This is a genomic window from Herbaspirillum lusitanum (genome assembly GCF_026127345.1).
In the GTDB taxonomy this organism is placed as follows: Bacteria; Pseudomonadota; Gammaproteobacteria; order Burkholderiales; family Burkholderiaceae_D; genus Herbaspirillum; species Herbaspirillum lusitanum.
In genome coordinates this window covers 227,177-282,606 of the sequence record NZ_QXFG01000010.1, presented here as the reverse complement: position 1 = coordinate 282,606, position 55,430 = coordinate 227,177, and the positions used below count along the sequence as shown (strand labels likewise).

53 protein-coding genes, 3 tRNA genes and 1 riboswitch (2 of these 57 running past the window's edge) are annotated in these 55,430 nt (G+C 61.4%); of the genes, 22 read left to right on the top strand and 34 right to left on the bottom strand.

The annotated features are described in order from the left end of the window. A protein-coding gene (locus tag DXT88_RS16105) for a protein phosphatase CheZ (protein WP_265214953.1) crosses the window boundary here: on the bottom strand, positions 1-402 show its 5' portion. 333 nt of this gene lie to the left of the window's left edge; only the first 402 of its 735 coding nucleotides appear in the window; the start codon lies at positions 400-402; its stop codon lies off the left edge, out of view. 413 nt (positions 403-815) lie between these two features. Then, a riboswitch (cobalamin riboswitch) is annotated at positions 816-1,075 on the top strand. 62 nt (positions 1,076-1,137) lie between these two features. Here DXT88_RS16105 and DXT88_RS16100 point away from each other — a divergent pair. From DXT88_RS16100 to DXT88_RS16090, 3 genes are read left to right on the top strand one after another with little or no spacing between them, the layout of a single operon-like run. Then, on the top strand, positions 1,138-3,066 hold the full coding sequence (locus tag DXT88_RS16100) for a TonB-dependent receptor family protein (RefSeq protein WP_265214951.1): 1,929 nt from the start codon (positions 1,138-1,140) through the stop codon (positions 3,064-3,066). 17 nt (positions 3,067-3,083) lie between these two features. Next, positions 3,084-4,067, top strand: coding sequence for a FecCD family ABC transporter permease (locus tag DXT88_RS16095; RefSeq protein WP_265214948.1), 984 nt, complete (start codon positions 3,084-3,086; stop codon positions 4,065-4,067). Then, entirely contained in the window at positions 4,064-4,834 is a 771-nt protein-coding gene (locus DXT88_RS16090) for an ABC transporter ATP-binding protein (protein WP_265214946.1), read from the top strand. The genes DXT88_RS16095 and DXT88_RS16090 overlap by 4 nt, the downstream gene beginning before the upstream one ends. A 7-nt stretch (positions 4,835-4,841) precedes the next feature. Here DXT88_RS16090 and DXT88_RS16085 read toward each other — a convergent pair whose 3' ends face one another. The 4 genes from DXT88_RS16085 to DXT88_RS16070 all read right to left on the bottom strand — a co-directional run bounded on the left by DXT88_RS16085 (position 4,842) and on the right by DXT88_RS16070 (position 7,760). Next, complete coding sequence (locus tag DXT88_RS16085) at positions 4,842-5,741, bottom strand: cobalamin-binding protein (RefSeq protein ID WP_265214945.1); 900 nt, start codon at positions 5,739-5,741, stop codon at positions 4,842-4,844. After that, positions 5,741-6,580 carry a pantoate--beta-alanine ligase gene (gene panC, locus DXT88_RS16080; protein ID WP_016836433.1) on the bottom strand — a complete coding sequence of 280 codons (840 nt, stop codon included), beginning with the start codon at positions 6,578-6,580 and terminating at the stop codon, positions 5,741-5,743. Before panC ends, DXT88_RS16085 begins: the two co-directional genes overlap by 1 nt. A gap of 97 nt (positions 6,581-6,677) precedes the next feature. Beyond that, the gene (locus tag DXT88_RS16075) at positions 6,678-7,544 is read right to left on the bottom strand and encodes a segregation and condensation protein A (protein WP_265214944.1); all 867 of its coding nucleotides are present in this window, start codon (positions 7,542-7,544) and stop codon (positions 6,678-6,680) included. Between the two features lie 9 nt (positions 7,545-7,553). Next, positions 7,554-7,760 (bottom strand): DUF3460 family protein, encoded by a 207-nt coding sequence (locus DXT88_RS16070; protein ID WP_016836435.1) that lies wholly within the window; start codon positions 7,758-7,760, stop codon positions 7,554-7,556. Positions 7,761-7,834: 74 nt separating this feature from the next. Here DXT88_RS16070 and bamE point away from each other — a divergent pair, with 74 nt between their 5' ends. Continuing rightward, positions 7,835-8,350 (top strand): outer membrane protein assembly factor BamE domain-containing protein, encoded by a 516-nt coding sequence (gene bamE, locus DXT88_RS16065; protein ID WP_407649353.1) that lies wholly within the window; start codon positions 7,835-7,837, stop codon positions 8,348-8,350. A 26-nt stretch (positions 8,351-8,376) separates the two neighbouring features. On the opposite strand, the gene DXT88_RS16060 is transcribed toward bamE, so the two are convergent. The 11 genes from DXT88_RS16060 to metG form a co-directional block, all read right to left on the bottom strand. Beyond that, positions 8,377-10,077 (bottom strand): Na/Pi cotransporter family protein, encoded by a 1,701-nt coding sequence (locus tag DXT88_RS16060; protein WP_265214941.1) that lies wholly within the window; start codon positions 10,075-10,077, stop codon positions 8,377-8,379. Then, positions 10,074-10,862 (bottom strand): HAD family hydrolase, encoded by a 789-nt coding sequence (locus DXT88_RS16055; RefSeq protein WP_016836438.1) that lies wholly within the window; start codon positions 10,860-10,862, stop codon positions 10,074-10,076. Before DXT88_RS16055 ends, DXT88_RS16060 begins: the two co-directional genes overlap by 4 nt. Further along, positions 10,859-11,707, bottom strand: a complete 849-nt coding sequence (locus DXT88_RS16050; protein WP_265214939.1) for an endonuclease/exonuclease/phosphatase family protein — start codon at positions 11,705-11,707, stop codon at positions 10,859-10,861. The genes DXT88_RS16055 and DXT88_RS16050 overlap by 4 nt, the downstream gene beginning before the upstream one ends. 18 nt (positions 11,708-11,725) lie before the next feature. Continuing rightward, complete coding sequence (locus DXT88_RS16045; protein ID WP_016836440.1) at positions 11,726-12,559, bottom strand: carbohydrate ABC transporter permease; 834 nt, start codon at positions 12,557-12,559, stop codon at positions 11,726-11,728. Beyond that, the gene (locus DXT88_RS16040) at positions 12,556-13,431 is read right to left on the bottom strand and encodes a carbohydrate ABC transporter permease (RefSeq protein ID WP_265214937.1); all 876 of its coding nucleotides are present in this window, start codon (positions 13,429-13,431) and stop codon (positions 12,556-12,558) included. The genes DXT88_RS16045 and DXT88_RS16040 overlap by 4 nt, the downstream gene beginning before the upstream one ends. 95 nt (positions 13,432-13,526) lie before the next feature. After that, entirely contained in the window at positions 13,527-14,819 is a 1,293-nt protein-coding gene (locus tag DXT88_RS16035) for an ABC transporter substrate-binding protein (RefSeq protein ID WP_265214935.1), read from the bottom strand. A 64-nt stretch (positions 14,820-14,883) separates the two neighbouring features. Then, on the bottom strand, positions 14,884-15,936 hold the full coding sequence (locus DXT88_RS16030; RefSeq protein WP_265214933.1) for an ABC transporter ATP-binding protein: 1,053 nt from the start codon (positions 15,934-15,936) through the stop codon (positions 14,884-14,886). 55 nt (positions 15,937-15,991) lie between these two features. Continuing rightward, a complete protein-coding gene (gene glpD, locus DXT88_RS16025; RefSeq protein ID WP_265214932.1) occupies positions 15,992-17,548 on the bottom strand; it encodes a glycerol-3-phosphate dehydrogenase in 1,557 nt (518 codons plus the stop codon). Beyond that, a complete protein-coding gene (locus tag DXT88_RS16020; protein WP_265214931.1) occupies positions 17,548-18,591 on the bottom strand; it encodes a sugar-binding transcriptional regulator in 1,044 nt (347 codons plus the stop codon). The genes glpD and DXT88_RS16020 overlap by 1 nt, the downstream gene beginning before the upstream one ends. 214 nt (positions 18,592-18,805) lie before the next feature. Next, on the bottom strand, positions 18,806-19,285 hold the full coding sequence (locus tag DXT88_RS16015) for a GNAT family N-acetyltransferase (RefSeq protein ID WP_265215243.1): 480 nt from the start codon (positions 19,283-19,285) through the stop codon (positions 18,806-18,808). 27 nt (positions 19,286-19,312) lie between these two features. Further along, positions 19,313-21,382: a methionine--tRNA ligase gene (gene metG / locus DXT88_RS16010; RefSeq protein WP_265214929.1), complete on the bottom strand. Its 2,070-nt coding sequence runs from the start codon at positions 21,380-21,382 to the stop codon at positions 19,313-19,315. 219 nt (positions 21,383-21,601) lie between these two features. Between metG and apbC the strand changes: the two genes are divergently transcribed. The 7 genes from apbC to DXT88_RS15975 all read left to right on the top strand — a co-directional run bounded on the left by apbC (position 21,602) and on the right by DXT88_RS15975 (position 26,366). Continuing rightward, positions 21,602-22,690 (top strand): iron-sulfur cluster carrier protein ApbC, encoded by a 1,089-nt coding sequence (gene apbC / locus DXT88_RS16005; protein ID WP_016836457.1) that lies wholly within the window; start codon positions 21,602-21,604, stop codon positions 22,688-22,690. Between the two features lie 66 nt (positions 22,691-22,756). After that, the gene (locus DXT88_RS16000) at positions 22,757-23,185 is read left to right on the top strand and encodes a DUF4399 domain-containing protein (protein ID WP_265214927.1); all 429 of its coding nucleotides are present in this window, start codon (positions 22,757-22,759) and stop codon (positions 23,183-23,185) included. 123 nt (positions 23,186-23,308) lie between these two features. After that, positions 23,309-24,724 carry a glutamate--tRNA ligase gene (gene gltX, locus DXT88_RS15995; RefSeq protein ID WP_029363992.1) on the top strand — a complete coding sequence of 472 codons (1,416 nt, stop codon included), beginning with the start codon at positions 23,309-23,311 and terminating at the stop codon, positions 24,722-24,724. A gap of 70 nt (positions 24,725-24,794) precedes the next feature. Further along, positions 24,795-24,870 (top strand) — tRNA-Ala (locus DXT88_RS15990). 111 nt (positions 24,871-24,981) lie between these two features. After that, positions 24,982-25,057, top strand: a tRNA-Glu gene (locus DXT88_RS15985). A 45-nt stretch (positions 25,058-25,102) separates the two neighbouring features. Continuing rightward, positions 25,103-25,178 (top strand) — tRNA-Glu (locus DXT88_RS15980). A gap of 396 nt (positions 25,179-25,574) precedes the next feature. Beyond that, positions 25,575-26,366, top strand: a complete 792-nt coding sequence (locus tag DXT88_RS15975) for an enoyl-CoA hydratase-related protein (RefSeq protein WP_265214924.1) — start codon at positions 25,575-25,577, stop codon at positions 26,364-26,366. 72 nt (positions 26,367-26,438) lie between these two features. Here DXT88_RS15975 and DXT88_RS15970 read toward each other — a convergent pair whose 3' ends face one another. Together DXT88_RS15970 and DXT88_RS15965 are read right to left on the bottom strand one after the other, a co-directional pair. Next, on the bottom strand, positions 26,439-27,020 hold the full coding sequence (locus DXT88_RS15970; protein ID WP_265214922.1) for a DJ-1/PfpI family protein: 582 nt from the start codon (positions 27,018-27,020) through the stop codon (positions 26,439-26,441). A gap of 78 nt (positions 27,021-27,098) precedes the next feature. Next, on the bottom strand, positions 27,099-28,016 hold the full coding sequence (locus DXT88_RS15965; protein ID WP_265214920.1) for a LysR family transcriptional regulator: 918 nt from the start codon (positions 28,014-28,016) through the stop codon (positions 27,099-27,101). Between the two features lie 161 nt (positions 28,017-28,177). Between DXT88_RS15965 and DXT88_RS15960 the strand changes: the two genes are divergently transcribed. The 3 genes from DXT88_RS15960 (at position 28,178) to mmsB (ending at position 31,910) form a co-directional block, all read left to right on the top strand. Then, on the top strand, positions 28,178-29,392 hold the full coding sequence (locus tag DXT88_RS15960; protein WP_265214919.1) for an ABC transporter substrate-binding protein: 1,215 nt from the start codon (positions 28,178-28,180) through the stop codon (positions 29,390-29,392). A gap of 82 nt (positions 29,393-29,474) precedes the next feature. Continuing rightward, complete coding sequence (locus tag DXT88_RS15955; protein ID WP_016836465.1) at positions 29,475-30,983, top strand: CoA-acylating methylmalonate-semialdehyde dehydrogenase; 1,509 nt, start codon at positions 29,475-29,477, stop codon at positions 30,981-30,983. A 33-nt stretch (positions 30,984-31,016) separates the two neighbouring features. Continuing rightward, complete coding sequence (gene mmsB / locus DXT88_RS15950; RefSeq protein ID WP_265214918.1) at positions 31,017-31,910, top strand: 3-hydroxyisobutyrate dehydrogenase; 894 nt, start codon at positions 31,017-31,019, stop codon at positions 31,908-31,910. Between the two features lie 166 nt (positions 31,911-32,076). Here the strand turns inward: mmsB and denD are convergent, their stop codons facing one another. Continuing rightward, positions 32,077-33,051 (bottom strand): D-erythronate dehydrogenase, encoded by a 975-nt coding sequence (denD, locus tag DXT88_RS15945; protein ID WP_265214917.1) that lies wholly within the window; start codon positions 33,049-33,051, stop codon positions 32,077-32,079. An 88-nt stretch (positions 33,052-33,139) separates the two neighbouring features. Between denD and DXT88_RS15940 the strand changes: the two genes are divergently transcribed. Next, positions 33,140-33,988, top strand: a complete 849-nt coding sequence (locus DXT88_RS15940) for a FadR/GntR family transcriptional regulator (protein WP_265214916.1) — start codon at positions 33,140-33,142, stop codon at positions 33,986-33,988. A gap of 106 nt (positions 33,989-34,094) precedes the next feature. Here DXT88_RS15940 and DXT88_RS15935 read toward each other — a convergent pair whose 3' ends face one another. The 3 genes from DXT88_RS15935 to DXT88_RS15925 all read right to left on the bottom strand — a co-directional run bounded on the left by DXT88_RS15935 (position 34,095) and on the right by DXT88_RS15925 (position 36,893). Then, complete coding sequence (locus DXT88_RS15935) at positions 34,095-34,670, bottom strand: elongation factor P (RefSeq protein ID WP_053198665.1); 576 nt, start codon at positions 34,668-34,670, stop codon at positions 34,095-34,097. A 167-nt stretch (positions 34,671-34,837) separates the two neighbouring features. After that, positions 34,838-36,013 (bottom strand): elongation factor P maturation arginine rhamnosyltransferase EarP, encoded by a 1,176-nt coding sequence (gene earP, locus DXT88_RS15930; protein WP_265214914.1) that lies wholly within the window; start codon positions 36,011-36,013, stop codon positions 34,838-34,840. Positions 36,014-36,101: 88 nt separating this feature from the next. Next, complete coding sequence (locus DXT88_RS15925) at positions 36,102-36,893, bottom strand: SDR family NAD(P)-dependent oxidoreductase (RefSeq protein ID WP_016836471.1); 792 nt, start codon at positions 36,891-36,893, stop codon at positions 36,102-36,104. Positions 36,894-36,993: 100 nt separating this feature from the next. Here DXT88_RS15925 and DXT88_RS15920 point away from each other — a divergent pair, with 100 nt between their 5' ends. From DXT88_RS15920 to DXT88_RS15910, 3 genes are all read left to right on the top strand, one after another. Continuing rightward, the gene (locus DXT88_RS15920) at positions 36,994-37,950 is read left to right on the top strand and encodes a bifunctional helix-turn-helix transcriptional regulator/GNAT family N-acetyltransferase (protein ID WP_265214913.1); all 957 of its coding nucleotides are present in this window, start codon (positions 36,994-36,996) and stop codon (positions 37,948-37,950) included. Between the two features lie 137 nt (positions 37,951-38,087). After that, positions 38,088-38,564, top strand: a complete 477-nt coding sequence (locus tag DXT88_RS15915; RefSeq protein ID WP_265214912.1) for a MarR family winged helix-turn-helix transcriptional regulator — start codon at positions 38,088-38,090, stop codon at positions 38,562-38,564. A gap of 220 nt (positions 38,565-38,784) precedes the next feature. Then, on the top strand, positions 38,785-39,210 hold the full coding sequence (locus tag DXT88_RS15910; RefSeq protein WP_016836474.1) for an organic hydroperoxide resistance protein: 426 nt from the start codon (positions 38,785-38,787) through the stop codon (positions 39,208-39,210). Positions 39,211-39,301: 91 nt separating this feature from the next. Here the strand turns inward: DXT88_RS15910 and DXT88_RS15905 are convergent, their stop codons facing one another. The 6 genes from DXT88_RS15905 to DXT88_RS15880 form a co-directional block, all read right to left on the bottom strand. After that, positions 39,302-39,799, bottom strand: a complete 498-nt coding sequence (locus DXT88_RS15905; RefSeq protein WP_265214909.1) for a DUF2867 domain-containing protein — start codon at positions 39,797-39,799, stop codon at positions 39,302-39,304. A gap of 7 nt (positions 39,800-39,806) precedes the next feature. Further along, positions 39,807-39,986 (bottom strand): cytochrome bd-I oxidase subunit CydX, encoded by a 180-nt coding sequence (cydX, locus tag DXT88_RS15900; RefSeq protein ID WP_016836476.1) that lies wholly within the window; start codon positions 39,984-39,986, stop codon positions 39,807-39,809. 21 nt (positions 39,987-40,007) lie between these two features. Next, positions 40,008-41,150 carry a cytochrome d ubiquinol oxidase subunit II gene (cydB, locus tag DXT88_RS15895; protein ID WP_265214906.1) on the bottom strand — a complete coding sequence of 381 codons (1,143 nt, stop codon included), beginning with the start codon at positions 41,148-41,150 and terminating at the stop codon, positions 40,008-40,010. 61 nt (positions 41,151-41,211) lie between these two features. Further along, entirely contained in the window at positions 41,212-42,840 is a 1,629-nt protein-coding gene (locus DXT88_RS15890; RefSeq protein WP_265214904.1) for a cytochrome ubiquinol oxidase subunit I, read from the bottom strand. Next, positions 42,827-43,096 carry a cytochrome oxidase putative small subunit CydP gene (cydP, locus tag DXT88_RS15885; protein ID WP_016836479.1) on the bottom strand — a complete coding sequence of 90 codons (270 nt, stop codon included), beginning with the start codon at positions 43,094-43,096 and terminating at the stop codon, positions 42,827-42,829. Before cydP ends, DXT88_RS15890 begins: the two co-directional genes overlap by 14 nt. A gap of 3 nt (positions 43,097-43,099) precedes the next feature. Further along, complete coding sequence (locus DXT88_RS15880) at positions 43,100-43,714, bottom strand: GbsR/MarR family transcriptional regulator (RefSeq protein WP_265214902.1); 615 nt, start codon at positions 43,712-43,714, stop codon at positions 43,100-43,102. Between the two features lie 216 nt (positions 43,715-43,930). Between DXT88_RS15880 and DXT88_RS15875 the strand changes: the two genes are divergently transcribed. Continuing rightward, entirely contained in the window at positions 43,931-45,631 is a 1,701-nt protein-coding gene (locus tag DXT88_RS15875) for a tetratricopeptide repeat protein (RefSeq protein WP_265214901.1), read from the top strand. Here the strand turns inward: DXT88_RS15875 and DXT88_RS15870 are convergent, their stop codons facing one another. Continuing rightward, a complete protein-coding gene (locus DXT88_RS15870; protein ID WP_265214900.1) occupies positions 45,632-47,056 on the bottom strand; it encodes a heavy metal sensor histidine kinase in 1,425 nt (474 codons plus the stop codon). A 10-nt stretch (positions 47,057-47,066) separates the two neighbouring features. Beyond that, complete coding sequence (locus DXT88_RS15865; RefSeq protein ID WP_265214899.1) at positions 47,067-47,738, bottom strand: heavy metal response regulator transcription factor; 672 nt, start codon at positions 47,736-47,738, stop codon at positions 47,067-47,069. Positions 47,739-47,951: 213 nt separating this feature from the next. Between DXT88_RS15865 and msrP the strand changes: the two genes are divergently transcribed. Genes msrP through msrA form a run of 3 tightly spaced genes read left to right on the top strand, consistent with a single transcriptional unit; the run spans position 47,952 to position 50,333 of the window. After that, positions 47,952-48,923, top strand: a complete 972-nt coding sequence (msrP, locus tag DXT88_RS15860) for a protein-methionine-sulfoxide reductase catalytic subunit MsrP (protein ID WP_265214898.1) — start codon at positions 47,952-47,954, stop codon at positions 48,921-48,923. Between the two features lie 13 nt (positions 48,924-48,936). Then, complete coding sequence (locus DXT88_RS15855) at positions 48,937-49,638, top strand: protein-methionine-sulfoxide reductase heme-binding subunit MsrQ (RefSeq protein WP_265214897.1); 702 nt, start codon at positions 48,937-48,939, stop codon at positions 49,636-49,638. Between the two features lie 35 nt (positions 49,639-49,673). Continuing rightward, positions 49,674-50,333, top strand: a complete 660-nt coding sequence (gene msrA / locus DXT88_RS15850) for a peptide-methionine (S)-S-oxide reductase MsrA (RefSeq protein ID WP_265215241.1) — start codon at positions 49,674-49,676, stop codon at positions 50,331-50,333. 144 nt (positions 50,334-50,477) lie between these two features. On the opposite strand, the gene DXT88_RS15845 is transcribed toward msrA, so the two are convergent. From DXT88_RS15845 to DXT88_RS15830, 4 genes are all read right to left on the bottom strand, one after another. Further along, on the bottom strand, positions 50,478-53,063 hold the full coding sequence (locus DXT88_RS15845) for a bifunctional diguanylate cyclase/phosphodiesterase (protein ID WP_265214896.1): 2,586 nt from the start codon (positions 53,061-53,063) through the stop codon (positions 50,478-50,480). A 404-nt stretch (positions 53,064-53,467) separates the two neighbouring features. After that, positions 53,468-53,803 (bottom strand): hypothetical protein, encoded by a 336-nt coding sequence (locus tag DXT88_RS15840; protein WP_265214895.1) that lies wholly within the window; start codon positions 53,801-53,803, stop codon positions 53,468-53,470. Positions 53,804-54,277: 474 nt separating this feature from the next. Next, a complete protein-coding gene (locus tag DXT88_RS15835; protein ID WP_016836492.1) occupies positions 54,278-54,880 on the bottom strand; it encodes a TetR/AcrR family transcriptional regulator in 603 nt (200 codons plus the stop codon). Between the two features lie 251 nt (positions 54,881-55,131). Further along, positions 55,132-55,430, bottom strand: the final stretch of a protein-coding gene (locus DXT88_RS15830) for a Pr6Pr family membrane protein (RefSeq protein ID WP_265214893.1). It continues 403 nt past the right edge of the window; 299 of the gene's 702 nt are visible here — the last part of the coding sequence; the start codon falls outside the window, past its right edge; its stop codon occupies positions 55,132-55,134.

The following is a 55,430-nucleotide window of genomic DNA, read 5'->3' as shown; positions in this document are numbered from 1 at the left end:
CATCTGGCCGGCGAACAGGCGCGCCCAGCGGTCATCGATGTCCTTGGCTTTGCTGGCGAGGGCGTCCTGGGCCGGCATGCCGGCGTCGATCGAATTGAGCACCTTGTTGGCGGCTTGTTCGGTCAGCGTGGCAACGTGCTCCAAGCGCCCCTGGGCGTCGCCGATCTGCGAAGCGACATCCGACAGCGAGCGGTCGTAGCCGAGTTCGCGCATGGAATCGTGCAGCAGACGGACGATGCCGCCCAGACGTTCGTACATGGGTTTGTCGGACTGGTCTTCGAGCGGATCTTCGGTTGCGCCCGAGGGGGCCGGAGCTGCCGGTGCAGCTGCTGCAACCGAAGCCGGCAGGGTTTGCGCCGAAATCTCATCGAATAGTGCCTCTAAATCAACGTCGTCACTCATGATCTTGGTATCTCCATACAAATTTGATGCGTTATTTGCTTCCGCCGCGAGGCAGGTAATCTGTCACAACTGAATTACAAGGTTCGACGAGATGGTTCAGTGATAGGAAGCTCCTGTTGCTGTAAGTGCGCGGCAGCGGCCGCCGGATATCCATTGCATATCGGCAACAAATAAAAAATCTGTAGAGAGCTTGCCCCTGTTTTTGCCTGATCCTCCGGAGTGTGTCCCGGCAGAGACGGACTTCCGCTATTTGTTGAATGGATTATAAGTCCCTGTCAAGCGGCTCCATCGGCTAAAAAGCGATGAAAATTCCCCATTTAAATGGCGTTATGGCGATCCTGTTGATCTTCGGGCAATCATAATGCAAGCCCGCTTCGTTTGTCACGGACGATTGCCGCTTGTGGCGTTGGCGCATACAATTGCGCCGTTTTGGTGCTCGCCGGCATGCTCGTGCCGGCAGTTAAACGGGAAGCACGGCGCGGTCGTCTCGCAAGTCTGTACGTCCGCCAACGTGCGCTGCCCCCGCAACGGTAAGCAAGCGTCGTTTCTTGTCGGAACGGCAACCTGCCGACCTCGCCACTGTGATCGCTGCGCAGCTTGTTTGCGACGCGTCATGGGAAGGCGCGGCGGGTCCGCTTGTAGCCCGGATACCGGCCACGACAGGGGAAGGCGTAGCTTTCCATTTCAATCCGGCTTGCGGGGAGGCAGGCGCGGAGATCATTGCAAACGAACATCATGACATTCACCGTTCCATCCCGCCGCACCGCGATTGCCTGCGCTTTCGTTGCCTTTCCGCTTGCCTGCTCCGCGGCACAAGCCGCCGGCGATCAAAACCTCACTCCGGTCCTCGTGACCGCCTCGCGCTTTCCGAACGACCCGGCGTTTCCACCCGTGGGCGCGACCGTGATCGGTGCAGAAGACATCCGCAACGCCGGCATCGACAATGTCAACGAGGCAATTCGCAAACTGGGCGGCGTGTACGGTCGCCAGAGCCTGGCAGGTCCGGGCGACTTCGCGCTCGACATGCGCGGCTTCGGCAGCAACGGAGATCAGAACATGGTGATCTTGATCAATGGCGTGCGTCTGTCTGAAAACGAATTGTCGACCGCCTTGCTGTCATCGGTGCCGATCGATTCCGTCGAGCGCATTGAAATCGTGCGCGGCGGCAGCAGTGTGCTGTATGGCGACGGCGCCACCGGCGGCACCATCCAGATCATCACCAAACGTCCGGCTGCGGACGCGGTTCATGGCAGCGTGGTCGGCGAGGTAGGCAATTACGGTTTGCGCAGCGGTCGCGCCAGTGTCGCCAAAGGCTGGGACGGCTTCGCATTGAATGCGGCGTATAGCAAGCAGCACGCCGACAATTATCGCGACAACAATGCTTCCAATCAGGAGAATTTCAGCGGCACGGCGCAGTGGTTTTCCAATGAAGGTCGGTTCGGCCTGCGGGTCGATCTGGCGCGCGCCGACTACGGCCTGGCCGGTTCGCTGAGCATGGCGCAATTCCTCGCCAATCCACGCCAGACCACCAGCCCGAAAGACTACGGTTCGTATGACAGCGACCGCATTACCGCCTTCTTCGAGCGAAAGTTCGGCGCGCTGGAAGCTGCCGCCGAACTGTCGCATCGCGAAAAAATCTCGCGCGCCAGCTACGGCGGCGGCACAGTCAGCGAAGTGCACAGCCGCACCACGCAATTTTCGCCGCGCTTGCGTCATCTCACAGAAGGCACCGTGCTGAAGAACGAACTGGTGGCCGGCATTGATTTCTCTGAATGGCAAATCGGCAATGTCGACGGCAGCGGCGACGCGGCGCAGACTGCACGCGCCGCGTACGTGCGCGATGAAGTGCAGATCGCCGGCAATACCCGTATCGCGCTGGGCCTGCGTCACGAAGTGATGGACAAGCGCAGCACCGCCAGCGCCTATGACAAGGCGCAGGGCGTCAATGCATGGGATCTGCAGGTCAGCCATGCGGTGGTCCCGTCATTGCGCCTGTTCGGCAAGGCGGGCCAAAGCTATCGCCTGCCGACTGCCGACGAAAATCGCGGCATCGTGCTGGCGGCAGGAGAAATCCTCAAGCCACAGACCTCGCATGACCTGGAGTTCGGTGCGACCTGGGGCGGCGCCGACAACAACGCCACGCTCAGGTGGTTTCGTCATCGCATCAAGGATGAATTGTTCTACGATCCCACCGTCGGCGCGTTCGGCGCCAACGTCAATCTCGATCCGACCAAACGGCAGGGCGTCGAACTTGAAGCCACTGCGCGCCTGAACGCTGACTTCAGCCTCAAGGCGAATTTCCAGCATATTGCAGCCACCTTCACGGGCGGTCCGAACGCCGGCAAGGAAATGGTGCTGGTGCCGAAGAACACCGCTTCGGCGCGGCTGAACTGGCAGTCCGGTATTCAAACGGTCAATCTTGGCGTGCAGTGGGCCGATGCACAGCGCTACGGCAGCGACTTCAGCAACACCTGCAATGCGCGCATGCCCTCATACACCACGGTTGATGCGCGCTATGCGGTGCGAGTGAGCGCATGGGAACTGGCGCTGACGGGCAGCAACCTGGGTGACCGGCATTATTTCTCGCAAGCCTTCGGCTGCGCGTCGGGCATCTATCCCGAACGCGGCCGTGCAGTAAAATTCACCGCCCGTTACGACTTTTAAATCACCTCAAGGACTTCATGCGCAGAGCGATCTTGCTGCTTTCCTGCCTGGCCGTAGTGGCCGGGCTGGCGCTCGTGCTGGCGGGTCTGTGCGGCAGCACCGGCTGCCTGCGCCCTGGCGGCGATCCAGCCGATATCGCCATGCTGCTGCAATTGCGCGTGCCGCGCGCATTGACGGCATTCACCGTCGGCGCCTTGCTGGCGATGGGGGGCGCGCTGATGCAGGTGCTGCTGCGCAATCCCTTGGCTGAACCTTATGTGCTCGGCGTCTCCGGCGGCTCTGCGGCGGGCGCCTTGCTGGCGATGCTGCTGGCGGCGTCGATCGGTCTGCCGCGCCAGAACATTGCCGCCGTCGGCGCCGCCTTGGGCGCGGGCCTGGCGGTGCTGCTGCTGTTCGGCCTGGTCGGAAAATCGCTGCGGCGTTTGCCGTTGTCGCCGATGGCGGCCGGGCATCGTTTGCTGCTGACCGGCGTGATGCTGGCCGCAGGCTTCGGCGCCGTGATCACGCTGGTGCTGACGCTGGCGGGAGATACGCAATTGCGCGGCATGGTGTTCTGGCTCATGGGCGATCTCGAAGACAGCCGCTTCCTGCCGTTGGCCGCCGCCATCGCCGGCGCAGTCCTGCTGTGGTCGATATGGAATGCGCCGCGCCTGAACCTGCTGGCGCGCGGTGAAAGTTTTGCGCAGCTGCTGGGCGTGCCGGTGGTGCGCCTGCGCGTGGCGACCTTGTGCGCGGCGTCGCTGGCGACCGCCGCTGCGGTGACGCTGGCCGGCACCATCGGCTTCGTCGGCCTGGTGGTGCCGCACGGTTTGCGCCTGCTGGTCGGCAACGACCAGCGCGTGTTGCTGCCGGCTGCGGCGCTGGCCGGAGGCGCCGGCTTGACGCTGGCCGATCTGGCGGCGCGCACCGTCGTCGCGCCGATGCAATTGCCGGTCGGCGTCATCACGGCGCTGACCGGCGTGCCGCTGTTCCTGTGGCTGCTGGCGCGGAGTCGCGCATGACGGCGGCTTTGCTATTGCAAGTGGAGGCGCTGACGCTACGCGCCGGCGCCGCCAGTTTGCTGGAGAACTTCGACTGGCAAGTACGCGCCGGAGAATTCTGGTGCGTGCTCGGGAAAAACGGCATCGGCAAAAGCACCTTGCTGCATGCCGTTGCCGGTCTGTTGTCGCCGACGTCCGGTCGCGTCCTTTCTCCGGAGGGCGACATCAAGCACGCGACACCGCAGCAACTGGCCTTGTGGCGCGGCCTGCAGGCGCAGCAACAGCTGGACGCGTTTCCCTGCAGCGTGCTGGACAGCGTGATGGCGGGTTTGCATCCGTATCGTCCTGGCTGGGGGTGGCCCGATGAAGCCGATCGGCGCGCGGCATTGCATGCACTCCAACGTCTGGACATGGCGTCTTACGCCGATGCAGACGTAATGCGCCTGTCGGGAGGCGAGCGCCAGCGCGTGGCGACGGCGACGCTGATGCTGCAGGCGCCGCAACTCTATCTGCTGGACGAACCGGCTTCACATCAGGACGTCGCCGCTCAGCAACTGGTGATGCGCACGCTGAAAGAACTGGCGGACGACGATCACGCCGTCGTCGCCACCATGCACGACATCAATCTGGCGACGCGTTTTGCATCGCACGTGCTGTTGATCGCAGAGGGGAAAGTCTGGCAGGGCAGGGCCGCGGATATCCTGCGTCCGGATCTGCTGGAAGCGGCCTACGGCTGTCGTTTCGAGATGGTGGAAACTGCTGCCGGGAAATGGCTGATGCCGGTCTGACGGCTTGCTATCCGGGCGGGCGGCGCGAACGCACCGTGTCGAGAATCTTGCAGACTTCTTCGGTCGCATCCAGCACACGCGGCCCCGGCCGGTTCAGCCAGTCGGCGTTGACCGTGAACAGGTTGCCGGCGGCCACCGCCTTCATCTTGCCGAACTGGCGCCATTCATCCAGCGGGTGATCCTTGGCGTCGTCGGGTGCGAGGATGGCCTCCGGATTGGCGGCGATCACCGACTCCAGGCTGACGTGCGGCGCCAGCTGCGGCAGGTCGCCGAAGATATTGTTGCCGCCGCAGGTGCGCAGCACCGTCGACACCATGTGCTTGCCGTTGAGCGTCATCAGCGGGCGTCCCCAGATCTGATAGAACACGTTGACCGGCTTGCGGTCGCGATAGCTGCGGCTCAGCGCTTGCCAGCGCGCGCGGAAATCGGCGGCGGCTTTGCGGCCTTGCTCCTCGGTGCCGCTGAGCGCGCCCAGCCGTTCCAGCGACGTCGCAATCGTCGCGTAATCGGCCGGCTGGCTTTCGAACACGGGCAAGCCGAATGAGCGCAGCTGCTGCAACTGCGAGGCCGAATTGCCGCTGCGCCAGGCCAGGATCAGGTCGGGTTTGAGGGTGAGGATTTTTTCGATGTCGACCGCGCTGATGCGGCCGACCGAGGCCACTTGCAACGCGGCCGGAGGATAGTTGCTGTAGTTGCTCACGCCGATGACATACGGTCCGGCGCCGGCGGCGTAGAGCAATTCGGTGGTGTGCGGCGACAGGCTGACGATGCGGCGCGCGGGTTTGTCGAGGCGGATGTCGTTGCCGAAATCATCGGTGACGGTGATGCTTGCGGCGGCGTTGCCTGCACAAAGCAACACAAGCACCGCCGGCAGGGCGGACCGCAGCGGCGTCAGCCGGTGGCGCATCAGACTTCGAGATTGTCGATCAGGCGCGTCTTGCCGAGTTTGGCGGCGGCGACCACGACCAGTTGTTCGCCCTGCGCCAGATCGCCGGCGGACGGCGGTTGCAAGTCGTTGCGCTTGCGGATCGAGATGTAATCTGGCTGCCAACCGCGCTGCGCCAGCGCATCCATGGCCTTGCGTTCCAGTTTGGAGATGTCCAAGTGGCCGCTGCGCACTTCGTCGGCGACCTGGTTGAGCACCTTGTACAACTCGGGCGCTTCGGTGCGCTCATCGGCCGACAGGTAGCCGTTGCGCGAAGACAGCGCCAGGCCGTCGTCGGCGCGCCAGGTTTCGGCGGCGATGATTTCGGTCGGCAGCGCAAACTGGCGCGCCATGTTGCGCACGATCATGAGCTGCTGGTAATCCTTCTTGCCGAACACCGCCACGCGCGGCTGCACACAGGAGAACAGCTTGAGCACGACGGTGGTCACGCCGGTGAAAAAGCCGGGACGGAATTCGCCTTCGAGGATATTGCCGAGGTCATCCGGCGGCTGCACGCGGTATTCCTGCGGCTCGGGATAGAGATCTCTTTCCGTCGGTGCGAACAGGACGTAGACGCCTTCCTTCTCCAGCTTGTCGATGTCGGCCTGGAAGGTCCGCGGGTACTTGTCGAAGTCTTCGTTCGGTCCGAATTGCAGGCGGTTGACGAAAATCGACGCCACCACCGGATCGCCGTGGGTGCGGGCCAGGCGCATCAGCGACAAATGGCCTTCGTGCAGGTTGCCCATGGTCGGGACGAAGGCGGTGCGCAATTGGCCGCGCAGCTGGTCGCGCAGTTCTTCGATGGACGAGATGATTTTCATGGCGTTGTGTCGTGGATGGATGCGGAAGCGGACTGTGCTCTAAAGGAGCGACCGGGCTGAAGGGTGGTTCGGCAGCCCGGCAACTCAGCTGGGTGGATCAGCTTGGAGAATACGACAGCCGCACATAAATCGGCGCGAAGGCTTCGGCCTGGGTGATTTCGATCAGGGTTTCCTTGGCCAGCTCAAGCAGGGCGATGAAGTTCACCACCAGCACCGGCACGCCGCGCGCCGGATCGAACAGCTCGGCGAATTCGACGAAGCGCGCCGAGCGCAGGCGGCGCAGGATGCCGGTCATGTGCTCGCGCACCGACAGTTCTTCGCGGCTGATGTGGTGATGTTCGGTCAGTTTGGCGCGGCGCATGATGTCGGCCCACACCGCCTGCAGGTCGTCGAGGTTTACCTCGGGCCAGCGCACGACGACGGTTTGTTCGATGTGAACCTGGGTGCGTACATAGTCGCGGCCGACTTGCGGCAGCGAATCGAGCTCCTGCGCGGCCAGTTTCATCTGTTCGTATTCGAGCAGGCGGCGCACCAGCTCGGCGCGCGGATCTTCGGCTTCTTCGCCGGAGTCGGCCTTCCTGACCGGCAGCAGCATGCGCGATTTGATCTCGATCAGCATCGCCGCCATCAGCAGGTATTCTGCGGCCAGCTCAAGGTTGTGCTTGCGGATTTGTTCGACGTATTCCAGGTATTGCAGGGTGACCTGCGCCATCGGGATGTCGAGGATGTTGAAGTTCTGTTTGCGGATCAGGTAGAGCAGCAGATCCAGCGGTCCCTGGAACGCTTCCAGGAAAACCTCCAGCGCGTCCGGCGGAATGTACAGATCGGTCGGCAGCTTGAACAGCGGCTCGCCGTACAGCTTCGCAAAGGCGACGCCGTCGACCACGTTGGGAGTCGAGTCCGGCTGGCCTTCCAGCGTCAGTTCGGCAGCGTCGGAGGATGGAGTCCCGGCGTTTTCGATCATGCTGGCGAATTAGTGATTTTGGTAGACGTAGGACTGTTGCTTGACGCGGGATTCGGTCTCGCGCGCGGTCTTGTCCAGATCCAGCGGCGTCTTGTCCCACAGCAGGGCGCGACCGGCGCGTTGTTCTTCTTCGAGGTTGGGATTCTTTGCCTTGAGCTCGGCGATGAACTTGGTGGCTTCCGACTCGTACGAGGTGAAAAGTTTGCTGAAGAACATGATTTATCCCGGGAATTCTTGTTAACTGGCCAATAACCGCTATTCTACCCTGTCTTGAAGCTCTGATATCAAAGATGACCATGATCAAAAACAAGTTGCTGGCCCGGCTGGCGGCCATCTGCGCGACGGTGCTCGCGCTCGGTTGCGACCGCAACGGCAATCCCGTGGAGGAATTCGGTTTGGACAAGTTGAACAAAGGCGCATCGACCGAGGCCGACGTGCGCAGCGTCATGGGGCAGCCGGACAGCGTGCGCGAGGAAAGCGATGGCGGCCGCACGCTGGAATATCCGAAAGGACCGCAGGGCGTGCGGACCTGGATGTTCCGCATCGGCGCCGATGGAAAATTGTCGGATTACCAACAAGTGCTGACAGCCGAAAATTTCGACAGGGTGCAAAAAGGCATGACGCGCGAAGAAGTGCGCAACATGCTCGGCCGCCCGCGCACCGTGATGCCGTTCGCCCGCAAGAAGGAAGAAGTGTGGGACTGGAAATACCTGCACGTCCATGAAGAACGGCTGTTCAACGTGCATTTCGACATGGAGACCGGCAAGGTCGTGCGCATGTCGATTTCGGAGATTTCCGGGCACTGACCGGGAACATCGGCCGACGCCCGTGATCAGGGCGGATGCGAATAGTCGCCGAACTCCTGGCGCTCCTGCACCGCCACCGGATCTTCGCCAATGTCCATGCGGCTGCGGCGCAGCATGCCGGCTTCATCCAGCACCGAATACGCCGTCGAGCAGAACAGCGAATGCATGCGGCGCATGTCGCTGATCAGGTCCAGATGCAATGAACTGGTCTCGATGCTCTGCTGGGTTTCCCCGGCCAGGCGCGTCAGGTGGGTCTTCGAATAAGCGCGTTCGAGGTCGCGGAAGGCTTCTTTTTCGGCCAGCAGTTTTTGCGCGCTCTTGAGGTCGCCGTCGATGAACACAGACAGGCCCAGTTGCAGGCTCGCCACCAGGCGCGCATGCATTTCACAGACCTCGTTCATGCCGGCAGCGGAGAAGCTGCGCTGCAGCGCGATCTTCTTGCTTTCAATGCCCTTGACGATGCGCTCGATGATGTCGCCGGCCTGTTCCAGGTTGATCGTCAGTGTGACGATGTTGGTCCAGCGGCGCACTTCCTTTTCATTGAGCTCTTCGCGCGAGACGCGCGCCAGATACATTTTCACCGCCGTGTACAGCTTGTCGACGTCGTCATCGAGCTTGCGGATCTGTTGCGCGCGCAGCTGGTTGTTGTCGCGAATGACCGGCAACAGGCTCGTCAACATTTTCTCGATCAGGTCGCCGATGCGCAGCACTTCACGCGATGCATTGGCCAGCGCCAGCGAGGGCGTGTCGATTGCGGCGAGGTCAAGATGGCGCGCGACGGCGGCGTCTTCCTCGTCCTTCTGCGACTCAGGCAGCAGTCGTACGCACAGGCGCGACATCGGTTCCACCAGCGGCAGCAGCAGGCCGCAACGCACCGTGTTGTACAGCACGTGGAAGGCCACCACGCTGAAGCGCAGGTCCTTGCCCAGCAGGGCAATCCACAACTCGATGTAATTGATGAAGGGCAGCACCACGATCGCGCCCGACAGGCGGAACAGCATGCTGCCCAGCGCCACCCGCCGCCCCGCGACGTTCTGGCTGGCGGCAGTCAGCAGCGCCAGGATGCCGCTGCCGAGGTTGGCGCCGATCACCAGGCACAGCGCGACCTTGAGCGAAATGATCCCGGACGTGGCCAGCGTCGCCGCCAGCAGCACGGCGGCCAGGCTGGAATAGGTCAGCATGGCGAACACCGCGCCGATCAACGCGTCGAGGATGATGTCGCCGGTCAGTGTGGAAAACAGCACCTTGATGCCGGCGCCCGTGATCATCGGCCGCGTCGCCGCAGTAATCAGTTCCAGCGCCAGCAGGATCAGGCCGAGACCGATCACGGCGCGCGCCAGGCGTCCCACCGAGGTATGGCGGCGCGACAGATACACCACCACGCCGCCGAAAATCAGCAGCGGCGAAATCCACGACAGATCGAAACTCAGCACGCCCGTCATCAGCGCGGTGCCGACGTCGGCGCCGAGCATGATGGTCAGCGCAGGCGTCAGCCCGACCAGGCCCTGGGCGACGAAGGAGCAGACGATGACGGCGGTGGCGTTGCTGCTCTGGACCAGGCTGGTGACGCCGACGCCGGCCAGGAAGGCCAGGCCGCGACGCTTGATGCTGGTGCTCAGGATGCGGCGCAGCTGCGCGCCGTAGACGCGCAGCACGTCGGTGCGCACGATGTGGGTGCCCCATACCAGCAGGGCCAATGCAGAAAGCAGATTGAGAAGGGTGGTCATGGCTCCAGCAAATGTTGGGTCAATTCGGCAAATCCAGCGCCGAAAGGATGCCGCGTGATGAAGCGCGGTGGATGTTGCAGGCGGTCGGCGAATTCGAGCACGTTGGCCACGCCTACCGACAACGGGAAGTAGGCGAACATCGGTGCATCGTTGGGCGAGTCGCCGGCGAATACGCAGCGGCTGCGTTCTTCGTCATCGGCAAGGTCGACGTCGTAGCGCTCCCGCATCATGAGGCGCGCCATGCTCAGTTTGTCGTAGTCGCCGAACCAGCCGTTGACGTGGATGGAACTGATTTTTGCAGTCATCCCCGCATCTTCCATGATTTGCACGATGCGATCAACGGCAGCGCGGTCCAGCGGCGGCACATCTTCGCAAAAATCGATGGCCAGGTCGTACTGGCGGCAGAACTGATCGGACGCCACGGCGCAACCGGGCACTTCGCGCAGGATGCGGTCGCGCACTGCGGCCAGCCTGCCGGTGTTATCGCGGCGACTTGTTTCATCCAGCAGATGGCGCGTGCGCAGCTTGTTGGCGGCGCGGTCGTGCCACATGTAGAGCGCGCCGTTTTCGCCGATCACGCCGTCGACCGGCCACATGCGCGCGATCTGGTCGCACCAGCCGGCCGGACGGCCGGTCACCGGGATGACGCGCAGGCCGGCGCGTTGCAGCGTCTCCAGCGATTGATACGCTTGCGCGCTGAGTTTGCCGTCGGTGGTCAGTGTGTCGTCGATGTCGGTGAACACGGTCGTGACCTGCGCGCGCGGCAATTGGTCCACGGATTTCATTTCAATTCCAGTAATTGCGGTTGGTGGTCGGAAGAGCGCGTGCCGCTGTCGATCTCGAACGAGCGCACGCGCGGCAACAAGTCCTCGCTGGCGAAGATGAAGTCGCAGGCAAAGGCTTCCGGCCATTGTTCGCGGTCATATAGACCGACATTGTGCGGATGCGGTTTGTTCCCGTGCAGGTATTCCCAGGTGTCCCGCAGACCCGGCACGCCGTCCTTGAACGGATGTTGCAGGCGCGAATGCAGCGGGTCTTCCGGACGGAAATTGAAGTCGCCGGTGAGGATCGTCCTGGAGGTCTGGTCGAACGCATGGTAAGGCGAACCAGACAGGTCGCGCACGCGGCTGCGGGCGGCGCGCAGCGAGGTCTCTGCATGGATCGCGCGGATCGCTTCGACCTGGGTGCGGCGTTGCAGCAGGGAATAATATTCGAGGTGCGTGTTCATCACGCGCACGGCGCCCAGCGGCGTATCCAGCGTTGCTTCGATCAGCACGCGCGGCATGCTGATGACGTCGGCGTCGACCGGCCACGGCAACTGATGGCGCAGCACGCGCGAGACCGGATAGCGCGACAGGATCATGTTGCCGAAGCAGCGCCGGCTGCCGTCGGGTGCAGCGACGTCGACACCGGCTGCCGGGATGGCGGTGAAGTCCGGTAGCAGTCGCGCGAAGATCTCGAACTGATTCTCGCCGGCACTGCCGGCCAGCGACGGGAAATTCGCCGCCACTTCCTGCAGGCACAGCACGTCGAAGTCGCCGAGTTTCTTTGCGTCGCGCACGATGCGCGCAGGATCGACGACGCCATCGACGCCGCGCGACCATTGGATATTCCAGCTGATGATTTTCATCGTAGCGTCCTCATCAAGTCAACGAATGCCGGCGCGCATGAACGACTGCACGAACTGGCGCTGGAACAGCAGGAACGCCAGCAACAGCGGCGCCGAAGTCATCAGCGTGGCCGAGGTGATGATCGACCAGTCGACGCCCTGGTCGGTGGACGAGAACACCTGCAGGCCGACCGTCAGCGGACGCGATTCAACCGAGTTGGTAACGATCAGCGGCCACAGGAAGTTATTCCAGTGCGTGCTGATCGAGACCAGGCCGAACGCCAGGTAGATCGGCTTGGCCAGCGGCACGTACACCTTCCACAGCACCTGCATGGCGCTGGCGCCTTCCACGGTGGCCGCTTCGTCCAGCTCGCGCGGCACCGTCTTGAAAGTCTGGCGCAGCAGGAAGATGCCGAATGCCGAAGCGAAGTAAGGCAGGCCGATCGACAGGATGGTGTCGCGCAGGCCGAGCAGATTCATGGTGTTGTAGTTTTCGACGATCAGGATGTCGGGCATCACCATCAGTTGCATCAGCACCAGCATGAACATGATGTTGTCGCCGCGGAAGCGATAGCGCGAAAACGCATAGGCGGCCATCGTCGCCAGCACCATCTGCGCGACCAGGATCATCGTCACCAGCATGAAGGTGTTGAGGAAGTAGCGCGGGAACGGCGCTGCATTCCAAGCGTTGACGAAGTTCTGCAGCGTCAGCGGCGCGGTCAGCGAAAAGCGCGTGGCGAATTCGGCCGGATGAAATGCAGTCCAGATCGCATAGATCAGCGGCAGCAGCCACAGCAGGCCGAGCACCCAGGCCGCAACGGTTTCCAGTATCTTGTTCCGTTCGCCGAACGGATTGGTGGCTTGAGCGATCATTGGTAGTGAGTCCTGCGGTCGAGAATACGGAATTTGACGAAGGCGATCACCGCCAGCATCATCAGCAGCACCACGGTCAGCGCGGCGGCGTAGGACGAATCCCAAAAGCTGAAGCCGACTTCATAGATGTAGTACAGCAGCAGCGAGCTGGCGTTGTCCGGCCCGCCCTTGGTCATCACCACGATATGGTCGACCAGGCGGAAGGAATTGATCAGCGCGTTGATCAGTACGAACAGCGTGGTCGGCATCAGCAGCGGGAACTGCACCTTCCAGAAATACTGCCAGCGCGACGCGCCTTCCAGTCCGGCGGCTTCCGCCAGCACCGGTGAAATCTGCTGCAGCGCTGCCAGGTAGAAGATCATGAAGAAGCCGGCTTCCTTCCAGATCGCCACCACCATCATGCAGCCCAGCACCGTGTCCGGATTGCCGAGCCAGTTGTGAGACGGCAGTCCGAGCGCATTGGTCAGTTGCTCCAGCAAGCCGTATTGCGGCGTGTAGAAGAACAGCCAGATATTGGCCACCGCAATCATCGGTAGTACCGTCGGCGTGAAATAAGCCAGGCGCAGCAGGCCGCGGCCCAGCAGCTTGTCGTTGACCCACAGCGCCATCATGATGGCCAGCGCGATCGAGACCGGGATGGTGCCAAGCGCGAACCACAGGTTGTTGAACAGCGCCCGCCAGAAGACCGGGTCGTCGGCCATCAGCGCATAGTTTTCCATGCCGACGAACACCGACGGGCTGGCGCCCTTGGGCGTGGAAAAGAAACTGTGCCAGATCGTCGCCACCGCAGGATAGTGGGTGAACGCGATCAGCAGCACCATGGCCGGCATCAGCAGCAGCCAGGGTGTGATGGAAAATTGTGTGCGATTCATGTAAAGCCTTTTGCTGTCTCAGGCCAGGCGCAATGCCGGTGCAGGAGCGTGTCCTTGCACCGGCGATTGCATGCCCCGGCTTCGCCAAACGTCAATTAACGATTCCAGCTGCGCAGGATGCGATCGGATTCGCGTTGCGCATCCTTCAGTGCCGCTTCCGGCGTCTTGGTGCCGGACAAGGCAGCCTGCAGGTTGTCGTTCAGCGCCTTGGTGACGCGCTGGTTGTCATGCGTCGACAACTCGGCCACGCCGTATTTCATTTGCTCCCGCGCCACGGCCGCGGCCGGTACTTCCTGCAGGTACTTTTTCATTTCCGGGGTATCCCAGGCGTCCTGGCGCGGCGCCACGTAACCGGTGGCGATCGACCATTGGGCCGCGCGTGCAGGTTCGGTGGCGAAGCGGATGAACTTCACCGCAGCCTGTTGTTGTTCCGGCGAAGTCTTGTTGAACACATAGAAATTGCCGCCGCCGGTCGGGCTGCCCGGATGCTTGCTGGCCGGCAGCATCGCCACGCCGAACGGGAAGCTGGCGTTGGCGCGGATGTTGGTCAGGTTGCCGGTGGTGGTCCAGACCATCGCGGCCTTCTGTTCGAGGAAGTCCTTCGGCGTGGTGCCCCATTCGATCACGCCGCCCGGCATGACCTTGTGCCTGGCCGACAGATCGACCCAGTATTGCAGCGACTCGACGGCGGCCGGCTTGTCGAAGTAGGTCTTGGTGCCGGCGGCGTTCATCAGCGCGGTGTCGTTCGGCGTGGTCAGGCCCTGGAACATCCAGTAGGTGAAGCCGGTCGACGGAATCTTCAGGCCCCATTGCGAGACGTTGCCGTTGGCGTCGCTCTTGGTCAGTTTCTTGGCGTAGGTGATGGTGTCGGCCCAGTTGGCCGGCGCCTTGTCCGGATTCAGGCCGGCTTCCTTGAACAGGTTCTTGTTCCAGAACATGACGATGGTGGAGCGCTGGAATGGAATGCCCCAGGTCTTGCCGCCGGTCTGGCTGTTTTCCATGAAGCCCTTGTAGAAGCCCTCGATCCACTTCTTGTCTTCCGGCTTGTTGGCCAGGCCGTCGATCGGCACGATGGCGTTTTCATCGATCAGCGTGAACAGGTCGGTCGACAGCAGCACGGCCAGCGTCGGCGGCGTGCCGCTCTTGAACGCGGTCAGCGCCTTGACGATGCTTTCCTGGTAGGTGCCGGCGTAGACCGCCTTGATCTTGACGTCGGGATTCTGCTTTTCGAAATCGGCGACCATGCCGTCGATGGTCTTGGTGATCGGGCCACCCACGGCGACCGGATAATAGAAGGTCAGTTCGACCGGATTGGCGGCGAATGCCGGCGCGGCGAAAGCGCCGGCGACGGCCAGTGCAGCGATGGATTTCAGAATGACTCTACGCATGTTTGTCTCCCGGATTAGTTATGGTGGTACGTCTGTGGTGCAGGGTGAAAAGCGATGAAAACGATTACATCGGAATCCGACGCAAGCCTGATTTCCTGTCGAAGAAATACTGGTTGCCGCGTTCCCAGCCCAGCTGGATCGCATCGCCCGGCACCAGCGTCAGCTGGCCCGGTACGCGCATGAGCAGAGAGGCCTGGCCGACGCGGCAGCCGACGATGGTGTCGGCGCCGAAATATTCGATCGTGTCGACGGTGGCGGCGATGCCTTGCCCGACCAGATGGATGTGCTCGGGACGCACGCCGAGTTGCCATTCTTCGTCGACGTTGTGCGGGTGGATCACCGGACCGCTGCTGCCTTCAATGACGAGGCCGGCCGTGCTGTTGGACAGCGGCAGGATGTTCATCGGCGGCGTGCCGATGAAGCGCGCGGCGAACACCGAGGCCGGCTGTGCATACAGTTCGGCGGGCGGCGCGTTCTGTTCGATCTTGCCGTCGCGCAGCAGGATCACCTGGTCGGCCATGCTCATCGCCTCGGTCTGGTCGTGCGTGACGTAGATCATGGTCATGTTGAGCTGCTGTTGGAGGGCGCGGATTTCACGGCGCATTTCCTGGCGCAGTTGGGCATCCAGATTTGACAGCGGCTCGTCCATCAGGCAGACCGGCGCATCGGCGATGATGGCGCGGCCCAGCGCCACGCGCTGTTGCTGGCCGCCCGACAACTGGCCGGGACGGCGGTCGAGCAGATGGCTCAGGCCGAGGATGTCGGCGACGCGCTTGAGACGCTCGTCGAAATGCCTGGCCGGCTCCTTGCGCACGCGCACGCCGAACAGGATGTTGTCGCGCACGTTCAGGTGCGGAAACAGCGCATACGACTGGAACACCATGGCGATCTTGCGCTGCGCCGGCGGCAGGTTGGTGACGTCGCGCTCGCCGATGCGGATGGCGCCGGTGGACGGCGTGTCGAGGCCGGCGATCAGGCGCAGCGTGGTCGACTTGCCGCAGCCGGACGGTCCCAGCAACACGGTGAAGTCGCCCGACTTCACTTCGAAATCAATGCCTTTTACAGCCTGGGCGTCTCCCCAGTTTTTGGTAATGCCCTTGAGCGAAATTGCTGCCATCGCGGTGTCCCCTCGGTAAAGAAATGAATGGTGATGCAAATTGATGCGGTCGCGCTCAGGTCTGCGCCATCTGTGCGGCCAGGTGTTTGCGGATGGCGCAGTGCTCGTCGAAATAGGCGGCAAATTCGGCGCGCTGCTGTTCGCTCATGTGCAGGCCGCACTTGGTGCGACGCCACAGGATGTCGTCCGGCTGGTAAGCCCATTCGTGCGTGATCAGGTAATCGACCTCGCGCTGCACCAGGCCGCCGCCGAAGTCGCGGCCGAGTTCGGCCGGCGTTTGCGCTTCCTTGAGGATGACGTGGGCGATGCGGCCGTGGCGACCGAACAGGCGCGTCAGGAAATGCGCGTCGAGCTGGGCGTATTTCTTTTTCAGGTAATCCAGTTCCTGGGCGCGGTCGGCGCGCTTGAACTTGCCGCCAGGCAGGGCTTCGTCCTTGCTCCACGGACCGCGGCGGGTCTTGGTCCAGGGCGCCAGTTTCTCCAGCACCGATTCGGCCAGGCGGCGGTAGGTGGTGATCTTGCCACCGTAGACCGACACGCACGGCGTGTTGTCGGCGTCCTGCAGCACCAGCGTGTAGTCGCGCGTGACCGCCGAGGGATTGTCGGACTCGTCGTCGAACAGCGGGCGCACGCCGGCATAGCGCCAGACGATGTCGGCGTCGCCGACTGGTTTTTCCAGGTATTGATTGACCGCGCGCAGCAGGTAGGCTTCTTCGTCGGCGCTGATGCTGGCGCCGTTGTCCATGTTCTCCTGCGGCACGTCGGTGGTGCCGATCAGCGTGAACTTGTCTTCGTAAGGAATCATGAAGACGATGCGCTTGTCGTCGTTCTGCAGGATGTAGGCGTGCTCGCCGGCGAACAGGCGCGGCACCACGATGTGACTGCCGCGCACCAGTTTGACGGCGGCGTGCGCCTTGTCTTGCCGGGCCGGGTTGAGCAACTGGTCCATCTTCGCCACCCAAGGGCCGGCGGTGTTGACGACGGCGCGTGCGGTGAGTTGCTGGCGGACGCCGGTGACGGTGTTTTCGACTTCGCATTGCCACTGGCCGTTGCTGCGTTTGGCGTCGACCAGGCGCGTGCGGGCGAAGATTCCGGCGCCGTGTTCCTGTGCGCTCAACAGGTTCAGGATCACCAGGCGGGCGTCGTCGACCCAGGCGTCGGAATAAGCGAAGCCGCGCGTGATGTCGGCGCGCAGGCCGCTCGGCGCGCCCATCCGGTCGAGCGCGATTCCGGCCGAATGCGGCAGCGTGATGCGGCCGCCGATATGGTCGTACATCCACAAGCCGAGGCGGATCATCCAGCGCGGACGCAGGCCCTTGACATGCGGCATGACGAAACGCAAGGGCCAGGCGATGTGCGGCGCGATGTTGAGCAGGTGCTCGCGCTCGGCCAGCGCTTCGGCGACCAGGCGGAATTCGTAGTATTCGAGATAGCGCAGGCCGCCGTGGATCAGCTTGGTGCTGGCCGACGAGGTGGCGCCGGCGAAGTCGTTCTGCTCGCACAAGGCGACCTTGAGGCCGCGGCCGGCGGCGTCGCGCGCCACGCCGGCGCCGTTGATGCCGCCGCCGATGATCAGGAGATCGTAGGTTTCTGAAGTGGTCGCTGTACTCATTACTTTGCTCGTTTGCGGTTGGTTTTGTTGTTTGCAGTCTTGCCGGCAGGCGCTTCCGAAGTCGCCTCGTTCTTGTCCTCGTCCAGCTGTTGCACCAGCAGCCGGGCGGTGGGTTCGTCGATCACCAGTTCGTTGATGAAGCCGCCCAGCAGTGCTGCGCGCAGGCCGGGGATCTTGCCCTTGCCGGACACCACGCAGATCGAATGCGCAGCGCGCTGGAAGCGATCGAGGTCCGGGCCGCTACTGCGCGCATTGAGCGCCACGTCGCGCCAGCTGCCGTCGTCGCGGAAGAACACGGTGGCGATGTCGCCGACCACGTCGTCGCGACGGATGTCTTGCTGGTCCTGCTTGTCGAGATAACCGCCGGTGTGGATGTGGCTGCCGGTTTCGGCCGCGCCGATGCTGAACAGCAGGATGGCGGCGTCGTTCTGCAAGGTGCGGATGGCCTTGATGCTGCGTTCGCGCCACAGCGCGGTGCGGGTGTCGGCGTAGTCGAAGAAGGCCGGCACCGGGAAGCTGTGGGCGCGGCCGCCGTAGTTCTGGGCGAAACGCGACACCAGCGATTCGCCGAAGGTGTTGACGATGTTGGCGCCGGCGCCGGAGCCGTTGAGCTGCACGACATCAACATCGTGCACCGCCTTCGGACTCAGGTTGTCGGCGATGGCGGCGACGGTGTTGCCCCAGGCCAGGCCGATGACGGTGGACGGTTGCATCAGCGTGTTCAGGTAAGCGGCGGTGTGCGCGGCGACGCGCTGCATGCTTTCGCGCTCGGTGGCGGCGGCCGGCACCGGCACCACCTGGATCGAGCGCAGCGGATAGTGTTTGGTGATGGCGGCTTCGAGATTGCCCGAGAGTTCCTGCGGATCATGCACGCGGATCTCCACCAGGCCGTTCTCCATGGCGTACGACAGCAGCCGCGACACGGTCGCGCGCGAGGTGCCGATTTCTTCCGCGATGGCCGCCGTCGTCATGTTCTGGAAGTAGTACAGACGCGCGACGCGCACGGCCGAATAAGCGATGTCCTGACGTTCCCCTGTAGCCATTTTTGCCTTGTGAACAAATGATCATTGTTGTTGAACGTTTGTACAATAATCGAATTGATTCGAGAAATCAAGTCGGATGCTTGACGCCATGCAGCATCGGCGCGCTGTTGCAAACCGGCTTGCGAGGGCGAAAACAGGAGAGCGGGAACGAAAAAAACCGTCGCACGCGGCTGCATTTGCAGCGCGGGCGACGGCTTGGATAGCGCGGAGGAGTTTAGTTGCGCAGCCAGCGACGCATCACGATGGGCGACGGTTCCATCGGATTGGCGCGGGTGTATTCCAGTTCGGGGGCGATTTCAAAACCGAAGGCGGCGTAGACGTCGAGCAGTTGTTCCTGATCGCTGCGGACCGCCAGGCGCAGTTCGCCGATGTCGGCGGCGAGGGCGCGATGGATCAGTGCTTCCATCAGATGCTGCGACAGGCGTTCGCCGCGATAGTCGGGCAGGATGCCCATGCGCAGGATTTCCCAGACGTCGAGTTCGGTGTCCAGCGGCAGCCAGCGCACCGAGCCGGCCGGAACGTCGTCGCGCAGCAGCACGAAGCCGCCGCCGCGTTGCAGGTCTTCGGCCACGCGTTTGGGTTCTTCACGGTGGCCGCTTGAGCTCGGCGCAACCTTGTTGGCCCAGCTGCCGCGCGTGAGTTCGGCGATCAGCTCCGCGTCGTCAACGGTGGCTTCACGAATTAAAAGGTCAATGTCTGCCATGGCGTTTGCTGGCTGGGATTAACGAACCCGCATGCCCGGCTCGGCGCCCGGCCACGGATTCAGCACATAGATGCCCGGCTTGGATTTTTCATCCTTGGCCGAAGCCGCCAGCACCATGCCTTCGGAAATGCCGAACTTCATCTTGCGCGGCGCCAGGTTGGCGACCATCACGGTCAGCTTGCCGACCAGCTCTTCCGGCTTGTAGGCCGAAGCGATGCCGGAGAACACGTTGCGGGTCTTGCCTTCGCCGGCGTCCAGCGTCAGGCGCAACAGTTTGGTAGAACCTTCGACGGCTTCGCAGTTGACGATCCTGGCGATGCGCAGATCGATCTTGGCGAAATCGTCGATGCTGATTTCGGGGGCGAGTTCTTCGATGCCGGCGTCGGCGCTTTCCGCCGGCGCTGCAGCTGCAGCCGCTTCCGGCGCATCGAACAGGGCATCCAGCATCTTCGGATCGACGCGTTGCATCAGGTGGGCGTAGGCATTGATGACGTGGCCGTCAGGAAGCGCGGTCTGCACATCGGCCCAGGCGAATGGCGCGACGTTGAGGAAACCTTCCACTTGCGCCGCCAGTTGCGGCAACACCGGTTTCAGGTACACGGTCAGGACGCGGAAGGCTTCCAGCAGGCGGCTGCACACCTCATGCAGTTGCGCGTCCTTGGTGCTGTCCTTGGCCAGTTCCCATGGCTTGTTGGCGTCGACGTAGGCGTTGATGACGTCGGCTTGCTCCATGATCGCGCGCAGGGCCTTGCCGTATTCGCGTTGCTCGTAGAGCGCCAGGATGTCCGGTGCGATGCCGCGCAGCTTAGCGAGGAATGCATCGTCGGCGGTCGCCCACGCAGTCGACAGCTTGCCGTCGAAACGCTTGGCGATGAAGCCGGCGGCGCGGCTGGCGATGTTGACGTATTTGCCGATCAGGTCGGCGTTGACGCGCGCGACGAAATCGTCAGGGTTGAAGTCGACGTCTTCCACCTTGGCGTTCAGCTTGGCGGCGATGTAGTAGCGCAGCCATTCCGGATTCATGCCGATGTCGAGGTAGCGCAGCGGCGAGATGCCGGTGCCGCGCGACTTCGACATCTTTTCGCCGCTGACGGTGATGAAGCCGTGCGCGAATACGTTGGTCGGCGTCTTGCGGCCGGCGAACTTGAGCATGGCGGGCCAGAACAACGTGTGGAAATACGTGATGTCCTTGCCGATGAAGTGGTACTGCTCGGTCTTGTCGTCGGCCATGAAGGCGTCGAAGTCGCGGCCGGTCTTGCCGAAATAATTCTTCAGCGAAGCCAGGTAGCCGATCGGCGCGTCCAGCCAGACGTAGAAGTACTTGCCCGGCGCGTCGGGGATTTCGATGCCGAAGTAGGGCGCGTCGCGGCTGATGTCCCAGTCGCCTAAACCGCCTTCGCCGTCGAGCCATTCCTTGGCCTTGTTGGCTACTTCCGGTTGCAGCCGGTTGTTATCCAGCGCCCATTCACGCAGGAAGGCCACGCACTTCGGGTCCGACAGCTTGAAGAAGAAATGTTCCGACGATTTCATCACCGGCGTCGCGCCCGACAGCGTCGAGTACGGATTCTTCAGGTCGGTCGGCGCATACACGGCGCTGCAGTTTTCACAGGAGTCGCCGTACTGGTCCTTGGTGCCGCACTTCGGGCATTCGCCCTTGATGTAGCGGTCCGGCAGGAACATGCTCTTGACCGGGTCGAAGAACTGGTCGATGGTCTTGGTCGTGATCAGCTTGGCATCGTCGCGCAGGGCGCGATAGATGTCTTGCGACAGCTGGTGGTTTTCCTGGCTGTCGGTCGAGCTCCAGTTGTCGAAGGCGATGTGGAAGCCGTCCAGGTATTGCTTGCGGCCGGCCGCGATGTCGGCGACGAACTGCTGCGGCGTTACGCCAGCTTTTTCAGCCGCGATCATGATCGGTGCGCCATGGGCGTCGTCGGCGCCGACGAAATGGACTTCATGGCCCTGCATTCGTTGAAACCGGACCCAGATATCGGCCTGGATGTATTCCATGATGTGGCCGATGTGGAACGCGCCGTTGGCGTAGGGAAGGGCGGTGGTAACGAAAAGTTGGCGTGGCGATGAAGTGCTCATTGGCAATGCGTGCTTGGGTTGGTGATCAGGAAAGAGGGCCATTTTAGCAGCCGCAGGGGCTTTGGCGCAGGGTTGATCCATAAACAAGTCGCAACCAAGCCGGTGCAAACAGCACTTTTCATGTCTGTATGGCAATTTTTTGTGAGGCTGGCCGTATTGATGCGGCAACCCCCGCGCTGCGATTGGTTTAGACTTGCGGAAGTCAATCAAGGAGAGGTAATGAGCATCACCGCAGAAGTCGTCAAAGCAGCACTGTCCCAGGTCATCGACCCCAATACCGGCAAGGATCTGGTGGCGGGCAAGTCAGTCAAGAATATTCTGATCACCGGCGCCGATGTTGCCTTCGACGTCGAGCTGGGCTATCCCGCAAACAGCCAGATCGAACCGATCCGCAGCGCCGCCGAGGCAGCCGTGCAAGGTATCGCAGGCATCGGCGCGGTCAAGGCCAACGTCTACTTCAAGATCGTCGCGCATGCCGTGCAGCGCGGCATCAAGCTCAAGTCCAACGTCAAGAACATCATTGCCGTGGCGTCCGGCAAGGGCGGTGTCGGCAAGTCGACCACCGCCGCCAATCTGGCATTGGCGCTGGCTGCCGAAGGTGCGCGCGTGGGCATCCTCGACGCCGACATCTACGGCCCGTCGCAGCCGATGATGCTGGGCATCGACGCCAAGCCGGAAACCAAGGACGGCAAGACCATGGAGCCGCTGGAAAACCACGGCCTGCAAGTGTCGTCAATCGGCTTCATGATCGATCCGGACGAGCCGATGGTGTGGCGCGGCCCGATCGTCACGCAGGCCTTGCAGCAGCTGCTCGATCAGACCAACTGGCGCGACCTGGATTACCTGATCGTCGACATGCCGCCGGGTACCGGCGACGTGCAGCTGACGCTGTCGCAGAAGGTGCCGGTCACCGGCGCGGTAATCGTGACTACGCCGCAGGACATCGCCTTGCTGGACGCACGCAAGGGCCTGAAGATGTTCGAGAAGGTCGGCATCCCGATCCTGGGCATCGTCGAGAACATGAGCACGCATATCTGCTCCAACTGCGGCCACGCCGAAGCCATCTTCGGCAGCGGCGGCGGCGAGAAGATGTGCGCCGACTTCGGCGTCGACTTCCTCGGCGCCTTGCCGCTGACGATGGCGATCCGCGAGCAGACCGATTCCGGCCGTCCGACCGTGGTGGCCGAGCCGAATGGCGCGGTGGCGGAAATTTACAAGAACATCGCGCGCAAGGTCGCTGTCAAAGTGGCGGAAAAAGCCAAGGACATGACCAGCAAGTTCCCGAGCATCGTGATCCAGAACGACTGATCAAGCGATGCCGGTGGCGCCGTGGGGGGAATCCGACCAACGTAGAACATAGCAAGGAGAACTGCCATGACATCCCCGATATCCCTGACATTGCGACCGTCGCGATTCATCAAGACCCTGTTCGCCGCATCCATCTTGTTCGCTGCGGCGGCCCAGGCGGCCGAGCCGTCGGTGTCGTTCACGGCGCCGATGGACGGCGCGGTCGTCACCAGTCCGTTCGACGTCAAGTTCGCCGTCACCGGCATGGAGGTCAAGCCGGCCGGCGAGATGGCGGCCAATACCGGCCATCATCACCTGCTGATCAACACCGGTCCGATCGCCAAGGGAGAGCCGATTCCAATGGACGACACCCACCTGCATTACGGCAAGGGCCAGACCGAAGCCAAGGTGACGCTGCCGCCCGGCAAATACAAGCTGACCATGCAGTTCGCCGATGGCGCGCACCAGTCCTACGGTCCGGCCCTGAGCAAGACCATCAACATCACCGTGAAGTAAAACCGACGCGTCGCCTGCCGTCTGTCGCCGTTGCGTTCCATCGCAGCGGCCGACGCGGTAAAATGGCGGCTTTCCGATCAGACTGACAACGGCTTTGGCGTTCCAAGGCCGTTTTTATTTATCATGACATCCACAGTACCTGCCACTCCCGTTCGCACCCGCTTCGCGCCCAGCCCGACTGGTTATCTCCACCTCGGCGGCGCGCGCACGGCCTTGTTCTCGTGGGCCTATGCGCGCCGTTTCGGCGGCACCTTCATCCTGCGCATCGAAGACACCGACCTGGAGCGCTCCACGCCGGAAGCGGTGCAGGCCATCATCGACGGCATGCAATGGCTGGGACTGAGCCATGACGAAGGTCCGTTCTACCAGATGAAGCGCATGGACCGCTACCGCGAAGTGGTGGCTGAGATGCTGCAGCAGGGCACCGCTTACCATTGCTATTCCTCGCCGGAAGAAGTCGAGGCCATGCGCGAGCGCCAACGCGCCGCCGGTGAAAAACCGCGTTACGACGGCACCTGGCGTCCCGAGCGCGGCAAGGCTTTGCCGGCGATTCCGGAAGGCCGCAAGCCGGTGGTGCGCTTCCGCAATCCGCTCGACGGCGACGTCACCTGGAACGACGTGGTCAAGGGCCCGATCACGATCTCCAACCGCGAGCTGGACGACCTGGTGATTGCCCGTCCGGACGGCACGCCGACTTACAACTTCTGCGTCGTGGTGGACGACTGGGACATGAAGATCACCCACGTGATCCGCGGCGACGACCACGTCAACAACACGCCGCGCCAGATCAACATCCTCAAGGCGCTGGGCGGCGCGCTGCCGCAATACGGCCACGTGCCGATGATCCTCGGCGCCGACGGCGAGAAGCTGTCCAAGCGCCACGGTGCGGTCAGCGTGATGGATTATCCGGCGCAAGGTTTCCTGCCGGAAGCCATGCTGAATTACCTGGCGCGCCTGGGCTGGAGCCACGGCGATGAAGAAATTTTCTCGATGGAACAATTCTGCGGCTGGTTCGACCTCGACCACTTGTCGAAGTCGCCGGCGCAATTCAATCCGGAAAAACTGGCCTGGCTCAACAACCACTACATCAAGCTGGCCGACAACGAGCGCCTGGCTACGCTGGCGCGTCCGCTGCTGGAAAAAGAGGGCGCGCAATTCGACGGCGCGCCGCCGCTGGCGCAGACCATCGCGCTGCTGAAAGAGCGTGCCAATACCGTCAACGAACTGGCGACCGCGGTGCAAATGTTCTACCGCCAGCCTGCACCCGACGCCGCGCTGGTGACGCAGCACATCACTGATGCCATCAAGCCGGCGCTGCAGGATTTCGCCGCGCGCTGCGCCACGGTGGAATGGAACAAGGCCGCGCTGGCAGCCATGATCAAGGAAGTGCTGGCCGCCCACGCGCTGAAGATGCCGCTGCTGGCGATGCCGTTGCGCCTGATCGTCGCAGGCCAGTTGCAGACCCCGGCCATCGATGCGGTGCTGGAATTGTTCGGCCGGGACGTTGTGCTGGCGCGCCTGCAAAACTATTTGTCATAAAAAGCGGGTCTTTTCATAAAACCCGCTTGCTATTTACCCATGGGTATTGCATAATCTCGCTTCTTCGCAAGGGGGTATAGCTCAGCTGGGAGAGCGCTTGCATGGCATGCAAGAGGTCAGCGGTTCGATCCCGCTTACCTCCACCAGCGACTCAGTAGTAACTGAGTAGTAGAAGTAAAGCAGTAAGATGCAGGTAACAAACTGTGATGCCACACAGTCGTAGTACGGTAACAGCTGCGGGACATGATGTATGCGATGTCCCCATCGTCTAGAGGCCTAGGACATCACCCTTTCACGGTGAGTACGGGGGTTCGAATCCCCCTGGGGACGCCAGCTTTTACAAAGTGCTATTGAATGGTTACTGCAGTACAGGACTTTGTCCCCATCGTCTAGAGGCCTAGGACATCACCCTTTCACGGTGAGTACGGGGGTTCGAATCCCCCTGGGGACGCCAAAACAAAAAATGCCCGCTCATGCGGGCATTTTTATTTTGACGTCCCCAAGTGATGTGCCTGCGCACATCACGCGGGGGATTCGAAGGGTTCCGCCTGCTGGCGACACCGCGGCCTGCCGAAGGCAGGCGAATCCCCGGACGCCTAGCGTTCGTTAGCCGACCGGCGATCTCGCTCAAAAGAAAATAATCCCAAGAACAAATAGCAATGTTCCGGCAAAGCCGAAACGAGCACGCCCGCAAAGCCTGCACCAAATCCAGCAACGGCCATCGCCTTTGTCCTCTCAAAGACAACCCATTCCCTCATTTCCCGCTAATCTCCTTTCGCACATCCCCTTGATCGCATTTTTCTTTTACCATCGGCCATCAAGCAATCAATAAAAGACAAAGGAGCCCATCATGAGCCAAGCCGCCGATCTGACCATCGACGCGCGCGGGGTCGCCACCATTACCCTGAATCGCCCCGAAGTCCACAATGCCTTCGACGACCTGCTGATCGCCCGCCTGATCGACCTGATCGGACAAGCGCGCGACAATCCGCACGTCAACCTGCTGGTGCTGGCCTCGACCGGCAAATCCTTCTCCGCCGGCGCCGACCTCGGCTGGATGCGCCGCATGGCCGACGCCACGCGCGAGGACAACCTCAAGGACGCGCACCAGCTCGCCGCGCTGATGGAAAACCTCAACAGCTTCCCATGCCCGACCGTCGCCCGCATCCAGGGCGCCGTGATGGGCGGCGGCGTCGGCCTGGTGGCTTGTTGCGACGTCGCCATCGCCGGCGACAATGCTTTCTTCGCTCTGTCCGAAGTCAAGCTCGGACTGGCGCCGGCGGTCATCAGCCCCTACGTGATCGCCAAGATCGGCACATCGCAGGCGCGCCGCTATTTCGTCACGGCGGAGCGCTTCTCCGCCATCCGCGCCGCCGCCATCGACCTGGTGCATGAGGTGGTGCCGGCCACGGAGCTGGAAGCAAAGACAGAGCAAATCATTGCCACTTTGCTGGCCAACGGCCCGCAAGCCATGCGGCGCGCCAAGGAGCTGGCGCAGGTCGCTAATCCCTTGCCGGCCACGCCGGCGCTGCGCGATTACACCACCGGCGTGATCGCCGATTTACGCGCGTCTGAAGAGGGCAAGGAAGGCTTGCGCGCCTTCCTCGAAAAAGAATCGCCGAGTTGGATTGCCAAACGTTAAGCAGGAACTGACGTAGATAAAAAAGCCGCAGCCCATCACAGGCTGCGGCTTTTTAACGGGCGAAGGAAAAGACTACAGCTTGATCTCCGTACCCAGCACCTTGAGGAACTGCGCCAGCCATTGCGGATGGCCCGGCCATGCCGGCGAGGTGACGAAGTTGCCGTCGGTGACGGCGGCGTCCACGGCGATCTCTGCATAGTGGCCGCCGGCCAGTTTGACTTCCGGCGCGCAAGCCGGATAAGCCGAAATCTTCTTGCCTTCGATCACGCCCGCCGCCGCCAGCAATTGCGCGCCGTGGCAAACCGCCGCGATCGGTTTTTTCGCTTCGGCGAAATGCCGTACGATGGCAATCACCTTGGCGTCCAGGCGCAGGTATTCGGGAGCGCGGCCGCCGGCGATGACGATGGCGTCGTACTTAGCGGGATCGACCTCGTCGAAGCTGGCGTTGAGCGCGAACTGATGGCCCGGCTTTTCGGTGTAGGTCTGGTCGCCTTCAAAATCGTGGATGGCGGTCTTGATCTTGTCGCCCGCCTTCTTGCCCGGGCAGACGGCGTGCACCGTGTGGCCGACCATTTGCAGCGCCTGGAACGGCACCATGGTTTCGTAATCTTCGGCAAAGTCGCCGGTCAACAATAAAATCTTCTTTGCTGCCATGCTGATCTCCTGATGTGCGAGCCGGGGGGCTCTGGTGGAATTGCTGAAACACATACAATGCGCGCTGGCTGCGCGTTCTCATTTGATCCACGTCATCTGACGCGACTTCCCCATCAAAAATTCCTTGTTCGGTTCCATGCAGTCGCGCAGGTAACTCCACAGCGCCGACACCCGCGCGACGTGCCGCTGTTCGCTGGCGGCAACCAGCCAGAACGAGCGCTTGATCTCGACTTCATCAGGCAGCACCGGCACCAGATCGTCCGACTGCTGCGCCAGGAAGCAGGGCAGGATTGCCAGCGCCTGGCCGCTGCGCGCCGCCGTGTATTGCGCAATCACGCTGGTGCTGCGGAAGGCGCGAAAAGCCTCGGGCGCAATGTTTTCCTTGTAGCGCAGCTCTTCGCTGAACACCAAGTCGTCAATATAGCCGATGAAGGCGTGGGGTTCGAGATCGGCCACGCTGCGCAACGGCGGATGGCTTTCCAGGTAGGCCGGGGTAGCGTACAGCTTGAGCGCATAGTCCGCCAGTTTCGTGACAACGTAATTACCGCTGACCGGCCGCTCGATGGTCACGCTGATGTCGGCCTCGCGCTTGGACAGGTTGACGAAGCGCGGCATCGGCAGCATGTCCACCGAGATGTGCGGATTGCGTGCGCAGAAGTGGGCAATGTGCGGCGCCAGCACGAAGGTGCCGAAGCCCTCCGTCGCGCCCAGTCGCACCTGGCCCGACAACAGCCGGTTGTGGCCGCCCAGTTCCTCGGCGGCGGCGTAGACCGTGCTTTCTATCTTTTCCGCGTATTCCACCAGCCGATAGCCGTCGGCGGTCAGGCTGTAGCCGTGGTTGTTGCGGTCGAACAGCTGGCTGCCAACCTGTTCTTCAAAGCGCTTGATGCGCCGCGATACGGTCGAATGATCGATGCCGAGTTTCTTGGCGGCATCGACCAGGCCCTGGCTGCGCGTGAGTTCGAGGAATACCCGCAGGTTGTCCCAATCCATCATCTTGTCTCCGTTGTGCATTGCTGTAAGCCGTTTGCATTGGATTTGCAATTATGCAAAGGGCTTTTGAATTATTGGTTATTGTAACGATATTAACGCACATGCAAAATGAGTCTCGAAATCGCCGCAGAGCAATTTCATAAAACATATAACGAGGAGACTTCATGCAAAAGAACATCCGCGCCGGCCTTGCCGTCGCAGCGCTTTCCCTGACTTGTATCGCCGGCGCCGTCCAGGCGCAAAACTCCGACACCGTCAAAATCGGCATCCTGACCGACATGTCCGGCCCGTACTCCGCCATGGGCGGCCAGGGTTCGGTGGTCGCGGCCAAACTGGCGATCGAGGATTGCCTCAAGGCCGAATGCAAGGGCATGAAGATCGAAGTGCTCGCGGCCGACAACCAGAACAAGCCCGACGTCGGCGTGACGCGCGCACGTGAATGGCTGGACCGCGACAAGGTCGAGGCGATCGCCGACCTGACCAATTCGTCGGTGGCGCTGGCGGTGCAGAAACTGATCAAGGAAAAGGGCGGCATCGCCATGTACAGCGGTCCGGCCACGGGCGCGCTGACCACCGCCGAATGCGCGAGCAACGGCTTCCACTGGATGTTCGACACCTATTCGCAAGCGGCCGGGGCGGCTGCGGCGCTGACCAAGCTGGGCAACAAGTCCTGGTATTTCGTCACGGTTGACTATGCCTTCGGCCACTCGCTGGAAAAGGATGCGTCCGATGTGGTCAAGGCCAACGGCGGCACCGTGCTGGGTTCGGTGCGGCATCCGCTGAACGCTTCCGACTTCTCGTCCTTCCTGCTGCAGGCGCAGGCATCCAAGGCGCAGGTGATCGGCCTGGCTGACGGCGGCACCGACGTCGTCAATGCGATCAAGCAGGCGCGTTCCTTCGCCGTGGGCGGCAAGGATCAACGCCTGGTGGCGCTGCTGGTGTTCCTGTCCGACGTCCATGCGCTGGGCCTCGATGCGGCGCAAGGCCTGGTCTACACCGACGGCTTCTACTGGGATTACGACGAACAGACGCGCGGCTTTTCCAAGCGCTTCGAAGCGCAGTTCAAGAACAACAAACCGACCATGGTCCAGGCCGGCGTGTATTCCAGCGTGTACCACTTCCTGAAGGCGCGCGCCGCAGCCAAGACGTCGGACTGGAAAGTCGTCTCGCAAAAGATGCGCGAGATTCCGATCAGCGACGTGGTCATGCGCAACGCCTCGATCCGTCCCGACGGCCGCGTGATTCACGATATGTATCTGTACCAGGTCAAGTCGCCGGCTGAATCCAAGGCGCCCTGGGATTACCTGAAATTGCTGTCGACCATTCCTGCGCAACAAGCCTTCCGTCCGATGGACGCGGCCTGCCCGCTGGTCAAATAAGTTTTTCCGGGAGTCGTGTTTTACCTGCCATACATCTCCGACACGACCCCGGTTTCTTCTTCATCACTATGGAAAATGCATCATGAGCCAAGCCAACATTCCTAACGTTCCCCTCTACATCAACGGCGAACACGTCCAGTCGACTTCGAAAGAATGGCGCGACGTGATCAATCCGGCCACGCAGGAAGTCGTCGCACGCGTGCCGTTCGCAACCAAAGAGGAAGTCGATCGCGCCGTCGCCAACGCCAAGGAAGCGTTCAAGACCTGGCGCAACACCTCGCTGGCCCAACGCATGCGCATCATGCTCAAGTTCCAGCAACTGCTGCGCGACAATATCGCACCGCTGGCCGAGATGATCACGCGCGAACACGGCAAGACCCTGCCGGACGCCGAGGGCGAAGTCATGCGCGGCCTCGAAGTGGTCGAACACGCCTGCTCGATCACCTCGCTGCAACTGGGCGAGCTGGCCGAGAACGTGGCCGGCGGCGTCGACGTCTACACCATTCACCAGCCGATCGGCGTGGGCGCCGGCATCACCGCGTTCAACTTCCCGGTGATGCTGCCTTGCTTCATGTTCCCGATCTCGGTCGCCTGCGGCAACACCTTCGTGCTGAAGCCGTCCGAACAGGATCCGACTTCGTCGCTGTTCCTGGTCGAGCTGGCCAACAAGGCCGGCTTGCCGCCGGGCGTGCTGAACGTGGTGCATGGCGGTCCGGAAGTGGCCAACATGATCTGCGATCATCCCGATATCAAGGCCGTGTCCTTCATCGGTTCGACCAACGTCGGCACCCACATCTACCGTCGCGCCAGCGAAGCCGGCAAGCGCGCACAATGCATGATGGGCGCCAAGAACCACTGCATCGTGCTGCCTGACGCACCCAAGGATCAAGCGATCAACAACCTGCTGGGCGCGGCATTCGGCGCCGCGGGTCAACGCTGCATGGCGAATTCGGTGGTGGTCCTGGTCGGCAAGACCAAGGAATGGATCCCGGAAATCGTCGAGCGCTCCAAGGCCATGAAGGTCGGCCCGGGCAGCGATCGCAAGGCCGACGTCGGCCCGCTGGTGTCCAAGGCCGCCAAGGAACGCGTCGAGCGCCTGATCGGCGTCGGCGTGGAGCAGGGCGCCAAGCTGCTGCTCGACGGCCGCAACTGCAAGGTGCCGGGCAACGAGTCCGGCAACTTCGTCGGCCCGACCGTGTTCACCGGCGTCAAGGCCGGCATGGATATCTACGAACAGGAAATCTTCGGACCGGCGATGTGCATCGTCGAAGTCGAAACCCTGGACGACGCCATCGCCTTCATCAACGCCAATCCGAACGGCAACGGCACCTCGATCTTCACTTCGTCCGGTTGGGCGGCGCGCAAGTTCCAGAACGAAATCGACGTCGGCCAGGTCGGTATCAACGTGCCGATTCCGGTGCCAGTGGCGTACTTCAGCTTCACCGGTTCGCGCGCGTCCAAGCTCGGCGACCTCGGCCCGAACGGCAAGCAGGCGGTGCTGTTCTGGACCCAGACCAAGACCGTGACGGCGCGCTGGTATGCACCGGATGAAGAAGCCGGCCAGGTCAACACCACGATCTCGCTGAAGTAAGCAGCCAAAGACAACGACCAAGAGGAGAACAACATGAGCGCCGATATCGTATTCATTGGCCTGGGCAACATGGGTTTGCCCATGGCGCAGAACCTGGTCAAGGCGGGTTATTCGGTCAGCGGGCATGACCTGGTCAAGGCCAGCGTCGACAAGCTGGTCGAGAGCGGCGGCGTCACCGAAGCCGACGCCATGGCTGCGGTGGCCAAAGCCAAGGTCGTCATCACCATGCTGCCGGCCAGCAAGCACGTCGAATCGATTTACCTCGGCGACAAGGGCATCCTGGCCAATATCAAGCCCGGCACCTTGCTGATCGACTGCTCGACCATCGCTCCGGAAAGCGCCCGCAAGGTCGCCGCCGCCGCGCTGGAAAAAGGCTACACCATGCTGGATGCGCCGGTCTCCGGCGGCACCGGCGGCGCCACCGCCGGCACGCTGACCTTCATGGTCGGCGGCACGGACGACGGCTTCGGTCTCGCCAAGCCGTATCTCGAAAAGATGGGCAAGGCGATCTACCACGCCGGCGCCAGCGGCAGCGGCCAGACCGTCAAGGTGTGCAACAACATGTTGCTGGGCATCCTGATGATCGGCACCTCCGAAGCGATCCGCCTCGGCATCGCCAACGGCATGGACCCCAAGGTCCTGTCGGAAGTGATGTCCAAGAGTTCGGGCCGCAACTGGACGCTGGAAGTCTACAATCCTTGCCCCGGCGTGATGGAAAACGCGCCGGCATCGAAAGGCTACGCCGGCGGTTTCGGCGTCGACCTGATGCTCAAGGACCTGGGCCTGGCCGTGGAGAACGCGCTGGCCACCGGCAGCAGCGTGCCGATGGGGGCATTGGCACGCAATCTGTACGACATCCACAGCAAGTCGGGCTCCGGCGGACTGGATTTTTCCAGCGTGTTCAACATGCTGGCGAAGGCGAAGTAACGGGGGAGTTGTTGCTGCTTTACCGGGAGTCGTGGCGGGGAAACGACACGACTTGCAGTCTCCAATTCAGCGCGGATTCATCCGCGCTTTTTTATGGCGCGACGGGTGATCCGCTCAAAAAAACGGCGTCGTTATCGACGCCGTCTTCATGAGAAGCGATGAAAGATTACTTCTTCACTTCGTCCTCGATGTGGGCTTTCACGATCGAGGCGAAATCGCTGTCCGCAGTGAAACCCAGCGCCTTGGCGCGCTTGGCTTCAAAGCTGCCGGGCCAGGAGTTGACGATGCGTTTGATGGCTTCGTCTTCCTTCCATTCGATCAGCTTGACGACGTCGGCGCCGGCAACCTGCTCCAGCGCATCGACCATCTGGCGTACGGAAACCGACAGGCCGTCGATGCTCAGGAAGCGCGCCAGGCCGAGATCGGCGCCGTTGATTTCGTGACCGTGGATCAGGTTGTCGATGGCCTTGCGCGGCGACATCAGCCACATGCGCGTGTCGGGCGCGACCGGACAGACCGAAGGCTGGCCGTTGAGCGGTTCGCGGATGATGCCACTGGCGAAGCTCGATGCGGCCTTGTTGGGGGCGCCGGGACGCACCGAAATGGTCGGCATGCGCAGCGCGCGGCCGTCGATGTAGCCCTTGCGGCTGTAATCGTTGATCAGCAATTCTCCCATCACCTTTTGTGCGCCGTAAGAGCTTTGCGGCATCAGCAGCGCGTTGTCGGGAACTTGCGCCGGCAGGTCGCCGCCGAACACCGCCACCGAGCTGGTGAAGACCACGCGCGGCTTGGTGCCGAGCGCGCGGGCGCGTTCCAGGATGATGCGGGTGGCGTCGAAATTGATCTTCATGCCGAGTTCGAAATCGGCTTCGGCCTGGCCGCTGACGATGGCCGCCAGATGGAAGATCGATTGCGTGTCCCTGGTGATGGCGCGTTCGATCACGGCAGCGTCGGCAATGTCGCCGACCACTGCTTCAATGCGTGCATCGTCGAAACCTTGTGCGGCGACGACGTCGAGCAGGGTGATGCGGCTGATGGTTTGCTGCTTGCCGTCGCTGCCGGTCAGCTGACCGCGCTTGAGCAATTGACGCGCCAGGCGGCTGCCCAGGAAACCGGCGCCGCCGGTGATAACGATGTGCATTTGATCTCCTCGATTTTACGATATGCAGGGAATGAATTTCTTAAGTTGTCATACAACTTTGCGGTCAGTGTAAGAAGAAAGCGGTATCATGTCAATCAACATGAAAAATACTCAGCTTTCCAAGACTTCTCACACTGGTTCTCGCGCTGCTTCCGGTATTGCGCAGTCGCCCGCCTCGCTCGATTCCGCCAAAGGCACACTGGCGGATCGCGTGACCGGCGCGTTGGTCGAACAGATTCGCCAGGGCGATTTCGCTCCGGGCGAGCGCATGCCTTCCGAGAATGAATTGACCGAACGCTTCCAGGTCAGCCGCACCGTGATTCGGGAAGCCATTTCGCGTCTCAAATCGGAAGGCCTGGTCGGTTCGCGCCGGGGCAGCGGCACCGTCGTCCTCGCGCCGAACAACGCGACGCCGTTCCGGCTCGACATCGATGTGCAGGATTCGATCCAGGCGGTGTTGCGCGTGATTGAGTTGCGCCGCGGCGTCGAGGGCGAGATGGCGGCATTGGCGGCGCAGCGTCGCACCAAGGCGCAGAACCAGCGTATCCGGCAGGCGCTGAAGGATATCGACAAAGCAGTGCAGGAAGGGCGCGACGGCGTGCCGGAAGACTTTGCTTTCCATGCAGCGATTTCCGAGGCGGCGCACAATCCGCTGTACACCTCGCTGTTGCAGTTCCTGAGCCAGTTCCTGCAGGCGGCGATCCGGGTCGCGCGGATCAATGAAGCGCGTCGCGAGGATTTCAGCCAGCAAGTGCGCAACGAACACGCCGTGATTGCACAGGCAATCCACGACGGCGATGCCGATGCGGCGCGTGCGGCAGCCTTGTGTCACATGGAGAATTCGGCGCAGCGCATCCAGGCGGCGGATACGGCATTCTGGGCCAGCGAGGGCGGCAAGGCGGCGCGCCGTCTGGCCGAGGCCAAAGGGCTGGAATAGACGGAAGTAAAAGGCGGGAAAGAAAATGCTGAGATAAAAAAAACGCTGCGAACTTCGCAGCGTTTTTTATTGAAGCAAGGAAAGCCTGCCGATGTTACCGAGGTGATCAGTTACGAACGACTTTCTTGTATTCGTTGGTGCGTGTGTCGATTTCGATCTGGTCGTCCTGGCTGACGAACAGTGGAACCATCACGACGATCTGATTGGCTTCAATGGCGTTTTCGATCTTGGCTTCCTTCAGGACGTTGCCCGAAGTGTTGCCCTTGACTGCCGGCTCCGAGTACACGACCTGGCGCACGATGGTGGTTGGCAGTTCGACCGAGATTGCCTTGCCGTCATAGAAGACCGCTTCGCATTCCATGCCGTCCTTCAGGTAACCCAGAGCATCGCCCAGGTTTTCGCCTTCGATTTCGAACTGGTTGTATTCGGAGTCCATGAACACGTACAGCGGATCGGCGAAGTAGGAATAAGTCACTGCCTTCTTGTCCAGCACGACGACGTCGAACTTGTCGTCGCCGCGGAAAACGTTTTCCTGCGGGCTGTTGGTCAGCAGGTTCTTCATCTTCCACTTGTAAGTGAAACCAGTGCGGCTCGAACCGTTGACGTCGGAGCGCAAGACGATCATTGGCTTGCTGTCGACCATAATGATGTTGCCGACGCGAATTTCTTTTGCAAATTTCATAGCGAATATACGTAAAAAGTAGGTTGCGTAAAAATCTTCTGTAGCCTACCGGCAGAACCACACCGCAAGCCCACGTACGATTAAATTGATGTTGCTGAATCGATGATGCCTAAAAATTAGCCCTATATTTTAACCTATTTCCGGGCCGATTTCGCTGTTACTCGTGCTTACTTGCGCACTGACGCTGCAAACTTCAGCAAATTCGACGCCAAATCGCCATTTGCCAACAGTTGTTGCCGCCATTCCATGGACAGATCGTCAAGCTGCGGCAATTCGGCCGCCAATGCGGGCCAGCGCGTGGCCATGTCGGCCTGTTCCATGCAGGCGCCGTTCCAGGCCAGCATCATGGCTTGCATTGCCGGAGTGGCCGCTTTGTAAATGGCGAGGAAGGCCTTGAGCTTGACGTGGTGCAAGTTTTCATCTTGCGGATAGATGTGCCAGACAAAGGGCTTGCCGGCCAGTTGTGCCCGCACGAAGGAATCTTCTCCGCGTGCGAAGTTGAGGTCGCAGGCCCATAGCAGCTTGTCGTAATCGGGCTGCGGCACGAACGGCAGCACGCGCACCGTCAGCGTCCCTTGCGTTGCATGGGCGCCGGCAACGGGAGGGCGTCCGAGGAAGGCTTGCACGGCGTCGGTCGCGACGCCTTCCGGGACCAGGCAGGTGATCGCGCGGTCGCCGTCGCGCCAGGCGGCAAACAGGTCGGCGATCGGCGCCTGCGGATAGCAGAACAGCGAGACCGTGAGCGCTGCCGTCTCGGCTTCGGTTACGCCGAATTTCGCGAGGAAGTCGGCGGCGGCGCGCGGATCGGCAAGAAAAGCTTCGCATCGCGCAGTCAGGCCGGATTCGATCTGCAGGCCGCCGGTGCGTTGGTTGAATCCGGGAAAAAAGAAGTACTTCGTCAACGGCAACTGCGGATGCGGCGAAGGCAGCGTATGGCAGCCTTCCACCCAGGCTTCCGCCGTCAGGCCTTCAAGATTCAGCCAGACCGGACGCGGCGTGCATTCCGACATGGCCTTGATATAGCCGGGTGGTATGTCGCAGGCAAAAAACTCGATCACGATGTCCGGCATGTCGGCGGCGTCGAATACGCCGTCCTGATCGCGCCAATGGCGGACGATGACGCCTTGAATTTCCTGCGTCTCGCAATCGGTCGCGATTTCCGGGCAGATCCGCTGAAAACTCTTCAGGTCGTCAACCCATAAGGTGACGATGACGCCGTGTTCCGTTTGCAATTGCCGCGCCAGCCGCCAGCAGATACCGATATCGCCATAGTTGTCGACCACCTTGCAGAACAGGGCGAGGGAGGTGGCGTGAGGCGCCTGCGAGGATGTTGTGGAAAGCATTTCCGGAGTGTTCGGGATGTCGGATGGCAAGAAATAATCGGCTTGATTGCGGCCGCAATCAAGCTGGTCCGCATGATACAGGATGAGCTCACGAAGCGAGGAATCCGCCATCTGCCGCCAGCACGTGTCCGACGACGTACGATGCTGCGCCGGACAGCAGCCATAGTACGGCTTCGGCGACTTCCTCCGGTTGCCCCATGCGTTTGAGCGGCAAGCCTGCGGCAACCGCGGACATGTCGGCAATGCCCGATGAAAGCATCATGTCGGTGACTACCCTGCCCGGAGCGATCGCGTTGATGCGAACGCCGTGCGGTGCATATTCCATGGCCGCCGACCGCATCAGCGAGATGGCGGCGGCCTTGGAGGCGGAGTAGAGCGCAAGCCCCGGATTGGGATTGCGTACGCCGCTGACTGAGGTATTGATGACGATGCTGCCGTTGCCGCGAGCCGCCATCGGTGGCAATTGGTATTTCAGGCACAAAAACACGGCACGCACGTTGGCGTCGAAGATGGCGTCGTAAACAGCGGATTCCTGCGCGTGCAGGGATGCCCGTCGTTCCTGTCGTCCGGCATTGTTGAAGGCTGCGTCCAGGCGTCCGAATTGCGTCAGTACGGTGTCGATCAGCCGTTGGACGTCGCCTTCCTTTGTTACATCGGTTTGTACATAGAGGCTCTGTGCGCCGGCGGCGCGACATTCGGCGGCCACGGTTTCTCCCTCCGGTTGACGCCGGCCTGCAATCACCACGGCGCTTGCGCCAGCCCGCGCCATCCGGATCGCGGCGGCGCGACCGATGCCGCTACCGCCTCCGGTCACCAATGCAACTTGTCCGGCCATGTCGTACGGACTGGCGCTGCATTCCTTTTTCGGCATCGTTTCCATGGCATTTCTCCTGAAGATGGGAAGGGGCATCTGAATCGCAATGATTTTCTTGAAATGTATAGTTGTATAATACAACCATATAAAATCAGGGGATGGAAATATGCAAAAAACAGGCTCTTCACCCGATCTTTCTTTTGTCGACGGCATCCGTACCGCTTCGCGCCGGATGGTGCGCGAATTGGGCTTCATGCAATCCACGCTGGCGGCGACCGACTATCCGCCGTCTGCCGTGCACGCCATTATCGAGATCGGCGCACGCAAATCGATGAGCGCAGCGCAGCTTGCCGAATTCCTCGGCCTCGAAAAGTCCAGCGTCAGCCGTATGGTGCGCAAGCTGGTCGAGGCAGGGGAATTGCAGGAACGGGCCAGCGACGTCGACGGCCGCGTCAAATGGCTGGCATTGACGCCGCAAGGTCGACGCACGCTGACTGCCGTCCAGGCGTACGGCCGCAAGCAGGTGCTTGGCGCGCTTGAACAATTGAGTGCGGATCAGCAGGACGCCGTAGCGCAAGGGCTGAGTGTCTATGCGCTGGCGCTGGAAGCGCGCCGGTCGGGCGAGGCAATCGTGCAGGCCGACGAGATTCGCATCGTCGCCGGTTATCAGGCTGGAGTGATCGGCCGGATTGTTCAGATGCATGCGATGTTTTACGCGCGCAGCGTCGGCTTCGGCAGCTTTTTCGAGAGCAAGGTGGCGGCGGGACTGGCAGAATTCGTGCCGCGTCTGGACCATCCTCGCAATGGTTTGTGGTTAGCGGTGCAAGGTCGGCGCATCGCCGGCTCGGTCGCCATCGACGGCCAGGATTTGGGCGACAACAAGGCGCATTTACGCTGGTTTATCGTCGATGACGGTGTGCGTGGAGCAGGCGTGGGGCGCCGTCTGATGGATGCGGCGATGGCGTTTTGCGACGCGCAGGGATTCGCGTCGGTGCAGTTGTGGACTTTTCAGGGGTTGGATGCGGCGCGCCGTCTGTATGAGAATTACGGATTCCAGCTCAAGGAAGAATGGCCGGGAGCGCAGTGGGGCAAGGAGATGGTGGAGCAGCGCTTCGAGCGGTGAATCCCCGTCTGTTTGTGACCGGCTTGGGGAGACTTGCGTATCGGCAAGCATCTGAAAATTTGTTGTATTTTTAAACCTATGCAGATTTTAATTTAAATTGCTTGCAATTTAATTTTTGACTATGTATTATTCAATCCATGGCAAACGCAAACACATCGAAGAACGCAGCAGCGATTGATCAAGCCCTGATGCTTGAAAATCAATTGTGTTTCGCCATGTATTCGGCGTCGTTGGCGATGACCAAGGTCTACAAGAAGTTGCTGAAGGACCTCGACATCACTTATCCGCAATACCTGGTCATGCTGGTCTTGTGGGAAAAGGACGAAGTCACCGTGTCCGACCTGGGCGGCAAGCTGTTCCTCGACTCTGGTACGCTGACGCCGTTGTTGAAGCGCATGGAAGCGATGGGTTTGCTGCACCGCGCCCGCGACACCGAAGATGAGCGTCGCGTCGTGGTCAGGCTCAGCCAGGATGGCCGCGCCCTGCGCAAGCGGGCGATGGCGGTGCCGGAGCGGCTGATGTGCGCCTTGCCGCCGCTGGAGCAAGTTGCCAACCTGCGCGAGCAACTGAAAGACCTGCGCAAGGGCTTGCTGGACGGCGCCGAAGATTCTTGATTGCAGTTGTGCGCTTCCGGTGTTTGCGAGAGCAGTCGTACAAGGTTTTACTCGTTTATTATTTATATTGTTAGCAATTTTATTGTTTGAAATTTAAATTCCTTGCAGTTTGCACCGTTTGGGATTTAAATGAATTTTTTACCCTGGTTTGAACCCTGATTTACAAGCAATAATCGATGCCTCCCCGCATCTTCTTCTGAACCACTCGAAAGGAAACAAAATGAAAATCGAAAAAGCACTCTACCAAGCAACCGCAACGGCAACCGGCGGGCGTGAAGGCTCTGCCAAGTCGTCTGACGGCGTCCTGGACATCAAGCTGAGCACCCCGAAGGAACTGGGCGGCGCAGGCGGCAACGGCACCAATCCTGAACAGCTGTTCGCAGCCGGCTATTCGGCCTGCTTCCTGGGTGCGATCAAGTTCGTCGGCGGCCAGGAAAAGATCGCCATTCCTGCCGACACCAGCATCACCGGCACCGTCGGCATCGGCACCCTTCCAGGCGGCTTCGGCATCGAAGCGGCACTGAACATTTCCCTGCCGGGCCTGGACCGCGCCGTTGCGCAATCGCTGATCGAGAAGGCGCATCAAGTCTGCCCATACTCGAACGCCACACGCGGCAACATCAACGTGACGCTGACACTGGTTTAAGAACTGAAATAGTTCGCCAGTCGCGACCCTCGATGTAAAAAGCCCCGCCGGTCAAACGGCGGGGCTTTTTGTTTTTCAGGACATGCAAGGTTCAACTACGCAGCCGGTTCAGCATCGCCGGAACGATGCGACGGTGAAACGGCATGATCACGCCGAGATAGGCGCGCCCCAGCAATTGCTTGGTGCGCACCACGGTGGTCAGCGTCAGCTGCGCCGGTGACGTCGGCGTGGCGGCATCGCGCCGCACCCAGATGCGGAAATCCAGATGCTTGTCGTCGAAGCCGAGTTGCACCAGATCGTCGCTCTGCGCGATCAGCGGAAATCCCGCCACTGCGCTGCGGGCGCTATCGTCGATGTGCATGTCAGCCGATCTGAGGCCGAACACTGCCACCGCGCGATTGCGGATCGACAGCAGCAGCGTGACCCATGATGGCGTGCGACGAAACATCTGCTCGGTCAGTTGAGCGGCCGACTGGCGCGCTTGTTCTTCGCTGAGGGCGATGCGGAAGGCATCGGCAAAGCCGGCGCCGGGCAGCGCCTGCAGCAGAGAGGTATCGGTATCGACGAGATGGGCGGAAGGCGTTTTCATCGCGGCCTCAGGGTTTGGCCGGACGTTTTTTCGCCAGCTCGGCCTGGGCGCTGGCGGCGACGAAACGTTCGCGGGTTTCGTCTTCCTTGCGGCGGCCGAAGGCGTAGTTGGCTTCCAGCCACATGACGTTGATGATGCCGAAGGCCAGCGCCAGGCCGACTCCGAGTATCCAGGCGAAATACCACATGATGTTCTCCTTCTCGAATGGTTAATAAGCGGTGTGTTCATTGTCGGCGATGTGCTTGAGCGTCACCTTGCCGCGCATCACGCGATACACCCAGGCCGTGTACATCATGATCAGCGGCACGAAGAACAGCACCAGCCAGAACATGATCCCGAGGGTCTTGTGACTCGACACCGAATCCCAGATCGTCAGGCTGCTGCGTGGGTCCAGCGACGACGGCATGATGAACGGGAACATGGCGGTGGCTGCAGTCAGGATGATGCCGGCCACCGCGATGCCGCTGCCGATGAAGGCCAGTCGCGCCTTGCGCCACGCGCCGAAGATCAGCACCAGCAGCAATCCGGCGATGGCGGCGATCGGGATCGCCCTGGTTGCGGGCCAGCGCGTGTAGTTGTCCATCCACGCGCCGGAGACGATTTCGACGGTCTTCGCCAGCGGCATGAAGGCGCTGTTGGCGCTCGGCATGTCGGTGATGCTGTAGCCGTCGATGCCGTGCGCCACCCAGAAGCCGGCCGCCACGAACAGCGCCAGCGTCGCGAGTGCGCCCCACAGCGCAATCTTGCGCGCACGCGCCGCGATCGCCGCCTCGGTCTTCACCATGATGAAGGTGGCGCCGTGAGTCAGCAGCATCGCCACGCTCAGCACGCCGGCCAGCAGGCCGAAGGGATTGAGCAGTTCGAAGAAGCTGCCGGTGTATTCCACGCGCATCGTGTCGTCGTAGTGGAAAGGCACGCCCAGCAACAGGTTGCCGAAGGCCACGCCGCAGATCAGCGGCGGTACGATGCCGCCCACGAACAGGCCCCAGTCCCAGGCATTGCGCCAGCGCGGATCAGCCACCTTGCTGCGGTAGTCGAAGCCGACCGGGCGGAAGAACAGTGAAAACAGCAGCACCATCAGCGCGATGTAAAAACCCGAGAAGGCGGTCGCGTAGACCAGCGGCCAGGCCGCGAAGGTGGCGCCGCCGGCGGTGATGAACCAGGTCTGGTTGCCTTCCCAGGTCGGACCGATGGAGTTGATCAGCACGCGGCGTTCGGCGTCGGTCTTGCCGACGAAAGGCAGCATCATGCCCACGCCGAAGTCGAAGCCGTCGGTCAGCGCGAAGCCGATGATGAGCACGCCGACGAAGGCCCACCAGATGATTTTTAAGGTTTCGTAATCGAAGATCATGAGGATTTCCTTGTGTACTTCTTCGTAAATTTGGCGAGTTGAATGAGCATTGCCATCGGCATCAGCGCGTCGGTCTGGACAGCGGCGGACGTGGCGGTACCGGCGGCTTCGCTGCAACGGCCGGTTTCTTTGTCTTCTCCAGCAGCTCCCAGTGGTAGTTGCCGGTGTGCAGGCTGCTCGGCCCGCGCTTGGCGTACTTGATCATCAGCATCATTTCCACGACCAGCAGGAAGGTATAGAACAGGATGAATCCGGCCAGGCTGAAATACAGGCTCGACGCTTGCAGGGTCGAGGCCGACAGATGCGTCGGCAGGATGCCGGCGATGGTCCACGGCTGGCGGCCGTATTCGGCCACGATCCAGCCCAGCTCGGCGGCGATCCACGGCAGCGGGATGCTGAACACGGCCAGTCGCAGCAGCCAGCGTTGCGGCGCCAGTTGCTTGCGCACCAGGAAGTAGAACGAGGCCGAGAAGATGAACAGGAACAGCATGCCCAACGCCACCATGCCGCGGAACGACCAGAACAGCGGCGCCACGTTCGGGATGGTGTCGTCGACCGCCTTGGCGATCTGCTGCGGCGTGGCGTCGATCACGTTGGGAGTGTATTTCTTGAGCAGCAGGCCGTAGCCGAGATCTTGCTTGAGCTTGTCGAACTCGGCGCGCGCCTCGGGCGACTTGTCGCCGGATTTCAGTCGCGTCAGCGCAGCGTAGGCCAGCATGCCGTTGCGGATGCGCACTTCGTGTTCTTTCTTGAGATCCTTAATGCCGACTACCGGCGTGTCGACCGAACGCGTGGCGATCAGGCCGAGTACGTACGGCACCTTGAAAGCGTAATCGGTGCGCTCGCCCTTGTTGTCGGGCAGGCCGAAGACGGTGATGCCGGCCGGCGCAGGATGGGTTTCCCATTCGGCTTCGATGGCAGCCAGCTTGACCTTGTTGACTTCACCGGCGGTGTAGCCGGATTCGTCGCCGAGCACGATCACCGACAAGGTCGACGCCAGGCCGAAACCGGCGGCGACCGCAAACGAGCGCAGCGCGAACGCGGTATCGCGGCCCTTGAGCAGGTAGTAGGCGGACACGCCCAGCACGAACATCGACGCCGTGACGTAACCGGCTGCGACGGTGTGCACGAACTTCACCTGCGCCACCGGATTGAAGATCACGTCGGTCATGCTGACCAGTTCCATGCGCATGGTTTCAAAATTGAATTCCGCGCCGACCGGGTTGTTCATCCAGCCGTTGGCGATCAGGATCCACAGCGCCGACAGGCTCGATCCCAGCGCCACCAGGAAGGTCACCATCAGATGCTTGACGCGCGACAGGCGATCCCAGCCGAAGAAGAACAGGCCGACGAAGGTCGACTCGAGGAAGAACGCCGCCATGCCTTCGATCGCCAGCGGCGTCCCGAAGATGTCGCCGACGTAGTGCGAGTAGTACGACCAGTTGGTGCCGAACTGGAACTCCAGCGTGATGCCGGTGGCCACGCCCATGGCAAAGTTGATGCCGAACAGCTTGCCCCAGAAACGCGTCATGTCCTTGTAGATGGGGCTGCCCGTCATGACGTAGACGGATTCCATGATGACCAGGATCCAGGACAGGCCGAGCGTCAGCGGAACGAACAGGAAGTGATACAGCGCCGTGATGGCGAACTGCAGGCGCGACAGACTGACGACTTCGTCAATGGGAAGCATGGGAGACCTCGGTGGTGGGAGTGGATACGCTGGATACGTTGGATACGGTTGGTGCGGATTCCGGCGCCGGCGCCAGCAGATGCTGTTCCACCTGGGCGGTGGGCATGCGCATTTTCTTTGCCTGCGGTTCGGAAAAAAAGGTTTTCGCCAGCAGCATCAGGAGCGCGATCTTGACCACAAGGATCAGGGCGATTTCGGCGCCGAGCGGAAGTTTGGTCAAGCGCGGCAGGCGCCACAGGCGATGGGTACGCGACATGATTTAGTCCTTTTCCTTGGCGGCGACCTTCGCGCTTTTATCTTCGCTCTTGTTGTCAGTCTTTTCGCCGCCGAAGCGGAACTTGTCCTTGACGTCGAGCAGCTTCTTGATCTTCGAACCCATCTTCATGAGCGAGGACAAGGTTTCCGGCGATAGCCGCTGCACGTCATCGAACCAGGAGCTGGACAGCTCGATCAGGTCGTACATTTCGCGCATGCGTTTTTGCGCGTGCTTGTCGTCGGCGCTGGCCGGCGTTTCCAGCAGGGCATCTCGCAGCATCGACAGCGTCGGCTCGATTTCGCGGCGACGGCGTTCTTCCAGCAAGGCCTTGAAGATATCCCAGATGTCCTTCGGCGGCTCAAAATATTCACGGCGGTCGCCGGGCTGGTGCAGCAGCTTGACCAGTCGCCACGACTGCAGTTCCTTGAGTCCCATGCTGACGTTGGAGCGCGAGAAACTCAGGTAATCGGCGATTTCATCGGCGTTGAGCGGGCGCGCCTGCACATACAGCAGGGCGTAGATCTGGCCGACGGTGCGGTTGATGCCCCAGCGGCTGCCCATTTCGCCGAAATGGAGGATGAAGCGCTGCATCAGGGGGCTGAGGGTGTGGGGTTCCATGGAAAAATCCTGGGGGAGGGAGTGGAGCGGCATCGTGGATTGTTTTTGAATTTTCAGTAATTACTGAAATATACGACATTTCAGGAATCCAAACAATCATTACGTTGCCACATAACGACGCTGCCGAAGTCAACGAACCCCGAACAAACCAAAGCCGTTGCCGTCGTCATCGCCGCGCCAGTCAGCCGCCGGCGCTTGCGTGTTAACATCGCGCCCATGAACAATAACGACGCCATCGCCCAAGCTTACCTGTTTTTCCAGCATGGTCAGCTGGAGGCGGCTCACGCCATCCTGCAGCCGCTGGCGCAGCAGGCCAATGCTGATTTCAATTTGCTGCACCTGGCCGGCGCCGTCGCCGCGGGATTGCAGTTGCATGCGCAGGCGATTGAACTGTACCGCCGCGCACTGGCGCTGACGCCGGGTGATCTTGCGGTGAGCTACAAGCTCGGCCGTGTGCTGTATGAAGCGGGCAAACATCAGGAAGCGCTGAGCCTCTACCTGCAACTGATCGCCGCCGGCGTGCAGCATGCCGATATTTTCCACGCTGCGGCATTGCTGCTGCAGGATTTCAATCGCAATGAAGAGGCGCTGCAGACCATCGAACACGCCTTGCGCCTGGCGCCGCAGAATCCCGACGCCTGGCATCGCCACGGCGTCTTGCTGCAGCGCTTGCAACGTCCGGGCGACGCCTTGCAGAGTCTGCAGCAGGCCGTCGCGTTGGCGCCCGAACAGACCGTATATCGCTTCGATCAGGCCTTGCTGCAGTACGAACTCCATCGCAACGAAGAAGCGCTGGCCAGCGTCGATCAGGTGCTGGCGCAGGAGCCGGATTTCGGCGACGGCTGGGTGTGCCGCGCCGCGACGCTGGGACGTCTGCGCCGCTATGAGGAATCGATCACGGCCGCCCGCAAGGCCTTGAGCCTGCGCGCCGGTTATGCCGACGCCAGCGTTAACCTGGCGCTGACCATGCTGGCGCTGGGACGGTTCGACGAAGCCTGGCCCTTGTACGAAGCGCGCTGGCAGGGCGAGCGCGCGGATCCGCAGCGTCATCGCGGCATTGCACGCTGGCCCGGCGTGGATGTCGCCGCCGGCAAGACCGTGTTGCTGTGGGCTGAACAGGGTTTGGGTGATGCCATTCAGTTTTCGCGTTATGCGCAACAGGTCGCCGCGCTGGGCGCAAACGTCGTGCTTGAAGTGCATGCCGCGTTGAAGACGCTGCTGCAAACGCTGGAAGCCGATCCGGAGTCAGGCAAGCCCACCGGCATCGTCGTCAAAGCCATCGGTGAAGTCTTGCCCGCGGTCGACTACCAGTTGCCGCTGATGAGCCTGCCGCTGATGTTCGGCACGCGTCCGGATACGATCCCGTCGCCGCAAGCGTATCTGCATGCGGGATCACATCTGCAGCAGCGCTGGGCGCAATCGCTGGAACAGGGAAGGGAAGGCGCGCGGCCGCTGCGCATTGGCATTGTTTGCTCGGGCAACGCAGGCAATCACAACGACCGCCGCCGCTCGATTCCCTTGCAGGCGTTTGCCCCCTTGCTGGATATCGCCAACGCCGAATTCTTCCTGCTGCAACCGGAGCTGCGTCAGCGCGACGCCGACTGGTTGCAGGCCACATCGGCGCTGCAATGGCCCGGTCGCGAATTGCAAGCCTTCGACGACACCGCCGCGCTGATCGCCAATCTGGATCTGGTGATTGGTGTCGATACCGCTGCCGTGCATCTGGCCGGCGCACTTGGTGTCCCAGTGTGGATATTGTTGTCGCACGCCGCCGATTGGCGCTGGCTATTGGAGCGCGACGACAGCCCCTGGTACGCCTCGGCGCGCCTGTTCAGGCAGACGACGGCAGGTGATTGGGATGCCGTGATGACGCGCGTGCTCACGGAACTGTCGGCGCTGAAGCAAGCCGCCACCTGATCAGCGCGAGGCGATCTTCCCCCGGGTGGGGAAGCGCAGGCTGAAGGCGATCCAGCCGTCGGCTGAACAGGCCACCGCCGCCGTGCCGCCATGCACGGTCATGATGGCCTTGACGATCGCCAGGCCGAGGCCATTGGATTCGGTGAATTCGCTGCGCGACTTGTCGCCGCGATAGAAGCGGTCGAACATGCGTTCCATCTGTTGCCGCGTCATCGCCATGCCGCGATTGGCGACGTCGATGGCGATGCCGTCGGCGGTCGGTCGCACGCTGATCCTGATGGCGGTGCCGGCGTCGCCGTAGCGCACCGCATTGACCACCAGGTTGCTCACTGCGCGCCGCCACATCACCAGGTTGGCGCTGCAGGCCAGACCCGGCGCCGCATCGACCTCGAACTGCATGTCGCGTTCCGCGGCCACGCCTTCGAAATAATCAGCGATCTTCTGCAATTCTTCCCTGAGGTCGATCGCGCTGCGGTCGACCACCAGTTGCGCATGATCGGTCTGCGCCAGGAACAGGATGTTTTCAATGATGCGCGACAGGCGCGTCAACTCTTCCAGGTTCGATTCCAGCAGCTGCTCATACTCTTCCACGTTGCGGCGCTGGCCCAGCGTCACCTGCGTCTGGCCCATCAGGATATTGACCGGCGTGCGGATCTCATGCGCCAGGTCGGCGGAAAATTGCGACAGATGTTCGTAGCCGTTTTCGAGCCGGTCAAGCATGGCGTTGAGCGCGCCTGCCAGTTGGCGCAACTCGGCCGGCGCGTCTTCTTCGCGCAGTCGGGTGCTGAGGTTGGCCGGCGTGATTTCGGCGGCGCGGCGGCTCATGCGCGTGAGCGGCATCAGGTCGCGCCGCAGCACGGCGAAGCCAAGCACCGACGTCAGCAGCACGGTCAGCGCCACCGCGGCGACCACGCGCCACAGGTATACCGTCATCATGCGCGACTCTTGCGTCATGACATAGGCGGCGACGATCTCGACGGTGTCGTTGTGGTTGCCCACGTCCGCCAGCGCCGCGACCCAGCGCACGCGCACGCCGTCGGCGCGCATGCCGTCATGCAAAGAAGAGATCGCCAGCGGCATGCCGATGGCGACCGGCGTCATGGCCGGCGGCGTCAGGTTGTCGGGATTCATGTTGATGAACGGCGCTTCGCCCTGGCGGCGGAAGATGCGCACGTCCTGCTCGTTGCCGAGCATGCTTTCAAACAGGGCGGGGCGCTGCTCCATCTGCTCGACGTTGTAGAGGTCATGCAGCAGGTTGCGGAAATGTTCGACGCGGCCGATCAGCGTATAGTCGGCGCGCACTTCCAGCGACTGGCGCGCCGAGGTGTACAGGTACATGCCGAGTCCGGTGACCACCAGGCAGGCGATCAGCGCAAACAGCGCACTGACGCGGAACGCCAGCGTCCAGGAGCGCCACGGCCTCATCGAGTATCTTTCATGGCGTTTCTGAAAACATGTAGCCGATGCTGCGTACGGTGTGGATCAGTTTCTTTTCGAAAGGCGCATCGATCTTGGCGCGCAGGCGCTTGACCGCGACGTCGACGACGTTGGTGTCGCTGTCGAAGTTCATGTCCCACACCTGCGAGGCGATCACCGAGCGCGACAAGGCTTCGCCCTGGCGCTTGATCAGCAGATGCAGCAGCAGGAATTCCTTGTTGGTCAGCACGATATTGACGCCTTGCCGGGTGACCTTGTGGCGCACGTGATCGAGCTGCAGGTCGGCCACCTGGTAGACCTCGGCGTCGCGCGTGACGCCGCGGCGCAGCAGCGTGCGGATGCGCAGCACCAGTTCGGTGAACGAAAACGGCTTGACCAGGTAATCGTCGGCGCCCAGTTCCAGCCCGCGGATGCGGTCGTCGACATGGTCGCGCGCCGTCAGGAAAATCACCGGCAGGTCGCGTTTGGCGCGCAGCGCGCTCATCACCTGCCAGCCGTCGGTGCCGGGCAGCATGACGTCGAGCACCACCAGGTCGTAGTTCTGTTCCATCGCCATGTGCAGGCCGTCGGCGCCGGTGCGCGCGAGATCGACCGTATAGCCGGATTCGCGCAAGCCTTTTTTAAGGTAGTCGCCGGTTTTGGGATCGTCTTCGATGACAAGGATGGCCATGCTGGGCTAGGGTAATCTTCAGAGATTGAGAGGTTGTACGGTGGATGTGGCTGCATTCTAGCAATTCGGGCCGGGCGCACGATGACAAATTTGTCATCAAATTGCCATCTTGATGACACCGCCCCTGCCATAGGATGATGGTGCAAAAAGAGCTGTCCACGCCATGCTGTCAGGCAACAAACCGCATCCATTCATTATTCCAGGGAAACCGCCATGCTGATCAAAATCCGTCCAGACCAGATCGATATTCCGCTCGCCTCCGAGATCACGCCGCAAGAGGTCTACGCCTCGCGCCGGGCTTTCATGAGTAAAGTGGCGGCCGGTGCGATCGCCGGCAGCGGCCTGCTCGGCGTGGGTGGCGCATTCGCCCAGCCGGCTACGCGCAAGTTGCCGGCCAGGCTCAACAGCGCCTACGCGGTGATGGACAAGCCGACCGCCTACCAGGACGCGACGACATACAACAATTATTACGAATTCGGCACCGACAAGGCCGATCCGGCACGCACCGCCGGCACGCTCAAGACTTCGCCCTGGACCGTCAGCATCGAGGGTGAAGTGAAAAAGCCGTTCACGCTCGATCTTGACGCGCTGATGAAACTGGCGCCGCTGGAAGAACGCATCTACCGCCTGCGCTGCGTCGAAGGCTGGTCGATGGTGATTCCGTGGATCGGTTATTCGCTGTCGGCGCTGATCAGGAAAGCGGACCCGACCGGCAACGCCAAATACATCGAATTCGTCACGCTAGCCGACAAGAAGCAGATGCCCGGCTTGTCGGACCCCATCCTGCAGTGGCCGTACACCGAAGGCCTGCGCATGGACGAGGCCAATCATCCGCTGACCTTGCTGACCATGGGCATGTACGGTGAAGTGCTGCCGAACCAGAACGGCGCACCGGTGCGGGTCATCGTGCCGTGGAAGTACGGTTTCAAATCGGCCAAATCCATCGTCAAGATCCGCTTCGTCAAGGATCAGCCGAAGACCGCCTGGAACATGTACGCCGCGCAGGAATACGGTTTCTATTCCAACGTCAATCCCGACGTCGATCATCCACGCTGGTCGCAGGCCAGCGAGCGTCGCATCGGTGAAGACGGTTTCTTTGCACGCAAGCGCAAGACGCTGATGTTCAACGGCTACAACGACGTCGCTGGCCTGTACACCGGCATGGACCTCAAGAAGTATTTCTGACGCCGGAGCACGCATGCGATTTTTCACGAATCTGTCGAGCTTGTCACAGCGCCGGGTGCTGCAACTGCGCAACCTGCTGTTCGTGCTGGCGCTGCTGCCGCTGGCGAGGCTGGCGGCGTTCGGCTTCCTCGGCCGGCTGGGCGCCAATCCCATCGAATTCATCATGCGCAATACCGGCGACTGGGCTTTGTATTTCCTCTGCATCACGCTGGCGGTGACGCCGCTGCGCAAGCTGACCAGGTGGAACTGGCTGGTGCGCCTGCGCCGCATGCTGGGCTTGTACGCGTTCTTTTACGTGGCCTTGCATTTCACGATTTTTTTCTGGCTCGATCATTTCTTCGATGTGCAGGAAATGTGGGCCGACATCGTCAAGCGTCCGTTCATCACGGTCGGCGTGCTGGCCTTCGCGCTGCTGATTCCGCTGGCAATTACCAGCACCAACGGCATGGTGCGCAGGCTCGGCGGCAAGCGCTGGCAATGGCTGCACCGGCTCACCTATGTGATCGTACCGCTGGGCGTGCTGCATTTCTGGTGGGTCAAGGCGGGCAAGAACCTGCTGGCGCAGCCGATCCTGTTTTCGGCGATCGTGGCGCTGCTGTTGCTGGCGCGCGTACTGTCGGAAAAGAACCGCGAGCGATTGGCGCAATTGTGGTCGCGGCGCGGCGCCGGCAATACAGAAACTACGGGAACCGTTTTGATGAAAGAAGGTAAATGATGAAAAACATTTTATGCAAATATGCCGTGCCGTTTATGCTTGCCGCTTCGGCGCTGACGATGCCGGCGTTCGCTGCTGAATCCGCATTCAGGATTCCACCGCCGAAGAGCGCACCCGCCAACAATGCTGCCACCGAAACGGTGGTCCTCGCAGGCGGTTGTTTCTGGGGCGTGCAGGCGGTGTTCCAGCACACCCTGGGCGTGACCAGCGCGGTGTCGGGCTATGCCGGCGGCGCCAAGGAAACGGCGCGCTACGAAATGGTCGGTAGCGGTTCCACCGGCCACGCCGAATCGGTCAAGGTCACCTTCGATCCGCGCAAGGTTTCCTACGGCAAGATCCTGCAAATCTATTTCTCGGTGGTGCACGATCCGACCCAGCTCAATCGCCAGGGGCCGGACAGCGGCACGCAATATCGCTCGGCCATCTTCTACCAGAGCGATGAGCAGAAGCGCGTTGCCTCCGACTACATCGCCCAGCTGGATGCGGCCAGGATCTATCCTGCGCGCATCGTCACGCAGCTGACGCCGCTGGCGCCGACGGCGTTTTATGCGGCCGAGGATTACCATCAGGATTTCGCCACGCTGCATCCGACGCAAGGTTATATCGCGCGTTTCGATCTGCCCAAGATCGAGAATTTCAAACAGATGTTCCCGTCCGACTATCGCGCCGCGCCGGTCCTCGTCTCCAGCAAGTGATTTGTCCGCATGCTTCCTTCCGTTCGGAGGGAAGCATGACAAATTTTGTCACCGCTTGATCATCCGTTTAATCCGCTGCGCCTCCTGCACCGAGCGTCAAGGTCGCGCATCGATACGATACGCTGCTGGTGCAGGCGAGGTAATTCAGGCGAGCGTAACCGGAGAAGCGGGGAACAGGTAGCGCCGTTGCATCAGCAGCGGGATGCCGGCGGCGGGGATGGGGTGCGAAATATAGTAGCCCTGGACCTCGTCGCAGCCGAGCGCCTGCAGCAGATGCAATTGTGCTTCGGTTTCCACGCCTTCGGCGACCACGGTCATGCGCAGGGCGTGGGCCATCGATACCATGGCGTTGAAGAGCACCTCGCTCTCGGCGCGCACGCCGAGTTCGGCAGTGAAGGCCTTGTCCACTTTCAGCACGTCCAGGTCGAGGCGCTGCAGTTGCGACAACGACGAATAGCCGGTGCCGAAATCGTCCACCAGCAACTTGATGCCGAGCTGGCGGAACGACGCCAGTTCTTCGGCCACTTCGATGGCGTCGGCCATCATGCAGGACTCGGTCAGCTCGATTTCCAATTGGGCCGGATCGACCGCGTGTTCGGCCAGCGCGGTGGCGATGATGTCGTTGAGATTGCCCTGGTTGAGCTGGCGCGAGGAGACGTTGACCGACATCGGCAACAGCGGCAATCCCGCGATGCGCCATTGCGCCAGTTGCGCGCAAGCCTTGCGGATGATCAGTTCGCCCAGCTTCAGGATCAGGCCGGTCTCTTCCGCCACCGGGATGAATTCGAGCGGCGACACGATGCCGCGCACCGGATGCTGCCAGCGTGCCAGCGCTTCCATGCTGCAGAACTCGCCGGTCATGGTGTTCACGCGCGGCTGGAAGTACAGCACGAACTCGTCGCGCTCGATCGCCAGGCGCAGGGCGTTTTCGTTTTCTATCTTGATTTGCAGCCGCTCGGACAATTGCGGCTGGTAGAAACGGAAGCGTTTCTTGCCTTCCGATTTTGCGGCATGCATGGCGGTATCGGCGTGCTTGAGCAGGGTGTCGACGCTGTTGCCGTCGCGCGGGAAGATACTGATGCCGATCGACAGGTTGATCTGCAGGATGTTCTGGTTGGACAGCATCAGCGGCCGTGAAAATGCCAGCAGGATGCGATCCGCCAGCTGGGCCGCGTCATCGATGCTGCCGCCCTGATGGATCACCGTGAATGAGTCGCCGCTGAAGCGCACCACTTCATGCGGCGCGGGAACCAGTTCGCGCAGCCGCTGCGTCACCGCTTGCAGCAACAGGTCGCCGCTGGAGTGACCTAGTGTGTCGTTGATGTTCTTGAAGTCGTCGAGATCGACGAACAGCACGGCGAACCCGCGACCGTCGCCGGCAGCGTCGTGCAGCAAGCGGTTCAGATAACGGATCACCCAATGGCGGTTGGGCAGGCCGGTCAGTTCGTCGGTATTGAGCTGGTCCAGCAAGGCCAGTTCATGGGCCTTGGTTTCGCTGATATCGCGCACCGTGATGGCCAGGCCGAAGCGGGTGCGCACCATGCGCCGTTGCAACCACGATGCGCCGAGCGGGCTTTCCGGCGGGGTTTCGAATTCGTCTTCGTATTCGCCGTTTTCCATGGCGCTACGGAATGTCCGCATCAGCGTGGCGAAATATTCCGGCGAATAAAACCGCGACATGTGGCTACCGATCAGGTCGGCCTTGTTGATGCCGAAGATGGCGGCGCCGCGTTCATTGCAGTCGAGCACCTGGAAGTCGACAATCTCGCCATCCTTGCCGCGCAACGCCAGCCACATGTAAAAACCGTCGGGACCGCCTTCGGTGGCGATGCCGTAGGCTTCGCGGGCTTTTTCGGTTTCGTGCTTGCGGATCGCCAGCCGCATCGAGAACAGCATGCCGACTAGCGCGCAGAGGGCCAGAAACACCGAGCAGGCGCTGGCGATGAACATGTAATCGGCGGCCCGTTCGCGAAAGGCGGCGTAGACATCGCGCGTCGAGACGCCGACCGCCGCCACCAGCGGATAGCCGCGCACCGTATGCCATGCCACGATGCGTTCTTCGCCGTCGCCGAAGGTGGATCCCGGCATGACCATGGAGGCGTTGGCACCGACCAGCGGCGGCCGTGACTTGAACACCGTCTCCTGTGTCTGCAGCGCGTCCATCGTGCGCGACAGCAGCGGCGTGCCGTCCGGCTGGAACAGCGCGATGAAGTCTTTCTTGCCGAGCGCCGATTCGTCTTGCAAGGGCGCGAGGAAGGCAGGTTCCACCGCGACCATGACGATACCGTTGAAGTTGCCCTCGGCATCGTTGAGACGGCGCGAAAAACGGATCAGCATGCGCTGCGAACGTACGCCGATCGCCGGCTTGCTGATCAGCAAGCTGCCGTGCGCGTGATTCTTGTGGTTGAGGAAATAATCGCGATTGGCGATGCTGGTCAGATTCTGCATCGACAGCGAACTGGTCACGAGCTGGCCGTCGCGATCCGCGATGGTGACGTACAGCAGCGACGAGGTCGGATACAGGCCTTGCCGCTGCTGATCTTCCACGCTCAGATGGCCGTCGGTGTAATTCCAGTAGTACTTCAGGTGCAGGATGATCTGGTCGATCTGGCTGACGGCGCGCGCCAGTTGTTCGGCATACAGCTTCGACTGGACGCTGGCGTCCTGCAGCGCGCTCTTGCCGATTTCCGCTTCGCGGTCGTTGAGGCGCGTCAGCAGCAACCACCACATGACGATTGCCAGGAGGAGGCACCCAATGGGCCAGGCCAGAATGCTGAGGACTTTGGGTAGACGCTTCTTCACTGTCGTTGACTTATAAAATTCTCAAGGTTTCATGAGCGAATCGGTGGCAATACGGCAATTCGGCAATACGTAGTGTGATCGGCGATGCTGGCGCTTTCTTTAGTCCTTTTTTGTTATTTTTTGTTCAAGCAGCTGCTCAGGCAAATGACGGGAACCCTGCTCAAATTATTCTATTTTTGCAAATGATTATATAGAAGCGTTTGCTCGTTCATGCAATTCCAGCATGTCTTGAGGATACTTTTTCAGCTGATTGTCTGGATGTGTTGTCCGCCATATGGGCAGTCGCCACGCGCTCAGAAAAAAGCGAGCCCGGGTAACGGAATCAGGTGTAACTACGGCGCCGGTAGTTTTCGTTTGCAGTTCCAGATGCGCACCCCGAGCGCGCACCAGACCAGGAAGAGAACCATATTGGCCGGCACCCAGACCAGCTGCAGCCAGATGTAGTAACGCATGGCGTCGTTCCAGTGACCTGGATTCTGCATTTCGGCCGCGTCCATCCATGGCGCCGTGCTCAGGGATGCATATTGCGTCCATCCGAGGATGACGGCCATCGGAATCAACAGGAAACTCCAGAAGGAAAAGGTGCGATGCACGTGTACATCGGCATAGGCGGAGTGTTGCATTTCATCGTGACGGCTGCCGCTTGCTTCGTTTGCTGAACATGGCATCGCGTTCATGCGACCGTGCTCATCACAATTATTGTTTTGATTGCTCGTGTTATTTCGCGCATTTGCCACATCGTTCTGCATTGTGCCCCCGCATCTGCAAACTGACTTGATTGAATTTATTCGGTTTCTTATTTCATTCCCGGCGTGACGCCAACGCCGTCATTCCGACAAGCGGAGCAGCACATGCAGCCGGCCGCGGTGCCGTTCGGGCGAAAGGCGCAGCAACAGAGCAGGGACAAACCGGGAAATGGAAAGTCGGACGTACCGCCAGAGCGTCAATGCGCAGGCAAGCGATAGTGTCTCCGGCTGACCGGAGGCCGCCAAATCATGACGAGGCATTTGCGGTTCTCGCTGAGCGCATCCCTGACCGTGGCCGGGATGCATTATTGTGCGACAGGAAAACAAGACGATACGTTTCGTCTCTAATTTTAGGTGCAAAATTCCTAAGGCGCAACAAATCTTGCGAGAATGTTGTTAAATTAATTCTATATTGGTTCTGGCAGGGGTGATGCCGTCGAGCACCAATGCGACGTGCAGGTCGATGTGGCGTTCGTCGATGCCGGCATGGCGCATCAGCATGCGCTGGATGATCGGACCGTATAGCAGGTCAAAGATGACGTCGAAGTCGAGGTCAGGCTTGAATTCACCGTTCTGGATGCCGCGCAACAGGACTTGCTTGGCGGCGTTGCGGCGTGGATCGAGGTAATTGTCGTTGAACAGGCGCATGGTCTCGGCGTCGAATTGCGACAGGCCGATCATTTCGCACACCACACGGCCGGTCTTGCCGCGATACAGCTTGGCCAGCTTGCGGATCTGGTTTTCGATGTCATGGCGGGCAGATTCGGTTTCCGGGAAGGCGACGTTCGGGCCGACTTCACGCAGCAACGCCTCCATGGCCAGCGAACTCTTGTTCGGCCACCAGCGGTAGATCGTTGCCTTGCCTACACCTGCGCGCGCAGCCACGCCTTCAAGCGAGAGCTTGTCGAAGCCGATTTCATCCAGCAGGACGCAAGTGGCGTCCAGGATGGCATCGTGCGTAGCCGGGTTGCGGCGCCTGCCTGTGGCGGGGTCAGGCATGTAGGTGAGAGAAATGATCGTGCTCCAGTGATGGGGAATACAGTCTGTCCACAGCCTATATCGGTCGTCTGTGCGACAACTTGAGAAAGAAACCTCGATCGTTGCCATTTCGACAACATTTTTTTTACATGCGCAGATGGATCAAGGACGTTGGCACGGCGTCAGAAAGCCCCGGCCATCGCTTGGACCAGACTTGCCACAAAGCATTCCCTTGGCGCCAGTCAGCTTTGCGGAATGTGGCGCCTGCAGCCTCAGCGGCGCAGCAGCAGGTTCTTGCCGGTGTTGTTGATGATCAGCAACAAGCCCATCAGGACCAGGAAGCCGGTGAACAGGCCGGTGGCGTTGAGTAGCACATGCGGATAGCCAAGGTCGCGCACGTTGATGAAGGGGTAGGGATAGAAGCCGGAACTACCGCCGCGCCACAGGGTGATGCTCAGGTAGCCGAGCGGGTAGACCAGCCACAGCAGGCATTTTTTCAGGCTGGGCTGGAAGCGCGGGACGAAAAAGATCCAGTAGACCAGCGCCAGCAGCGGCGTCACGGTATGCAGGC

Bases quoted from the DNA above. Each gene is read 5' to 3' on its own strand.
- msrP (WP_265214898.1), top strand. From the start codon at position 47,952: ATGCTGATCAAAATCCGTCCAGACCAGATCGATATTCCGCTCGCCTCC.
- msrA (WP_265215241.1), top strand. From the start codon at position 49,674: ATGCTTGCCGCTTCGGCGCTGACGATGCCGGCGTTCGCTGCTGAATCC.
- DXT88_RS15865 (WP_265214899.1), bottom strand. From the start codon at position 47,738: ATGGCCATCCTTGTCATCGAAGACGATCCCAAAACCGGCGACTACCTT.
- DXT88_RS15935 (WP_053198665.1), bottom strand. From the start codon at position 34,670: ATGAAATTTGCAAAAGAAATTCGCGTCGGCAACATCATTATGGTCGAC.
- DXT88_RS16020 (WP_265214931.1), bottom strand. From the start codon at position 18,591: ATGGCTACAGGGGAACGTCAGGACATCGCTTATTCGGCCGTGCGCGTC.
- DXT88_RS16050 (WP_265214939.1), bottom strand. From the start codon at position 11,707: ATGAAAATCATCAGCTGGAATATCCAATGGTCGCGCGGCGTCGATGGC.
- DXT88_RS15975 (WP_265214924.1), top strand. From the start codon at position 25,575: ATGAGCCAAGCCGCCGATCTGACCATCGACGCGCGCGGGGTCGCCACC.
- DXT88_RS15875 (WP_265214901.1), top strand. From the start codon at position 43,931: ATGAACAATAACGACGCCATCGCCCAAGCTTACCTGTTTTTCCAGCAT.
- DXT88_RS16070 (WP_016836435.1), bottom strand. From the start codon at position 7,760: ATGTTCTTCAGCAAACTTTTCACCTCGTACGAGTCGGAAGCCACCAAG.
- DXT88_RS15855 (WP_265214897.1), top strand. From the start codon at position 48,937: ATGCGATTTTTCACGAATCTGTCGAGCTTGTCACAGCGCCGGGTGCTG.
- DXT88_RS15940 (WP_265214916.1), top strand. From the start codon at position 33,140: ATGTCAATCAACATGAAAAATACTCAGCTTTCCAAGACTTCTCACACT.
- DXT88_RS15920 (WP_265214913.1), top strand. From the start codon at position 36,994: ATGCAAAAAACAGGCTCTTCACCCGATCTTTCTTTTGTCGACGGCATC.
- glpD (WP_265214932.1), bottom strand. From the start codon at position 17,548: ATGAGTACAGCGACCACTTCAGAAACCTACGATCTCCTGATCATCGGC.
- DXT88_RS16090 (WP_265214946.1), top strand. From the start codon at position 4,064: ATGACGGCGGCTTTGCTATTGCAAGTGGAGGCGCTGACGCTACGCGCC.
- gltX (WP_029363992.1), top strand. From the start codon at position 23,309: ATGACATCCACAGTACCTGCCACTCCCGTTCGCACCCGCTTCGCGCCC.
- DXT88_RS16000 (WP_265214927.1), top strand. From the start codon at position 22,757: ATGACATCCCCGATATCCCTGACATTGCGACCGTCGCGATTCATCAAG.
- DXT88_RS16085 (WP_265214945.1), bottom strand. From the start codon at position 5,741: ATGCGCCACCGGCTGACGCCGCTGCGGTCCGCCCTGCCGGCGGTGCTT.
- DXT88_RS15905 (WP_265214909.1), bottom strand. From the start codon at position 39,799: ATGAAAACGCCTTCCGCCCATCTCGTCGATACCGATACCTCTCTGCTG.
- DXT88_RS15835 (WP_016836492.1), bottom strand. From the start codon at position 54,880: ATGCCTGACCCCGCCACAGGCAGGCGCCGCAACCCGGCTACGCACGAT.
- DXT88_RS16030 (WP_265214933.1), bottom strand. From the start codon at position 15,936: ATGGCAGCAATTTCGCTCAAGGGCATTACCAAAAACTGGGGAGACGCC.
- DXT88_RS15845 (WP_265214896.1), bottom strand. From the start codon at position 53,063: ATGTGGTGGTTGCTGCTGACGCGCCTCAACGACCGCGAAGCGGAAATC.
- DXT88_RS16100 (WP_265214951.1), top strand. From the start codon at position 1,138: ATGACATTCACCGTTCCATCCCGCCGCACCGCGATTGCCTGCGCTTTC.
- DXT88_RS15965 (WP_265214920.1), bottom strand. From the start codon at position 28,016: ATGATGGATTGGGACAACCTGCGGGTATTCCTCGAACTCACGCGCAGC.
- DXT88_RS15960 (WP_265214919.1), top strand. From the start codon at position 28,178: ATGCAAAAGAACATCCGCGCCGGCCTTGCCGTCGCAGCGCTTTCCCTG.
- DXT88_RS16060 (WP_265214941.1), bottom strand. From the start codon at position 10,077: ATGACCACCCTTCTCAATCTGCTTTCTGCATTGGCCCTGCTGGTATGG.
- DXT88_RS15910 (WP_016836474.1), top strand. From the start codon at position 38,785: ATGAAAATCGAAAAAGCACTCTACCAAGCAACCGCAACGGCAACCGGC.
- metG (WP_265214929.1), bottom strand. From the start codon at position 21,382: ATGAGCACTTCATCGCCACGCCAACTTTTCGTTACCACCGCCCTTCCC.
- DXT88_RS15915 (WP_265214912.1), top strand. From the start codon at position 38,088: ATGGCAAACGCAAACACATCGAAGAACGCAGCAGCGATTGATCAAGCC.
- DXT88_RS15925 (WP_016836471.1), bottom strand. From the start codon at position 36,893: ATGGAAACGATGCCGAAAAAGGAATGCAGCGCCAGTCCGTACGACATG.
- DXT88_RS15955 (WP_016836465.1), top strand. From the start codon at position 29,475: ATGAGCCAAGCCAACATTCCTAACGTTCCCCTCTACATCAACGGCGAA.
- panC (WP_016836433.1), bottom strand. From the start codon at position 6,580: ATGAAAATCATCTCGTCCATCGAAGAACTGCGCGACCAGCTGCGCGGC.
- DXT88_RS16035 (WP_265214935.1), bottom strand. From the start codon at position 14,819: ATGCGTAGAGTCATTCTGAAATCCATCGCTGCACTGGCCGTCGCCGGC.
- bamE (WP_407649353.1), top strand. From the start codon at position 7,835: ATGACCATGATCAAAAACAAGTTGCTGGCCCGGCTGGCGGCCATCTGC.
- mmsB (WP_265214918.1), top strand. From the start codon at position 31,017: ATGAGCGCCGATATCGTATTCATTGGCCTGGGCAACATGGGTTTGCCC.
- cydP (WP_016836479.1), bottom strand. From the start codon at position 43,096: ATGTCGCGTACCCATCGCCTGTGGCGCCTGCCGCGCTTGACCAAACTT.
- DXT88_RS16040 (WP_265214937.1), bottom strand. From the start codon at position 13,431: ATGAATCGCACACAATTTTCCATCACACCCTGGCTGCTGCTGATGCCG.
- cydB (WP_265214906.1), bottom strand. From the start codon at position 41,150: ATGATCTTCGATTACGAAACCTTAAAAATCATCTGGTGGGCCTTCGTC.
- denD (WP_265214917.1), bottom strand. From the start codon at position 33,051: ATGCACATCGTTATCACCGGCGGCGCCGGTTTCCTGGGCAGCCGCCTG.
- DXT88_RS15840 (WP_265214895.1), bottom strand. From the start codon at position 53,803: ATGCCATGTTCAGCAAACGAAGCAAGCGGCAGCCGTCACGATGAAATG.
- apbC (WP_016836457.1), top strand. From the start codon at position 21,602: ATGAGCATCACCGCAGAAGTCGTCAAAGCAGCACTGTCCCAGGTCATC.
- DXT88_RS15890 (WP_265214904.1), bottom strand. From the start codon at position 42,840: ATGCTTCCCATTGACGAAGTCGTCAGTCTGTCGCGCCTGCAGTTCGCC.
- earP (WP_265214914.1), bottom strand. From the start codon at position 36,013: ATGCTTTCCACAACATCCTCGCAGGCGCCTCACGCCACCTCCCTCGCC.
- DXT88_RS16045 (WP_016836440.1), bottom strand. From the start codon at position 12,559: ATGATCGCTCAAGCCACCAATCCGTTCGGCGAACGGAACAAGATACTG.
- DXT88_RS15870 (WP_265214900.1), bottom strand. From the start codon at position 47,056: ATGAGGCCGTGGCGCTCCTGGACGCTGGCGTTCCGCGTCAGTGCGCTG.
- DXT88_RS15970 (WP_265214922.1), bottom strand. From the start codon at position 27,020: ATGGCAGCAAAGAAGATTTTATTGTTGACCGGCGACTTTGCCGAAGAT.
- DXT88_RS16095 (WP_265214948.1), top strand. From the start codon at position 3,084: ATGCGCAGAGCGATCTTGCTGCTTTCCTGCCTGGCCGTAGTGGCCGGG.
- DXT88_RS16075 (WP_265214944.1), bottom strand. From the start codon at position 7,544: ATGATCGAAAACGCCGGGACTCCATCCTCCGACGCTGCCGAACTGACG.
- DXT88_RS16055 (WP_016836438.1), bottom strand. From the start codon at position 10,862: ATGAAATCCGTGGACCAATTGCCGCGCGCGCAGGTCACGACCGTGTTC.
- cydX (WP_016836476.1), bottom strand. From the start codon at position 39,986: ATGTGGTATTTCGCCTGGATACTCGGAGTCGGCCTGGCGCTGGCCTTC.
- DXT88_RS15880 (WP_265214902.1), bottom strand. From the start codon at position 43,714: ATGGAACCCCACACCCTCAGCCCCCTGATGCAGCGCTTCATCCTCCAT.